Here is a 57,671-nt window from a genome sequence, read left to right as displayed (position 1 = left end):
TCATAGATTTTAACTTAGCCGGCCACCGGTAGCGTGGTAAGCAAGAACATTTGGTTTTCAATAAACTAAAGTAAAGGTCTCCGGGGGAATAATTTCATACTTTTTCAGCATTAGTTGATAGTTTTTTATCGTTGGGCAGTTTAACTTATTAAATTATATATCTTGTGAATTGAAACCTGCTAACCAATGAAACTTAAGATTTTTTCCCTGCTTGTCTTATCATTTTTTTCCCTCCATTCTGCTTCAGCAATTAGCCTGAACAAGGGTACAGATACTCTTTATGCGCCGGCGCTTAAACCTTTTGGCAGAACGATCATCAATGCAGCGAAAAAACTGGAACTAATTAGCTCTGCAGCACATTTTGGTTTTAAGTTTAGCGGAGATAGCTGTGTGATTTTTGCAGATGTGCCGGATACCCGGGCGCATAACTATTTGCAATATGAAATGGATGGCGTTTACCAAAATCGGATTAGGATAGAGGGAAAGAAACCAGACCCGATAACCATTAAAGCAACAGGAAAGGGTGAACATACCATTTGGATTTACAAAGCAACGGAAGCCCATACAGGGGCTATTTTAATTGGTAATATTGTAGCGAAAAAAGTTAGGGCAATTACTGTAGCAAAAGCGCCATTAATCGAATTTATTGGCAACAGCATTACTTGCGGTGCTGCTGCTGATGATAGCGAATATCCATGCGGAACGGGCGATTACCATGATCAGCACAACGCTTACCTGGCGTATGGACCAAGGGTAGCAAGGAAACTAGGAGCGAACTATTTAATGAGCAGCGTAAGCGGTATCGGGATTTACAGAGTCTGGAATGCAGATGGCCCCGCAATGCCTGATGTGTATGAAAACCTTGATTTTCATCTTGGGAGCAAGCAAAAGTGGGATTTTAAAACGTATAGTCCAAAGATTGTAAGCATTGCTTTAGGTACCAATGATTTTAGTAATGGTGATGGTAAATCGGTTAGGAAACCTTTCGATAACGAGTTATTTGTAAAGCGTTATGTAGACTTTATCAAACTGATTAAATCTAAATATCCAAAGGCTCAGATTGCCCTGTTAAGTAGCCCGATGGTAAAAGGAGCGCAACGCGATGTGTTTGAGAAATTACTGACCGACATTAAAAACCAGGTTGACTCGCGGTATCCGAAAGACAAGGAAGTAAAAACATTTTTCTTTCAGCCGATGGACCCACATGGATGTTCCAGCCATCCGAGCGTGGCCGATCATCAGATCCTGGCGGATGAGCTTTATCCTTTTTATCAGGCCATGTTGAGATAACCAATAAGCCAATTAAATCCTTCTCGATTGGTCGTGCTTGCGAAGCCCATTCCATATTGGCTGAAGCAATCTTTCTGGCTGGGTTTGCAAGGTGTTAATCGGAGCATCCTCAAGTCGAGCTAATGTTAGAAAAAGAAAGCAATGCTTACCTTCGTTAAAATAATCAGTGATTCATGTACGAAATTTTACGCAAACACATAGAAAAACAAATCGCCTTAACAGATGAGGAATTTGATTTTGTGCAGCGCCATTTCGAAATTAAACGATATAAAAAACATCAGTTCATTATTCAGGAAGGGGAAATGGTCAGGTATTCTTACTTTTTAATTTCAGGGTTAACTAAGCTGGTGCATCATGATGAAAGTGGTAAAGGGCATATTGTTTCTTTTGCCATGGAAGACTGGTGGGAAAGTGATTTCCATGCTTACCTCACTCAAACGCCGGCAACCCTATCGCTGGAGTGTATTGAAGATACGGTGGTGCTGTGCATTTTACTGGCAGATTATAGAAAACTGTGCGCCGGACTTCAAAAAGTAGAATCATTTTTTCTGGAGAAGGCCCATTTTGGCAACATCGCCGCACAAAGGCGAATCTTATCATTGCTCACCGCTAATGCAAAAGAGCGTTATGGGCAATTGCTCAAACAGTACCCGTCTTTATTTCAGCGCGTTCCGAAATCATTGCTGGCTGCCTATCTTGGTGTATCCAGAGAAACGCTGAGCAGATTGGCCGGTTAGTGTGATAAACCTCACTTAAAAATGGTGAGGTACCGCAACTGATTTTATCGCCCATTCCCTCAATTTTGTGGTATAGCAACATTGCTATAAGTAAACAATTTGAAATGGAAACACGAGCAATAAACCCATGGAAGTGGCAGGATCAAAGAAATTATGTACAGGCGGTAGAAGTGAAGGCTGTAAACGGCACGCTATACTGTTCAGGGCAAACCGCTATTGATGCGGATGGAAAATCGAGTGATGCTGATATGGCCACGCAGCTTACCCAGGCCATTGCAAACCTGGAACATTTAATTACTGAGGCAGATTATGATTGCAAAAACATTGTACGTTTAAATGTATACCATACCGATATCAATGCATTTTTTGATGGTTTTCATATTCTGCAAGATTGGGTGGTTAAACATGGGATCAGGCAGGCGACAACAGTAATCGAAGTAAAAAGCCTTTTTGAAACCCTGAAAGTAGAGTTGGAAGCTACTGTGGTTAAGTAGCAGGTTTGATAAATGCCTAAACGGCGAGATTATAAATACAAGGCTTGCTAGTTGGCAAACCTTGTATTATAGCTAAATTCTATTTTTATTTTTTTTCCCTGATGTAAATGTTACCGTGATTAGATTTGAGAATGAGATCGATGCCTCCGCCATTTATTTTTCCATTAAGTGATTCTGCATTAATTCCAACGTCATCGCCAAATGACGAAGTATTTCCATCTTCATTTTCACCAGTGGTTTCCGTCTTTTTGATAGTTAAAGATTGAACTCTTTTTACTACAACCACTTTGTTTATGTTTAACCCTGTTATGTTTGTTTTTTGTTCAGCAACCGGGTTTATTGCAATTTTTAAATCATCAGCCGCATAGATTTTGCCATAATTACTTATTGCTTCAACACTTGCTTTTGCTGAAACAGGAAGGGCAACATCAACATGCCCATGCACAGAAATAATAGAGATGGGGCCTGTTAGGTTGGTGGGAAAGGAAGCATCAACCGAGCCGTGTAAGGTTTTGATATTCATCGGGCCCACATTATTAATGAGTACAATATCATTACCGGTTACGGATACATCTATCTCCGTTTTTAGATTTTTCAGGATTACGGTATCCTGGTAAATATTGCTGTTATTGCTAAAGGAAACGCGGATATTTCGAGGTAATTTGATGATCAGTTTTGGTTGGTTAACTAAGCTAACCGGATTTACATTAATATCGTCTCCCTTCACCGTAACATCAAAGCCAAGGCCGCTATTGTCTTTAAACCCCGAACTGTTAAATGCTTTCAAACCTTTAGCACGCTCATCAACCTCATCCTCCTGATTTTCAGGAAGAGAAAATATGATTTCGTTTCCATCGTAACCCTCTACCGTTGCGCCGCTAATGTTGAGGTTCAATTTGCCGCTGCTTTTAGCGAGTTTATATTCTTTCTGTGCCGATGCAGATAAGGTGATGGCGAATAACGCAAATAATAAGGCTAGTTGTGGTTTCATATTTAATTTTTTTTCGGTGATTAAAATTTATTTTCCTTAAGTAGAATCTGATAAGCCTCATCTTTTACGGCTTCCATTGTTGATGGATCGTTCACTAAGGCATAAAGTTGTTCATCAATTTTAATGTGTTGCATTCTGCCCAAAAGGTTAACCAGCGATAGCTGTACCATTGGATCATCCTGATGATTAAGCGCCTTTACCAACAGGTTGGAAACATGTGCATCTTGCTGATATTTTTCCAAAATACTGAGTGCCGCCAAACGGACATTACTATTTCGATCATTTTGAATTGTATTGGCCAGCCGGTCAAGAAGATCATAACTGATGAAGCCGCTCTTTTTGATGGCTAAAACAGCAGCTAACCGGGTGCTTGATGAAGTACTGTCGTTCAATTGTTTATTGAATATTGGATCGAGTTGCGCTATGGGCGGAAGCTGGTTTTTAAGGCTATACTTTTTTACCCGGGGAACTGCTTTTTGTGTAGCAAACTGAACCTGTTTTTTCTCATTGGTAATTACCTTTACTAATGGCTTCGCATCTGTTTTTTTTGCGTTTTTGCCTTTGTTTATTGCCAGATGCTGCTCAGGCTTTTTCGCCCCTTCTGTTCTGTTGAAGAACCAAAATCCTGAAGCAATTACCAGTAAAACAGCAGCGGCTGCTACCCAACGTGCGGGTTTTATACTTAAAACCCGGGTCTTTTCAGGCGTGGGATTTTGAGCCAGTTTAGCCTTTAATCCGGCAAGGTCAAACAGTGGTGCCTCCAGATGATCAAAATCTTCCCGGTGCTGGTCCACAAAATCTTTTATCGGATCATTCATAATAAGCTTTATCCTTTAGTGATACTAATATTTTCTTTTTTGCCCTGTGGTATTGTGTTCTCACTGTTGCTGGTGCAATCTCCAGTAGCACTGCAATTTCTTCCTGAGTCATTTTTTCGAAGAGATACAGGTTTATTATTGTTTTGTAACCATCCGAAAGTTCATTAATACAACGGCGTACATCTTCTACTCTGTTTTCAAAAATCTCGTCAGCCCTGAGGTCGTAATCTGCTTCCGCCCTAAGCTCCTGCTCGCCCAGGTCTGAAAAAAGCAGCTTTCTCCGCCGCAAATGAGAGATAGATTTGTTAATCGCCATTCTTCTTACCCATGCTTCAAAACTATTAATGTTGGTCAATCGCTTCGGGTCACTAAAAGCCGTAAAAAAAGTTTCCTGCAAAATATCTTCGGCTTCAGCGCTATGCGAAATCAGCCGGCTAATCGAGTTGAAAATTCCTTTAGCATAGCGGTTGTACAATCCGGTATAGCCAGAATCTTTACCTTCCAGGCACATTGAAATGAATTCCGTATCAGATATGTAGTCTTTTTGAAGCAAGTAGCGTTTAGTTATCGTCGTTCTAATGTTTTCTATCTTGTAGTCGCAAGATGGTTAATAATGTTGCATCAGGAAACCGGTTTTTTTTGAAATAATTACTAAGCAGCGGACAATCTGCTTAAAGATTGTTAAAAAAATTGATTTTAAATTGATAAATATCTCATGATCAGTTGGATGAGAAGCATGGCGTTTAATTGAGGAAAGCATTTTCTACATTGCTTTTGTACATTAATTTGGCAATTGTAATGGATAATTCCAGTTTTAAAGGACTTAAAGTTTTAGAAAAACAGAAATATTTTCAGGTCGATACAATAATGATCGAAAATTGCCGTCTTTATATGGAGAGCGTTAATTTAGATTAAACGGGAGTCGTCCATAAGGATGATTCCCGTTTTCCTTTTTTAGTCCAATTTAATAGCTGCAAGTTGATACCCTCTATCAGAGACTGCTTCAAAAATTCTAAATCTTTTTATTAGTGATCAATTGCTTTCGCAACCGCCACGGGATCAGTCTTAAATAAGCCGGAGAGAAATATTTTAAAAATATTTTCAGGTCGATACAATAATGATTGAAAATTGCCGTCTTTATATGGAGAGCGTTAATTTAGATTAAACGGGAGTCGTCCATAAGGATGATTCCCGTTTTCCTTTTTAGTCCAATTTAATCTCTGCAAGCGATACCCTCTTTCAGGGGCTGCTTCAAAAATTCTAAATCTTTTTATTTATGGTCAAATTGCTTTCGCAACCGCCGCGAGAGCAACTTAAATCAGCCTGAGGGAAATATTTTAAAAATATTTTCAGGTTGATACAATAATGATTGAAAATTGCCGTCTTTATATGGAGAGCGTTAATTTAGATTAAACGGGAGTCGTCCATAAGGATGATTCCCGTTTTCCTTTTTAGTCCAATTTAATAGCTGCAAGCCGATACCCTCTTTCAGGGGCTGCTTCAAAAATTCTAAATCTTTTTATTCATGGTTAAATTGTCTTGGCAACCGCCACGAGATCAGTCTTAAATAAGCCTGAGAGAAATATATTAGAAATATTTTCAGGTTGATACAATAAAGCGGTTAAATTCTCGTCTTTATATGGAGAGCGTTAATTTAGATTAAACGGGAGTCGTCCATAGGATGATTCCCGTTTTCTTTTATTCTGTTTTTTTGCGGGATTAATCTCGACGGAAATTAAACATGCAGTTTTGGTTTCGGCTTACGCCAATCCCAGGGCGCAATTGGGTTTGCATCACGCCATAGACCTGCTTTGTTTTTCCTTGCAGTAATTTCAAGCTGTGCATAACCAGCATCAGTAGAATATTTTTTGTAATGCCATGCCATTCCCTGCCTGATCATTTCCTGATTAAGGATTTGTTTTTTTTGATTTTTGACCACCGCAATTAACCGCCTATACCGGTCGTATTTCTGCCTATATATGATTACATATTGCCCGAAGCATAAATCGGATAATGCTTGCTTTGCGTTGTTGCCAAAAGGCTGAGACCGGCGTTTCTCCGGACAATCAATATGTGCCAAACGTATTTTGATTGGTGTTTTCTGGTATAAAACTTCCATGGTGTCACCATCCATAATGCGGACTACTTTAGCGCTGAAAGTTTGATTTTTAAGGTTTAGCTCCTGCAATTCTGTCTTTTGTAAAAAAGGCTGAATCAACAGAAGTAAAAAAAGTGTCGTTATTTTTCCCATTTGCATAAGGTCTTGCCTTGTTTTTTTGCTTCTTCTAAAGTAACTGATATCAGCTGGTAATGGCAATTGCTCAAGCCACGACAATCGGTGCGAAGGTGATATTTTTTGCCGCCATCGCTGTTGCAAAGGTAAACTGTTGTGGTTTCTTTGCAAGTGGCCATTGCCAGAAAGAACAGAGATAAGAAAATAGTTTTCATGGGATGTTAGAAAATTTTTTACAAAAATTTAAAATGTGAGGTTGCCGGCTTTTTCAAACCTCAAGGCAACCCCTACATTTTCCGAGCGCTAATTGTTAATGGGATATATTTTTGGGTGATTTTTCTTGCCTCAAAATTAATGATGAGCGAATGGGTTTTTATACGGGAAACCGTAAAACGATAATTATTTGAAAAAAGATAGAAGATCATCAATAGGGGCTGCTAGGCGGAAAGAGACTGTTTTTTCGCTGCGCTGGCTTTTCTCGGCTAGCCGCCGAAGGGCTCGTTCTTTATTCTTGATAATAAAGAACCAAACAATTACCAGTATTTCGACAAGCTCAACATGACAAATTTTGATATCACTAATAATGATGATGCAGGCTCGTTTCAGTACACGGAAATTTTTGCGGTTAAACGATCTGAAATATTTGAACCCCTGCAAGTGGTTTAGATAATCCCAAAATCTTTGCAGTAAGCTACCAATTGCTCATTTTTAGAAAATTCCAAAACTTCTTTCATCATATTTAACCTTTTCTCTACACTACTCAGTCCAGATGGTTTAATGTCGTTTTCCTGCAAGTAAGATGGAATGTTTTTTTGAAGTGTACCTTGAGAGAGCAAGGAGATAATGGTGATGTCGTAACTGGTAAATTCAAAAGTGTTTTTTTGCTTTACACTCTGTTTTAGATCTGGTGAGAGATAAGTTCTGCCTTTCGCTAAGGCATCAATTGCCAGCTTCAGGTCTTTAGCATCATGACGTGCTTTACGTACGAAACCATTGATGCCATGCTTTTTAAAAAGGTCGTCAATAAGCGCAGGTTTGTTTTCAGCGGAGAATACGAGCACTTTAATATTGGGGGCTATTTTCCTCACGGCATCAATAAGTTCTACGCCTCCGGCAATTTCTTGTTTTCGGTGGTCTTCCTCGAAAGAAAGATCGGTGATTAATAAATCAAACGGAGCTTCGCCTTGTAGGTTTTTTCTAATATGCATTAATGCATCGTCGCAATAATAGGTGTATTCGGCTCTTGTAATATTCAGGTCTTCTAAAGTTTTACGCACAGAAATGCTGGTCATTTCTTGGTCTTCTGCAATTAATACGCTTTTAAACATCATCATTAATATTTAGGAAATAGGAAATAAGATCTGGATTTTAAGTCCTTTCTCCACTTCGGTATCAAAGATAATTGCTCCGTTAATTTCTTCTATACGGTTTCCCGTATTCCGCAAGCCGTTATTAAATTGTTTGCCTTTCGGCATTCCTACACCGTTATCGGTATAATAAATTTTGATCTGTTCACCATTATTTTCAAACCTCATGGCAACATTGCTGGCCTGGCTATGTTTTTTCATATTCACCATTAGCTCCTGAATAATGTGCTCGATTTCGTATTTAGTTTGCTCACTTACTTTCAGCCATAATTCGGCATCATTCCCGGCAATCAATACTTTTCTGGTTTCTGTGGCAAATGAAGTGAGCAATTCAGAAAGCCTTTCGTGAAAAGGCTTATTCACTTCCATTGGTTTTTCATAAGAGATATCCCGCGATTTCTCATAAAGATCCTCAATCTTATCCAGTACATGATTTCGATCCAGATCGTGCTGATTTTCAATCTCTGTCATTACCCGGTATAACCCGTTGGCTACCACATCATGAACTTTTTTTGAAGTCTTTAATTTACTTTCAGTAATGGCTTTTTGGCTCTGTGTTTCAATATCCCGTTTACGTTTCCGATACCAGAAAATGCCACTTACTAAGATGAATAATGCTACTGAAGAGATGATAATGATTTGGTATTTCTTATCACCGTTCTCTTTTTGTAGGGTTATGTTATCTGCCTTCTGTTTTTCCGTTTGGTAACGAATTACTGCAAATTGGTTTTTAGCGGCTACACGTACTGTCCTTATGCTATCATCAAGAGCTTGATAGGTTTGAAAATAGTGCTTTGTTTCTTCAGGAGGACTCAGTTTGATAAGTTTTTGTAAAGCTTCTAAACGGTCATCAACACTGTTTATTACTTTAGAATTTTGATACCTCATGATAGCATAAAATAAAGCAGAATCAGGCATCTTTATCGTATAATAATCAGCAAGATGTGCATAGCTAGCATTTAGACCTAATAAATCATTATCTTCTTTGCGCATCTCTAGTGCCTTTAATAATTGCGGTGCAGCTTGATAATTCGAGTTTTGTAGCCACTTCGTTAAAGCAAGATTTGATAATATCTTTGCAGATATATTTTTGTTAGTTTGTTGCTTTAGAAGATTTTGATAAATCTCTATTGCTTTTTGATAGGCTCCTCTTTTCCTATAAACATTTGCAATGTTATTTTTAAGAATGGTCTCTGGAATTTTACCAGAAATATAATCTAAAGCTTCAGTATAAAATACAATAGCTTGACTGTAGTCTTTTAAATTTTCTGTGGCAAAGCCAAGATTATTTAGGTTTGATTTATTATATATGTCATGCTCTTTTATTTTTTTGTCAAAATATGAAGATGCGTTAAGAGATATTTCTTGACCGCCGAAAAAATCTCCGTTATTAGTTGATATAATTGCCATATTTAAAAGGCATTTTCCAACACCTAAACTATCTCTCTGCAGTAGAAAAAGATCTTTTGCTTTATCAAATTGGGAAAAAGCTTCTTTACTTTTATCCTTTTTTAAATATTCAAATGCTCTGTCGTAAAAAGGGTTTGTTTGTTCTTTTTGAGTTTTAACTTTATGGTTCCTATCCAGACATGAGAATAAGAATATAATAGACGATAGTATTATGATAGGGCGTTTCACTTTTCTAGATTTTATTCTAAATTAAGAATTTAAACTAATCAGTGCTAGATAAAATATATGTTTCCGTTTACTAATCTAAGCCTAACCTAAATACATCATGTGTAAATTGAAATAAAAACAAAAAAGGTGGCTATAAGCCACCTTTTAATATTACTGTCTTTTAGGAGGTGGAATTTGCCCTCCCTCCCCACCAGTATCGTCACCTGGAGGCTGATCGCCCGGATCTCCTTCTTCACTGTTAGTTGTATTTACAGTAGTAGTGGTGCCGCCAGCACATGGCGTAGTTGAAGGATTTACAAATCCTAAGAAAAGAGCAATAATATAAGGTAAAAACATGATTCAAAAATTTTAGAAATGAAATACTGTGTAGTTCCCCCCGCACCATGCGAGGGGGTTGCTACGGTTGTAAATCAGAAGGCCTTCTGAAAATTTTTGGGAAGTAGGAGACTCAAATGCGGAAGCTTATAACTGCTTCCCAAACCGGCTATTTACTTCCGCATCTTTGTCTTTATTTAGAAATCTGCACGGCGTTGTTTTTCTTTTTGCACAACACTTGCGCTGATTGTCTGGAACAAATGTAGGGTGGTTTAAAGGGCAGATATGCAGGCGATTCCGGTAATTCTGATCATTCCGATTGAATTCCGGTATTCCGTTTTGCAATTCCGGAAATTCCGATTACTTTGTGCTAATTATCGTCTCTAGCATGTTTGAACACTATCAGAATCAGGTATTATTAGCTTATAAATACAAACTTGCTAATAACCAATTACCACACTTAAATGCCATTAGTCCGGCATTATTAAGGCAGGAGTGCATAAATACTTTTAAAGTGCGGTATAATCCTGAAAAAGATGACGTAGCATTAAGGACATTTTTTGGCCCGGATGAAAGAAACAGGGGATACCTGAGAGTAATTGATGAACATCCGAGAAATAAATTTAGAGCCTTGTCTATTTTTTTTCAAGGTGGTATTACTAAACCAGATCAAAAAAATTTAGAACTTTTAGCTTGGTTAATTGATTTTGAAGGTCGCCCCTATCAACGAAGAGATGCTTATGATATATCAACACCAATAGACAAAACAGATGTAGAAGGTAATCCACTAACTACGGCGGAACTTTCACCAGCTGAGGTCAAAATTGGTTCGAATGAAGATGCAGCGCAAGGAACTGAAGACCCCGCGAAAGAAGAAGATCTTGAGCCTGAAATAAACCCCACCGCAGCACGTACTATAGCCACATTAATTACAAAAACAAAAACAGCTGCCAGTACAGGATGGTGGCATATCCCTAAAAAGTTTAATAGAACTATCTATGCTTTTACTGCTGCGGCCATTGTGCTGGCCTCAGCATATATCTTTTTTAAACGGAATAAACAATGTATGTACTGGGATGGTAATCAATATGAAGCAGTTGCCTGTAATGAAAACCCTGGCAATTTTTCAGTTATTGCTCTGGATGAGGCTAAGGAAGAAAAATTAAAAAGAATACTTAGACCAGATACCCTTACCATAAATTCGGTAAGAAAGGTTTGGTACAATAAAGTGTGGGCGGATAGTTTAGATTTTTATACAGATTCTGGGAGTGTTCCAACAGATACCAGAAAAAGATTAATGCCAATGACAGAATATATTTTGAATAAATATGTGATTCAGAAAAAGATAGCTAAAAAGCCATAAAGTACAAATCCCGATCTTAGTTTACTAACTTAATTATAGGTTTAGTCGATCCTGGTATATTAATGACATCGATATTTGGAATTGGCATTTTAATCAGGTTTGCGGTTAAAGAAGAAGTATCGTGCCTTTTAATTAATGCTGCAATATCATTTACGGTGGAGGACAGAATTCTTAGTGTCAGTAAATACCATTTATCCAGGTTTCTGATATTTTGAACTTTGCTTTCTCCATTTGTATAAACCAGGTTAATTTTTTGATTATAATCGAACTGAACCTGATCCAGAAATGTTAGTTTCTCTGTGATTAGGATTAAGGCATCATCTGGAAGATTTAATCCTTTGATTGCCAATACACGGTTATTTTGAATTAAATAATCAAGCCCATCAAAAGTTATGAGGGTTAGTTTATTTCTATTGAAGATATGTTGAGGTACGGGAAGGTCTGACAATGAAACCGGTTTTGAACCGTGTTTCTTGTTAAATTCATGCTTCGCTGAAATCATTTTTTTAATCAGCTTATTACCGTCGATGCTTTCATATACTTCGGATAGGGAAGATGCTGTATAATTTGGTTCATTTTGTTGTGCGAAAGCATTGGAAGTTAAGATAGCGGCGAAGATAGAGAGGCGGAAAAGTCGTTTCATGTTTATTATTTCACGCAAAAATATATAAACCATTCAGGAAAATATGTTTATTGTAGGTGTAGTATTACATATTTATGGCCTTTTATTAAAATATGTTTTGATAAAAGTCAATTTTTATTAGTTTTTTTCTCACCATATCCAGCCAGAGTAGTGGTTTTTTCTTGACATTATTCGTTTGATAATGAGGTATTTATTATTGTGTTTGTTTGATAGCTATATAGAATAAGAATGTAAATATCTATAGATGGATAGGTGAATTCGAAGAAAGTGGCATCTTTAAGGCCATATTAATGTTTTCAGACCGGAATAATCCAGATTTTCGGGGTATAAATAACTATGAAAGTCAGGATTATCCCAATGAATGTTTTTTATAAAGAAACACCTGAAGATTTTGATGGGCAAATGACGTATAAATAAGTGGTTATGGATATATTTACGCTACAAAACAAAGGCATTTGTGCCGGATAGGATTTAACTGTTATTTTTATGAGTGACGATTTTTTGGGTTATCTGTTCGAAAAACGAGATAGAACCAGCCAAATGCCATCGAACGAAGTGATCGCACACTGGGCAGCTAAAATCGTCGATCTGTTATATCCTGAACATAGCGTTACGCAGTTCGAAAATAAAGAAGACTTAATTTCTTATACCGCTCGCTTAAAAACGGAACTCCTGATGATTGCATCAGCAAGCGGAGACGGAAAGGCAAAAGATTATCAGGAATTGACTCATCATTTTTTTGAACAGTTGCCATCCCTTTATGAAATTCTGACCACTGATATTTCTGCTATTTACAAAGGTGATCCGGCAGCGGTGAGCGAGTTTGAGGTCATCCGAACTTATCCGGGTTTCTACGCCATTTGTTTTTACCGAATTGCACATGCTTTAAATAGGCTTGGACTTCGGCTGATCCCTCGCATTCTTACGGAACACGCCCACTCGAGAACAGGAATAGATATCCATCCGGCAGCAGAAATTGGAAAATACTTCTATATAGATCACGGCACTGGCATTGTTATTGGCGAAACGTCTGTTATTGGGGAGCATGTAAAGTTATATCAGGGGGTAACTTTAGGGGCTATGAGTGTAAAAAAAGAATTAGCGGGTAGCAGAAGACATCCAACAGTAGAAGATCGCGTGGTCATCTATTCTGGCGCAACCATTTTAGGTGGCGATACAACCATTGGCCATGATAGTGTGATAGGTGGCAATGTTTGGCTAACCGAAAGTGTAGATCCATATTCGTTGGTTTACCACTCACCAACCATTACCATTAGAAATATAAAAGAGAAAAATTAAGCTTATGGCGGGAATTGTAGATTTAATTGGAAATACGCCGATGGTGCAGCTAGGTAAACTTAGTCCGAATCCAAACGTAAAAATTTTTGCCAAACTAGAAGGAAATAATCCCGGTGGCAGTGTAAAAGACAGGGCTTCTTTGAATATGATTCGCAGTGCGATTGAACGTGGCGAAATTAAAAAAGGAACACGATTGGTGGAAGCAACCAGCGGAAATACCGGAATTGCACTGGCCATGATTGCCAAGCTTTATGATTTGGATATCGAATTGGTGATGCCGGAAAATTCTACCCGCGAGCGTAAAGTGACGATGGAAGCGTTTGGCGCTAAGGTAACCCTGCTCGAAAGCATTGAAGCTTGTAGAGATTATGCGGAAGAGAAAGGTGTTTCTGATGGTTATTTTCTCCTCAATCAATTTGCAAACCCAGATAATTACCTGGCACATTACAAAACTACTGCGCCAGAAATGTGGAGAGATACGAACGGAAAGATTACCCATTTTATAAGTTCGATGGGCACAACCGGTACAATAATGGGCTCTTCTAGATATCTTAAAGAACAAAACCCGGCTATTCAAATTGTAGGTTGTCAACCTACAGAAGGCTCTTCAATCCCCGGAATTCGCCGTTGGCCAAAAGAATATTTGCCAAAGATTTTCGAACCGGAAAGGGTAGACAGGGTAATGGATATCAGCCAGGAAGAAGCCGTGGAAATGTCTAGAAGATTGGCCAAAGAAGAAGGGATTTTTGCAGGAATGAGTTCCGGAGGTGCCTGTGCTGCTGCTATTCGCCTGGCGAAAGAACTGGATTCTGGCTTATTGGTTTTCATCACCTGCGATCGTGGCGACCGTTACCTGAGCAGCGATTTGTTTGGCTAATTGAGCAATTGCCCGGTTTAACTCACCTTGAGATCCTATCTTTCCATTCTTTTTCTGCTTAAATATTTCCTTACCGGGATATCGTAGAAGATCATTGTGAGATAAGCCAATAACACCAGTAAAACCATTCCGGCAATGATGATTGCGGCCAATTCACCGCCCTGTGGCTGATGCGTATTATAATAATTGCTGAACATCCAAATTGCAGCATAATGCGTCATGTACAAAGGGTAGGAAAGGTTTCCAAGAAACACACAGGGCTTTCTGAAGCTTTCGCTGATATTTGTGCCAGCACCCAAAGCGATTAATAACGGGAAATAAAGTAACACCACCAGGAATTCTGCCAGCCAGTTATATTTAAAAAACGGCATCAGGAATGTTAGACTCAGTAACACTGAAAGACCGATAAATCCTAAGTTGTTTTTGATTATAAGTTTGTAACGAAAGATTAAGAGGCCGGCTAAAAAGGAGTAAAAAATTCTTGCGCCCCCATCCCAAAAGTTAGCGCCTGCCCAGCCACCCATAAGCGATCCGCTGTTATAGGCTACCATTGGCAGGATAAAACCAGCCACTACAGCCAGCACAATCAGGTACTTCTTGCCTAATCTGAAAAGTATAAAAGCGTAAAATATATTGGCCACATATTCCCAGAATAACGACCAGGATGGTGCATTTAGTCCAAATAAATTAAAGGCCCGCTCTTCAATAATTGGGAAAGGAATCAAAAAAGCTGAACTGAGAAAGAGTAAAATTATTTTACCTAAGCTGAAAATAGCCGGATGTCCGCCAAAGGGATCAAATAAAAAGGCAAGCAGGCCGAGTATCGATCCGAGCAATACCAGGGGATGAAGCCTGATTATTCTTGATTTGAAAAATTCGATGGTGCCCATTTTTTTCATCCGGTCATCGTAAGCATATCCAATAACAAACCCCGAAAGACAGAAAAAGAAATCGACAGCCAGAAAACCATGGCCAATAATGTTTTTGGTAAAATCGGTATGCACCATTTCCATGAAATGATAGGTAACCACGCCTAATGCGGCTATTCCCCTCAAACCATCCAGAACAGTAAAATGTTGTTTTGTTTTAAGAATTTCCTGGTTTACGGTGTTCATGATTCGTTCTACAGCTAACTAATTTTATCGACTCCCCTAACAAGAATAACGATTTAGCAAGGGTTTTCAAACTGAAACTAAAATGGCATAAACAAAAATAAGGCTTCGATATTATACTAAAGCCTTATTTTATGGATTGACGAAAACCTACTTAATGGTGATTACGCTGATCTTCATATCTAAATATCTTCAACCAGAAGGGTTTAGATGAGGTTTTCTAATTTCACTTAAATGGAAACAGCACCTATTTGTTGCAACACACTAAGTGAATCTTCCAGCGACCAATGGCCGGTAATTTTTTCGTTGCTAAATTTTAAGATGTATACCAGGTCATATTTAACCTTTATCCCGGTGGCTGGCACATTCATAAAAACGTCTTTGTGCGTACCTTCTAAAGTAAAATGGCAAGTAACTTTATCGCCATCGCCTATAATATTGTTAAAGCTGATTTTCAAATCTGGGAAAGCAAGGTTATAAATCTGACTGATGTCCCGATATCCGTCAGCACCTGATCTTTGCCCTGGAAATGGATTCTGAATGGTTACACTGCTGTCGACAAATTTGTCAATTGCATCGATGTTTTTTTGATTAAACAATTCATCAAAAAACACTTTGCATATGGCTTTATTTTTTTCTACCTGGTTATCCATATTATTTTTTTTTGTTAAAACTTTGATCATACAACAGGATAGATTTAATCTTGTTTACAGAAATGCTAATTCGTTTTTTAAAACGTTTTGCAGTTTATCACATTACGCTTGTCTAAATGCTTCGATTATGTTTTCAAAGTCCTTCGACAGGCTCAGGATGACATCATTTTTTGATTCGTTTTTTAAAACGTTTTGCAGTTTATCACATTACGCTTGTCTAAATGCTTCGATTATGTTTTTAAAGTCCTTCGACAGGCTCAGGATGACATCATTTTTTGATTTGTTTGAAATCAATTTTCATATTATCACATTACGCTTGTCGAAATGCTTCGATTATGGTTTGAAAGTTCCTCAACAGGCTCAGGATGACTGCTTTTTTGTGGGCGACAGTTTTTACAATAAAATTAAAAGCATTCCACTTCCCAGAAACGTTCCCAGTTTTTGCCAGCTGATAAGGTAATAATACCTTCTTTATGTGCGAGTTCCTGATTATGGTCTACATCATCAGCTACGCCACACCAGGGTTCAAGGCAAACAAACGGGGCATCAGTGGCTGCCCAGATTCCAAAAAACGGGAAATCATCAAAATGAAAATGTAAACCATAATCATTTTTTGTGTTCAATAAGCTGATACAATTGCTTTGCATGGTTTTGAAAACCAGGGCATCATTGTAAAACAAATCATGTTTCAGGTTTAGCTTATGTCCGTTAAGTTTTATGTTTCCGGTATCTTTTGCAATCAAACCATTCTCCAGTTTCCAATACGTTAATTCATCATCGGCATTAAATGCCAGGTAATAATCGGTATAATCTGTTTTGGGTGTATTTGGAACAGCAAATGCAGGATGTGCGCCAAGCGAAAACAGTAATTCCTCTTCACCGGTATTGATAACTTCATACGTGAGAATTAACTTCCTGTCTTTAAGCTGATATTTCAATTTAAGCTCAAAATGAAAGGGATAAACTTTCAGGCTTTCTTCCGTCTCCTTTAACGTAAAAACGGCTTCGGTATCACTTATTTTTTCGGATTTGAAAACCTGATCCCGTGCAAAACCATGGCGTGGTAAGTGATAAGTCTCCTCTTTATGCGTAAAGCTATCGTTTTTTAAAGCGCCTACAACCGGAAATAAAACCGGACTGTGCTTTCCCCAATACTGATCATCTCCATTCCAGAGGTATTCCAGTTTGGTTTCTTTACTGAATAAACGCTGGAGTTCTGCCCCCTTAGCGGCTAAGCTAACTGCTATATAATCGTTTTGAAGAGTTATCATGATGTGCTAAAAGTAATAAATATGATGCTTTAAAAAATATCTTTTTTACTAAATTTGAATGCCCAGTTAACAGAATTAATAACACAGTGCTGTTCGATTTATAATGTTAACATTTAAGCTTATATCAAAATACACATTGTTAAGGAGTCTGAAGGCAACCCCGCACATCAAACCACTTACATTATGGCTGTAGACTTATCAAAATTATCAAATGCTAAAGTGAAAGCAGCAATTACAGCTTTACAAAACGGCGATTTAAAAAGTTGGTTTCCATTGTTTAGCGATAGCGTTGCCTTTTCTGAAGATGGCAATCAAATGCAATTTGCCAACTTTTTTAAAAAAGCTTTTGGCCATGAACGTTTCATCAGTATTGATAAAGTAGAAGATAACGGCCTTTCTGTATATGGCGATTTTCATTCCGATCAATGGGGCGATTTTAAAACAGCGTTTAAATTTCAAATGGATAAAAGCGGGAAAATTAACCGACTGGATATTGGACAGACTTATTAGATGGGAGTCTTTAGTCTGGAGTCCAAAGTCCTGAGTCTGGAGTCCAAAGTCATTAGTCTGAACTTAGGACTCCAGACTAATGACTTACGACTATGGACTAAGAATTATGATCTTTCTTCCCAGATACAGGCAATATTAATAATGGTTTGTACGGCCTTTTCCATATCCTGCACACTTACCCATTCCTGCTTGCTGTGGAAGGCATGTTCGCCGGCAAAAATATTCGGACAAGGCAGGCCCATAAAAGATAATCTCGAACCATCGGTTCCCCCGCGAATGCTTTGCGGTTTAGCTACAATGCCGGCCCTTTCAATGGCTTCAATTCCATACTGAACAATTTGAGGATGCTGATCCAAAATTTGCTTCATATTTCTGTACTGTGCCTTAATTTTTAGATCGAAAGTGGCGTTCGGATATGGAGCCATCACCTGTGTTACCGTTTTCTCCAGGAACTGTCCGTGTTCTGCCAGCTTTTCATCTGTAAAATCTCTGATGATAAAATGTGCTTCTGCTTGTTCTACCTGACCAGAAAAACTCACCGGATGGATAAACCCTTCTTTCTGATGTGTAGCCTCTGGTGTTAAAGTGTCTTTAGGCAAGGCGGCAATCACATCTGCAAGAATTTTTATAGCACTTTCCATTTTGCCTTTAGCAAAACCTGGATGTGTACTTACGCCATGAATGGTTAAAACTGCACCGTCTGCAGAAAAGGTTTCATCCTCGATAGATCCTAATGTTTCTCCATCTATGGTATAACCAAAGTCTGCACCCAGCTTTTTCAGGTCTACCTGATCAACCCCGCGACCAATTTCCTCATCAGGTGTAAAGAGGATTTTAATTGTTCCGTGTTTAACATCAGGGTTTTTTATGAGGAAGTTCGCTGCCTCCATAATTTCTGCAAGGCCTGCTTTATTGTCTGCTCCTAATAAAGTAGTGCCGCTCGCGGTAATAATATCATTGCCAATTTGCTGTTTAAGATCTTTATGTTCAGATAATTTAAGCACAATACTATTGTCATCCGGAAGGATGATATCTTCTCCTTGATAATTGTCATGTATAATCGGTTTTACGCCTGCGCCACTGCAATCTGGCGAAGTATCCATATGAGAGCAGAAGAAAATTACAGGTAATTTTTTTTCGGTGTTTGATGGAATCGTGCCATAAACATAGCCATTATCATCCATTTCTGCGTCAGAAATACCCATTTCCAGCAACTCCTTTAATAATAATGAACCTAAATCTTTTTGTTTAGCGGTAGAAGGACAGGTAGGAGAATTTGGATCTGATTGCGTATCTATTTTCGCATACCTGATAAATCTTTGCGATAAGGACTGGTGTGAATTGATGTACTTGCTCATAAATCAAAGGTAAAAGTTATAAATATTCAATAAACATATTATTTTTGTAAAAAACCCCACTGATGCCTAAACTCCTGAAGTCTACACCACTGACTATTGTATTTGCTACGCTTGTACATTTCAGTTTTGCGCAATCTAATTATTTTAAATGGTCTTGTGGATTAGGTGGTGGACCAAATTATTCTAAAACAGATGTAGTGAAAGGGAGCTGGGGCTACACGGCTTATGGTGAGCTAAATTATCATTTTACGCCTTTTGTTACTGCTGGTGTTGAAGCACAGTACGGAATGGTGCAAGGTGGAGATGTGCGCAACGATCCCAATAACAGGCAATTTGTAAATAAATATTCAAGCGTTACTGCAAACTTAAAATTCATGCTTGGCGAGGCCGTCAATTTTGAAAGAAGCACGTTTCTGGATAATGTTAAAGGAATTTATGCTGGAATAGGTGTAGGCCTAATTAATAATAGCATGACAGATATTGTGCGTTTTAAGCCATCTTGGGCAGCATACGAGCCGGGCTTTGGCCCTTTTCCCGGAAAGGATAAATCCTTAGATCTTTTGGTTCCAATTAATTTGGGGTTTAATTATTACTTATATGATGGTTATGGTTATGTACGTTACGTAATTAATCTCAATGCCCAAAGTAATTTTACCTTTGGCGAGGGTTTGGATGGATATGATGATTCTTCAAGGAATTTCAAGAATTATGATCCCGATACTTTCAACACTTACAGCATCGGAGTTAAATACTTCTTTGGATATATTAAGGCTTACCGTAAAACTTTGTAAATTCGTTCCATAATTGTCTGCTATGAGAAACGTTTTGTTGTTTTGCCTGATGTTTTTCCCATATGCTGGTTTTTCTCAAAAAACGCCTTACGAGCAGCGTAATAAAACAGAAACGGCTACCTATACTGAAGCCATTACTTATTATAAGAGTCTGGTAAAAAAATATCCGCAGGCAAAACTTCTTACTTACGGCAATACAGATTTTGGTCAACCGCTACACTTATTGGTTTTATCAAAAGATCAGGTTTTCGATCCTGCAGAAGTGCTAAGAAAAAAGAAAACGGTTCTGCTCATTAACAACGGCATTCATCCGGGAGAGCCGGAAGGAATAGATGCTTCGATGATGTTAGCGAGAGACTTGTTGGCGGGCAATAAATTACCTGAGGATGTAATCATCTGTGTAATTCCGATTTATAACATTGACGGAAGTTTCAACAGGTCTTCAACTTCCAGGGCAAACCAGAACGGGCCATTGGCTTATGGTTTTCGCGGCAATGGAAAAAACCTGGATTTAAACCGTGATTTTATTAAAACCGATTCTAAAAACTCAGCCGCCTTGCAGCTCATTATCAACACCTGGCAACCACAGATTTTTGTTGATACGCATACCAGTAACGGAGCCGATTACCAGTACGTAATGACGCTGATTCCGACCCAAAAAGATAAATTAAACGCCACCTTATCAGGGTACCTGACCAATACCTTAGTGCCGGATCTGTATAGCAAAATGGAGAAGCAGGGATACCCGATGATTCCTTATGTAAACTCCATTGGCGAAACGCCTGAAAGCGGAATTACCGGATTTATCGAATCGCCACGCTATTCAACAGGATATGCTGCCTTGCATAATATTATTGGATTTATGCCGGAAACGCACATGTTAAAATCTTTCGATTTGCGGGTAGATGCCACCTATAAGTTGCTGCAAAGTTATGTTGATGTTGTTCAGCGTGATGCAAAGCTTATTTTTGATAATAAACAGAAGGCCGATGCTTTTGTGGCTAAACAGGATGAATTTCCACTAACCTGGCAGCTGAATAAAAATGAGGTGAATGAAATTTCTTTTAAGGGTTTTGAAGCAGGGAAAAAAACCAGTGGGGTAAGTGGCTTCGATCGTTTGTTTTATGATCGCAGTAAACCCTACACAAAAACCATTCAGGAATGGAATAAGTATGAGCCCGGAATTTCTGTTCATAAACCAATAGCCTACATCATTCCTAAGGCCTGGGATAAAGTAATAACACTTTTGAAACTCAATCATGTAAAAATGCAGGAGCTGAAAAGCGATACTAAAATTGAAGTGGAAAGTTATTATATCGAAGATTTTAAAACTGGGGCAAAACCCTATGAAGGCCACTATCTACATTCGGCCGTGAAGGTTAATTCCGTTAAGCAAAGTCTTCAATACTATACCGGAGATTTTATCGTCTTTGTAAATCAGCCTGATAACCGATATGTGGTAGAAACATTGGAGCCCCAAGCCACAGATTCGTTCTTCAACTGGAACTTTTTCGATTCTATTCTGGATATGAAAGAACACTATTCAGCTTATATTTTTGAAGATACGGCGAATGAGTTGTTAAAAAATAATCCCGGTCTGAGGTCAAAACTGGAAGCCAAAAAGTCATCAGATGTTGATTTTGCTAAAAATGGAGCCGCTCAGCTTGACTTTGTCTACAAAAATTCTGATTATTACGAGAAAACACACAATCGATATCCAGTTGCCAGATTAATGGTTTCTGCAAAACTTGATTTAAAATAACCCAAATGGAATACTTAAACATGGCTCCCGTAGCCTCCATAATCTTTGTCTTTACGCTGGTTACCAGTCTGTACGCTTTTTATGATCAAAGCCTGTATGGCAAATTTATGTTACATCCATACAGTGTTTCTAAGGGAAATAAGGTGTTTACGCTAATTACCAGCGGATTAATTCACGCCGATTGGATGCACCTGTTTTTTAATATGTTTACCTTTTATGCTTTTGCTTTTACACTGGAGCAAATGATGGGTAGCTGGCAGTTTGGGTTGATGTATTTCCTGGCCCTGATTTTAAGTGATTTACCAACTGTATTTAAGCATAAAGATGATTTTCATTACAATAGCCTGGGTGCGTCAGGAGCCATAAGTGCCGTGCTTTTTAGCTACATTTTGTACAATCCGCTTTCTAAAATCTACATCATGTTTATCCCGATTGGGATTCCGGCAGTAGTATTTGGTGGCTTATACCTGATCTATTGTGTATATGCCTCAAAAAACTCCAGAGATAATATTAACCACGATGCCCACTTTTTTGGTGCATTAACAGGCTTAATCTTTACCATTATTTTTGTGCCTGGTATTCTTCAGCATTTTATTGCTGCATTAACCGGCGGTGGGTAAACATGGGTTTTCAAAGAAGCTCATCGGGTTATTCGGGTCTTTAATAATCTCGAACTTCACATAACCCCAGGGTTTCCAGAAATTTTCTAATACCTGCGCATAAACCTTATGTTGCCAAACATCAAACAACGGTTTACTCATGTTTCCCCGGAGCGGCATGGCTTCTATATAAGTGGTGCCTTCTACAGGCATGAATGTATATTCGGGCAAGCGGTTAAAAAGGTAAGCTGAGTAATAGAAACGGGCAGTTAGTTCTTCAAATTGTTCGGCAGTTAGTGCTTTGTCTTTAACTTCATTGATAATGTCCTGATGAAAACGTTTATTGGTGCCATTATCTTGCAGGCAGGCAACAATACCGAAATCTTTCAGTTTTAAAGAAAAAGTAAGGGTATTGATTTCATCGCGGAAGCTAAATGGTGTTTCCTCATTTTCAAGTTTCACAATAGTGATAGACCATGGTGAAAATTCTTCAAATTCGATGCTGGTATATAAATTCTGCAACATGAAATTCAGGTTGGCAAACTTCATCATTAGCGATTGAGACATGTTTAAGCCATCGGCAGTCATTTCTTTTCTCAAAGCTGAATGCATTTCGATGTATACAAAACCATATAGAAATTTACCAATCCAGTTAAAAATCTCCAACTCCGTTAGCGTAGAAATACCAGCATATCCAGCTCCAAAAGCGCTTTCTATTTTGTTTTCAAGCGGATTTAGAAACTGCTCATTCACCTCGCTGTTTACCGGAATAACCAGCGTATTATAAGAACGGATACTTTCATCTAGAAACTGAATCTGTTCTTCGCCGGTTAAGGCAGCCTGCTTCAATAACCATTTTGGTATCAGCGGCACCTGAATAACCGGCGAGTTAAAAGTGTTGCCACTTAAAAAGCATTTTTTATATAGAAAATCGAAATTTTGGAAGGGATTGTATAAGCCAGTATTCATCGCTGCAATATTAGCCATTATATTTTTACGGCCTGTTAACGATGATTTATTTTAACGTTGTAATTACGAAATTGATAATTTACCACACATGAACATAGCTAAACGCAGATCAATAAGCTCAGACATCTTTGTTCACCTTTTTTATCTGCATTAGTACTCACGATTCCAACTCCCCTCCTTTTTTTAGGCGGGGTGCCCGAAGGGCGGGGTGGTTACATCCGGATTATCTGTGTTCATCCTGTTTATCTGTGGTTAAATTAACTTTCACGCTGCAATAATCTTACTTATCAGGAGGGTAAACACCTTAGTAACTATTATAAAAAGAACTAATGTGATCAACCAACTGGCTATAAATGGGTTTAGTAAACTCCAGGAATAAAGCATCTGGCGGCGGTGGCATGATTTCTTTTCTCCTCGTCATGGCCAGTTGGTTTTTATTTAATGCCCGATCGTCTCCCTGGTAACTGGCCCAGCTATCTCTCCAAACGTAGGTGCCTGGAAATTTCTGCTGATTGATTATCTTCCGGCTCTGCCAATCGGTAATCGTCATATCCAATAATCCGGAAGACGAAATATTTTTTTCAAAAATGCTTAAGGTAGCTTTTACTGTACCATATACAGCTTTCTTATCCCGGGTTTCGCCTATTATGATGCTATCGCGCTTAAGTTTTTCTACCCGCTCTTTCACATACGTCTGGCCAACCACAAAATCATCAAAGTTTAAGCTTAATACCTGATCAGGAATAATTTTTTCATTCGTAGCCTGATCTTCAGGATAAAAAATAACAAACTTGTTTCTCGAATAATTGCTGATAAACTCATCAATTTGTTGCTGGAAATAGTCGCCACTTAATTTATATGGTCCTCTGTTAAGCACAATTGGTTGAACCACCACACGGGTAACGGCAGCCCAAAAGGCATCATCCATTTTCGTTTTTACATCTTTATAATTGGGTTGCAAATTCTGTACCTTCTCAAATTCATAGTAGGCTTTTTTAGCAGACTGGCGGTTTCGCTCACCAAGGTAGGCAATGCCGGAGTTGTACCTCGCTACTGCTGCATTGTATCGGCTATCAGCTAATTCTTTAATATATTTTACCGGCGAAGGAACAACAACCAGGCAAGCAGGGCAGGTATTAATATCATCAGCCAATTGATTTATTTTTTGATAATCATACATAACCGATTCCCATCTAAATAAATCATTGGATAATTTCGCTTCATCAATTTTCCGCAAATGATCTTGCAAGGCGAGTTGGTAAGCCGTATTTAGCACTTGCCTGGCTTCGCTGTTTTTCGGTGAATTTTGCAATCTGCCAACCGCTTTGGCAACTGAAGTATCATAATCACCTTTCTGCAAGGCATTCTTTCCAGTGGTACATCCTCCTAAAATTATTAAGGATAAATAAATAAAATACCGTAATCTTGAAATGTTTTTCATAACCAGCGCATTTAGTAGTAATCGGATCAATATAGCCAAATGTTTTTATTCATCCGGCAACGAGATTTGTAAGGTAATAATCCCGGATTTAAATAAATAGACGATCGATAATGAAGATTAGTTGCAAGCCTTTCGAATTAGATTTGAAACACCCTTTCTCCATCTCAAAATTTACCCGTACAAGCACTCCATTAATGCTGCTTGAAATCCGGTATGAAGATATTCTGGGATATGGAGAGGCTTCAATGGTGCCTTATATGGGCGAAAGTTATGAAACCGCTCAGGCATTTCTGAAACACGTAGACTTAAGTCAGTTCAGTCATCCCTTCAATTTCGAAGAAATTATTGACTATCTGGATGCTGTTGCACCTGGTCAGCCAGCGATTAAAGCAGCCATTGATATTGCGCTGAACGATATCAACGGGAAAATTTTAAATAAGCCTTGTTATCAAATTTATGGGGCTGACCTTGCTGAAATGCCTGTAACATCTTATACCATTGGCATTGATACGCCGGAAGTGATTCGAGAGAAACTGAAAGATGCAGAGCAGTTTAAGGTAATTAAGGTAAAGCTGGGGCGGGAGAATGATCAGGAAATTATCGAAACCATTCGCAGCATGACCAACGTTCCGCTGTATGTAGATGCTAACCAGGGTTGGACAGACCGGATTAAAGCCATCGACTTAATTTATTGGCTGCATCAGCAGGGGGTGGTTTTAATTGAACAGCCCATGGATAAAAATGATCCGGATGGGAATGCCTGGTTAACAGAAAGAAGCCCGATTCCATTACTGGCAGATGAGGCGGTGCAACGTTTATCGGATATGGACCGTTTAAAAGGTGCCTATCACGGTATTAATGTAAAACTGATGAAAAGCTGCGGCATGTATGAAGGCCATCAAATGATTTTGAAAGCCCGTTCTTTCGGAATGAAAGTATTGATTGGCTGCATGAGCGAAACAAGCTGCGCAACCCTCGCTGCCGCTGCCCTTGCACCGTTGTGTAATTGGGCAGATTTAGATGGCCCATGGCTAACACTGAATAATCCATTTACCAATCCCCCATTCGAAAACGGAAAGTATATGCTTAAGGATTTACCTGGCTTAGGCCTGGAAGGCGTTACTTCGGGTCTTTTTCTTTAAAAGATTTTCTAAGATCTTTCGATAATTGGTACTTGAAATAAAACAAGCAGCAAATTACACCAACCAGAAAACCAGCAGGAAGGTATTTGGCATTATTATAACACCAAACCAATCCAAAAATAGAAAGAATGATGGCCAGGTTATAAAAGATATTTAAAGCGAATTTTTTACCCACAATTTAATGATTGAGTTTTTAATGAGAGAAGGAAAGAATGAATGGTAAAATGAGAGAATAATAGAATGATTAAAAGGAGCAGGAAAGAAGAAAGATGAATGAATTTTGAATAAGTTCCATGCTAATCACATTCACTCACTCAAAATTCACTCATTTTTCTATTAATAAGCCTCATGCTAACATTTGCCCATTCAAAACTCACTCCTTCTATCATTAATATACTGGCATACCTGGATCAAAAGCTTCTTGCCAGGCTAAAATTCCACCTTTTAAGTTATATAAATTTTCATAACCGTATTGAGCTTCAAGTTGCATTACTGCAGCTGCGCTTCTTTTTCCACTACGGCACTGAATAATCACTGGTTTATCTTTCGAAACCTTATCAGCCTCAATTAAAATCCCTCCCAACGGAATATTTTCGCCATCAAGGTTGGAAACTTCATATTCGAATGTCTCACGAACATCGATTAATTGAAAATCTTCTTTATTGTCGATTTTCGCTTTTAGTTCTTGTACCGATATTTCTTTCATTTTGATTTTTGTGTTTATGCAAATATAGGGAATTCAATTTTACGGTTAACATCAAAAAAATGCCATATAATCTTGCTTTCAACTGTAACAACTTAAACCCTTAGGCGTTTAACTATAAATTGTTACAATGGACAAGTTGAACCGTTTCTTCTGGTTTTGTTCTGGTGCACACATCCCAACACTGGAAAAGTATCCAACAGAGCAAAACAAATATACAGGCATTGGTGCCACCATCTTTTTTACCGGGTTATTTGCAGCACTTTCTGGTGGGTATGCCATGTATTTCGTTTTTAAGGGTGATGATTTCGCGGTAATCTTTGCACTTATTTTTGGCTTTCTGTGGGGAGCTGCCATCTTTAATATGGACCGGTACATTGTGTCCAGCATCAACAAAAGTGCGAGTACTAATAAGCAGCTATTACAGGCTACGCCACGTATTTTGCTGGCGATTATGATTGGAATGGTGATTTCCCGGCCAATTGAACTAAAAATCTTCGATAAAGAAATTAAGGAGCGTTTAAAGGTGAGCTACCTGAACGGACAGCGATCTAAAATCGACACCTTAAACAAAGCTTTCGAAAATAAATACCAGGTAGAATTTGGCAGGTTGAACGGGGAGAAAGCCACCAGAGATTCGCTGGAGAAAGGCATTAAAGCAGACCGGCAAAAGCTTAACTTCGAAATTTTCGGAAATAAAACTACAGAAACATCAGGGGTGATGGGTTATGGGCCGTATGCGAAACGTAAAGAAGCCGAAATCAAACAGCGGGAAGTGGAATTGGATTCGCTTAAAGCAAACATTAACAGATCAGAATCATTTGTAGATAAACGAAAACAGTTTGACGGATTATTTACCGAAAAGCTTTATACCAAAAAGCAACTCGATAGTTTAGCAGATTTGGCTGGCTTTGCCGACCGAAACTGGGCCTTAGGTCAGCTAAAGTTTAATGTAGATGGAACCAGCGACAGTAACACTGCAACAGCCGTAACTTTTATAGGTTTACTTTTCGTCTTTTTTGAATGTTTGCCGGTATTTGTGAAGCTGATGAGTGCCCGCGGTCCTTACGATTATGCTACCTCCGATGGCGATGAAGTCTCCATTTATCAATCTAAAAAAGATAAAGATTTCCATTTTGAGGTTGCGGATAATATCCATGAAACCCGCGTTGATTCAGAATCATCCAAACGGAAAGAAATAATTAAAGGAAAAGCCAATCGTGATTTAGAAAAATATGATTGGGACGGGGAGTAATTTGGAGTGATTAGTCTGATGGTAAATAAGGATTCAATTTACGTATTATGATTATAAACCCTGGAAATTTAACCTGGGATCAGTATGATCAGGATACGACGGTTTTTCGATAATGTAGAGAGATTAACCTTATTTTTTGATTTTTAAAGAAATGGTGAATAACAAGCGCATCAATTCTTATTTGCGATTCGTAACAATTAATTCAAGTATAGGTCTAATTACGCGCTGGACAGATATTTAACATAAGTAGCTGATATATTTTAAGTGTATTAAGACCACCGTTTTATACGTCAACACCCTAACATTTACCCCCCCTTCAAAAGTATGAATCAGGAATTAGTAAAGATGCAAAAGGATTTACGAATATTAAAATGGTACGCAGCGACTGTGACAACGATTTTTGTAATTGCTGGTTTGTATGCTTTTAACAGTTCAAGTATTCCGCATTTTCAAGAAATTTCAGCTGAACGAATTAATATCGTTGAAAAAGATGGCAAATTGCGAATGGTAATTTCAAATAAAAGTCGTTCTCCAGAGGTACTCGCTTATGGAAAAGGATTTACTCCGCCAATTCCTGGAGGTGAAAGACCAGGAATGATTTTCTATAATGATGAAGGAACAGAAAATGGAGGGCTTGTATTTAGGGGCGGGAAAGACAGTACTGGAGCATATACTGCCACCGGACACTTTTCATTTGATCAGTATAATCAGAATCAGGTTCTTTATCTGAAATATACTGACGAAAATGGATCTCAAAATACAGGTCTGCATATCGATGATTGGCAAACATCACCTGATTTTAGAGATTGGCGGTCTAAGTACAAAAAAGCTCAACTCCTTCCTGAAGGTAAAGAAAAAGATGCATTACTGAAGAGGCTAATGCAGCCTAAAGATGGCCAGATTGCTTATGCCCAACGAGTCTTTGTAGGTAAAGACAATGATAAAACAGCTATGGTAACTCTTGCTGACCGCTTGGGTAAGCCACGCTTACAGCTAAAGGTTGATTCTAATGGTATAGCAAAACTAGTATTCTTAGATCAGCAAGGCAATATCACCTATAGTTTACCCAAATAACATATTCAACATCCGGAATATATAATGTGCTATTAACATCGCTTGACCTTTCTTCTTAAAGGTTGCAATAAAGAAGATAACAAGCTTGGGTTTTAATGATCTTCGAATTTTTGTAATTTAAGCCCACCAAATCCATTTTTATGAAGAAAATTTTCGGCACTACTTTATTTAGTATGCTTTCGCTTTGCGTTTTTGCCCAGAATGAGATCAGTTACAGGGTATCGTTCCCTAATGTGATCCATCATGAAGCTGAAATTGCCATGGAAATTCCAAATGTTCCATCAGGTATTTTGAAAGTGAGGATGAGCCGCTCATCTCCCGGGCGATATGCGACACATGAGTTTGGCAAAAATGTTTATCACCTCAAAGTTTTTGACGAGAATGGAAAATCTTTAACTGTTAATCAACCTGCCGGTGATGAATATGAAATTCCGGGCCACGGCAAAAGCGTAAAAGTAACCTATACGGTATTTGGAAACTGGATAGATGGTACTTATGCAGGCTTCGATGAAACCCATGCGCACATGAATATTCCGTCCACTTTTGCTTTCCCGGTGGGGATGGATGCCCGTGCGCGTTTGGTTGAATTTAAATATGCTGATAAACAAAACTGGAAAGTAGCCACCCAATTAAAGCCTATGGGTAAAAATAGTTTTTATGCGGCTAATCTTCAATATTTTATGGATAGTCCGGTAGAAATTGCAGATTATAAAACGGCCAAATGGGAAGTGAAAAACAAAGATGGAAAGGCACAAACCATTCACCTGATTACACATTCAAACGATACGCAAGCCACTATTGATAATTATGCTGAAATGCTTAAGAAAATGGTGGATGAGCATTTTGCCGTTTGGGGAGAATTTCCTACCTATGATTATGGAAATTATTACTTTCTGGATGATGTATACCCGGACAATGCCGGTGACGGAATGGAACATAGAAACGCTACCTCAATTGTGCAGCGTACACCTAAAATTGAAGGTTATGAATCTAACTTATTGGGAACTTTTTCTCATGAATATTTCCATAGCTGGAACGTAGAACGTCTTCGCCCTAAAACATTAGAGCCTTTTAACTTTGAGCATTCCAATGTGAGTGATGAGCTTTGGCTGGCAGAAGGATTTACACAATATTATGGCGGTTTATTACTGACCAGATCCGGATTAAAAACGGTAGATAATTCCATTCAGGCTTTCACCGGAATGGTGAATTCAGTTTTGAATACACCGGGAGCGAAGGATTTTTCGCCCATCCAGGCAAGTCGTTATGCGGTATTTGCCGATGCCGGCGTAGCGATTGATCAAACAAATAAAGCGAATATTTTCCTTTCTTATTATACTTATGGCGCAGCAACAGCTTTGGCTTTAGATCTCCGTTTACGCTCAGAATTTAAACTTACGCTAGACGATTATATGCGGGCACTTTGGAAGGCTTATGGTAAGCCAGAGATTGCCTACACTGTTCCGGATTTAGAAAAAACATTAGCAGAACTAACCAGGAACCCAGCTTTTGCGAAAGATTTCTTCAAAAGATACATTTACGGAACAGAGAAAAACGATTATGCAAAGTTGCTGTTAAATGCAGGTTTTGTACTTCAAAAAGCAAACCGGGGGAAGGCATATACTGGCTTCGGCCGGCTAAATGTAGTGAATGGAAAAGTAATTCTGCCACAAACGCTGATTGGATCACCAGCTTACGCTGCGGGTTTAGATATTGATAATGTACTTTTAACCGTAGATGGAAAACAGATTAATACCGTTGCAGATATTGATGCTGTTACTGAAGCGCATAAACCCGGCGATGCCATTTCCATTACTTATCTTTATCGCGGCGAACAAAAAACAACAACATTAACGCTTGCAGAAAACCCGGCTTTGGAAATTGTAGCAATAGAAAAAACTGGTGGAACATTAACGCCAGCCATGCAAACTTTCAGAGATAATTGGCTAAACTCGCAGGTGAAATCTAAATAAGTACAAAAAACAAGAATCCATGAAGAAAATCTTCCTTTTAACCCTGGCCGGAATGGCAAGCTTGCAGCTGAGTGCGCAAAATATCGACAAGATCATTACCCGGGAATATACCGATCTTCTTATCAAAACCTTAAGCAGTGATGAAATGCAAGGTCGTGCAACTTTCACACCTGGCATAGATAAAGCTGCGACTTTTATTGAATCAGAATTTAAAAAGATTGGCTTGCAGCCATTAGCAGGAGAGAAAGGCTTCCGTCAGGCCTTTTACAAATATCAGGTTGCCAGCGAAAGTAAATCCATTAAGATTGATGGGAAAGAGATTGCCGCAGAAAATGTAATTATCTCTGGAATAAATGCCGAGAATATTACTTTAGATAAATCGAACACTGCTGTTGTAAAGTTAGATCCTGAAAAACCCTTTGTGAACCAGTTCCGGGCAATGATGTCTGCAGGGAAAAATCAGGTGGTTTTGGTTGATGCTAAGTTTGCAGAGAATTTTAAACGTTACAAAAGCTATTTTGATAAGCCGGTAACGATCGATGAGAAAGATATGAGCACACCTAATGTGCAGGTTTTCGTATTGGGGACTAATGACGCTGCAGATTTTAATGTAGCCTTGAAAAGCAAAGTTTCGAAAATGCCTTTGTTTAACGTAGCAGGAATGATTCCCGGAAAATCAAAGGCTAAAGAACTGGTGGTTTTTTCTGGTCATTACGATCATTTGGGTGCCCTTAAAACGGTAGATGGAGATAGCATTGCCAATGGAGCAGATGATGATGCCTCTGGAACAACCGCGATGATTGCTTTAGCTAAGTATTATAAAGCAAAGAAAAATAACGAACGTACCTTAATCTTTGTCGCTTTTACGGCTGAAGAAATTGGCGGATTTGGTGCAAAGTATTTTTCGAGCAAACTGAATCCTGATGAAGTAGTAGCTATGTTTAATATCGAGATGATTGGTAAAGATTCTAAGTTCGGTAAAAACACAGCGTTCATTACGGGTTACGATAAATCAGATTTCGGGAAAATCTTACAGAAGAATCTTGCAGGCACAGCGTTTACTTTCCACCCGGATCCATATACCGAGCAGAATTTGTTTTATAGAAGTGATAATGCAACTTTAGCTGCATTAGGCGTTCCGGCGCATACCATTAGTACCGATCAGATTGATGTAGATAAATTTTACCATACTGTAAAAGATGAATACAGTACATTGGATGTGGAAAATATCTTATCAACCGTTAAGGCGATTGCAAAGAGCGCAACTTCCATTATAGACGGAACAGATACACCAACCAGAATTCCTAAATTAAAATAATCTGTTTATCTGTTAATTTCAATATCAAGAGCATAAAAAAGCCGCAAATGCGCAGTGTTAAACTGACGATTTGCGGCTTTTCTATTTAAAGAAAGATTAAAACCGGTATTCCATTACATAATCATCCATGAAGTATCCTTCGCCGATGTCGATTTTTACCCCTTCCTTAATCTTGAAGCCTCCTTTCAGGTAAAAATCTTTAGCTTTATTGTGCTTGTTTACATTCAGTTGTAAAGCAGATGCGCCAGCTTCTTTCACCTGATTAAAAACTTCATTTATGAGAATTTTACCTACGCCTTTACCATGTGCAGATGGCATTACATAAAGCTTGTGGAGTTTGTAAATTTTAGCTTCCAGATCTATAATAGAATATCCGGCAAAGCCGTATTGGTTTTCATTATCTTCTGCAATTATAAAAAGGTGTCCGCTCAAAAACTGATTTAACAATTCGCCTTTATTATACATTTTTTCCAGCATGTAGTCAATTTGTTCCTGACCAATGAGTTCTAAATAGGTTGACGGCCAGGTTGCAGCAGCAATATCCCGAATTATTTCTATATCCTGTTCTTTGGCTTTTCGAAGGGTAATCATAACGGTTCGCTGATGTAAATTGGTTGACCTGAAAATGTAAATTCAACAAAACCATCATTCACCACTACAAAAATCTCTTCTTCCGTTTGCGTTAAATTCGTTACTTCGAGGTATCGGTTTCCGTGAATCAAAAACTGGCTTCCTGCCGGTTTCCAAACGGAAAAACCAGTCTTTATAGGATAATGCTTTGCTTTTTCGGTAAATACAACAAGGTTGATCTGGTCTTCGAAACCGGCAAATTTTTCTAAATCAAACTTCCGTGTAATCACATTTACCGCCGGATATTTCTCTTCGTATAAATAGTTAATGGCTACCATTAATGCATCAACCGGACCTTGAATAATCTTTGTATCTTCCTGAACATCTTCCGTACTTCCATTAACCAAAACATCAACTTTTAAGCCTAAGGAAAAGATTTTATCGTAATTTTCCCCATTCACTAAAAGCGTTGGGCTCCACTCCAAAAGCTGCCCCAAAAGTTCTTCATTAAAATTCCCAAGCTCATCAATATATAAAGCAGGTTCTTGTTTTTCTTTTACAATGTGGTGTGATGACATAATGCGAAGATAAAAAATAGTATCAAGAAGTGAGTATCAAGACAAGAACGTTTTCTATCCTTTTACTGCCTCATAAAAATCCTGATAAGCCTGAATGAAATCATCTGCAAAATTTATTGCACCAGAAACGGCTATTCCATAAACTCCGGTTTGCATAAGCGCTTCTATATCGTAAATTTTTATACCACCCACAGCCAGTACCGGCATTTTTAAATCACTTAGATTTCTTATTGCACTTGAATACCCATCTATTCCTAAAAGCGAAAAATTGTTAGGTTTAGTTTTCGTATCGGCAAAAGGACCAAAGCCTGCATAATCAGCGCCTTCGTTTGCCAGCCTGATTAAGTTCTCTATTGTATTGGCCGAGCCTCCTAAAGTAATATCATCGCCAACTAATTTACGCAAAGCGATAAAATCTGCATTCATATCTTCTATGTGAAAACCTTGTATATCGGCTTTGCCGTTTAAATGAATGTGGTTTGTAACGATTAGGGTTGTGCCCCAATCATCGCAAATTTCGGCAATGGCGTGAATATCGGTCAAAAGCTCCTCGTCTGTTTTACTTAAGCAGCGATATTGAATCCACTTCGCGCCAGCTTCGCAGGCCAGCTGCACTTGATCAATGTGCGTTAAGTGTGGAATGTCGTGCGTAATATAATGGAGTTTCTCTATGTATTTCATCGCTATAAAAATAGTCATTTCGCTTTAGTCTTTAAGCTCTTAACTTTTGTCTCATCTAAAACTTCACATTTAAATTAAGCAAAAAGTTGGTGCCTGCCTGTGGATAATAAAAGTTTTCAGTAATTCTGCTTCCCCCAGACAGATAGCCATAAGTGTAGCCATTACTTTCGTATTTCTTATTAAGCAGGTTATTGACCAATAAGCCCAGGTTAATGTTCTTTACGCCTGCAAATTTAAAGTTATAGCCTAAACGGGCATTGTTGACCCAATATCCGTTTAAGGTTCTCTCGTTATTCTGGGTGTTATCTAAATATTGTTTACTTACATATTTACTTTGCAAAGCAATAGCGAAGCCTGCTACTGGTTTGTAAACAAATTCGCCAAACAATACAGCCGCGGGCGAGAAAGAAATATCTGTTAATGAATAATTATTAACTACTTGTCCGCCGTTATCGTAGTCATCATAATATTCTGTAAAATTTTTGATCTTGTTCCTGCTAAAAGCTGCATTTGCATTCAGTGCAAAAGATTTATTGATGGTATACGAACCATCCAGCTCTATACCTAAACGATAGCTATCATCTACATTCTGACGGAAATTTCCACCCACATCATTAATTTTTCCGGTAACTACCAATTGGTTTTTATAGAACATTCCGTAAGCATTGGCCCCAAAATTAACGCGATTATTTTTGAAACGATAACCCAGTTCAACATCATTTAAGCGTTCTGATTTTGGGAAAACACCAGCAGCAGCATCAACATAATCATCGCGGTTTGGCTCTTTATTGGCCACACTAAATGAAGCATATAAATTGCTTTCTGTGTTGAGGAAATAAGTGGCACCTAACTTTGGATTGAAAAAATTTAACCGATCATTGATGGCGAGGGTATTTAATTTATTCTCTGTTCCGGCGATGTCATAATAAACCCTTCGGTATTGTAAATCGGCAAATAAGCTTAATGCTTCAATAGGACTGTAATTTACCTTGCCATAAATATTAAAATCAGTTTTGAAACCTTCATTATCATAATAGTGGCGGTCTATATTTCCGTTCGATGCGTATTGTGCCCAGGTAATTTGTCCGAAATGTGCTCCCTTATATTCATTGTATGCGCCACCAAGGGTAAAGTTTAAGTTTTTTTCTGGTACGTAATTAAACGCATAAGTAACGCCGTAAAAATCATTATCCAACCAGCGTCTGCGGATCAGATCTGTATTGGTGATGGTTGTTCCGCCAATGGTAACCGGACTCAAACCATAATCGCTAAGTTTATTGTCAACCCTGAATTCTTCGTAATAGCCTTCGCCTTTGGTATAATGCAAAGCCCCGTTAAAGGAGAACTTATCAGAAAATTGCCTTGCGTAAAGCATCTGATAATGATTTTGCCAATAATTATCAGTTTGATTATTATAAGTGAAACTATTATACCTGCGACCGGAATTGAGCAAGTTCGCCGCATCTTCAGTGCCCAAACCATTTCTATCAATGTAGGCCTGCATGCCGGCAATATCATTATTTAAACGGGATTCGGGAATGCCATTCCACGATTGGTAAGTCTTTTCGGTTCCTGCGAAAACATTAAACCGCAGCAAATCATTATTCCCATGATATGCACCCGAAAGGAAATAAGATTTCAATAAAGAAGCGCCTCTATCTACATAGCCATCAGAACTAATTCTGGAAAGACGGCCATCAAAACTAAAGCGATTATTAATTAAGCCCGTACCTACTTTTACGGTGTTTTTCCAGGTATCGAAACTTCCGTAAGTGTTGTTTACCTCTGCATAGGGTTCTGTTTCGCTCGCCGTAGTCTGAATATTTAAACTGGCACCAAAAGCACCTGCACCGTTGGTAGAGGTACCTACGCCGCGTTGAATCTGAATATTATCCACAGATGAAGCAAAATCTGGCATGTTTACGTAAAAAGTCCCCTGACTTTCACTGTCATTAATAGGAATCCCGTTTACTGTTACATTAATTCGGCTGTTATCGCTTCCGCGGATGCGAATTCCGGTGTAACCTACCCCTGCACCTGCATCAGAATTAACCACCACCCCGGGTGTGTTTTGAAGAATGAAAGGTAAATCCTGCCCAAAGTTATTTTCTTCGATCTCTGCTTTGGTTACGTTTTTATAAGTGGTAGCTGATTTTTCATTTGCCCTTGTTGCGCGAACGATCACCTCATCTGCCAGGAAATTCTGTTGAACCAAAGTGAAATTTAATACCGTGTTTCCAGCAAGCGTAACAGACTTTTCCTGTGTTTTATAACCAACGTAACTGACCAGAATGGTATAATTTCCGTTTGATAAATTGCTTAATGTGTAATTGCCACTCCCATCACTCAGTACCGCCGTTCGCTGGTTTTTAATTTTGATGGTTGCCCCCGGTAAGGCGTTTTGATTATTGTCCGTCACTTGCCCGGTAACAGAGTTTTGTGCCAATGCAAAGAAAGGCAGGAAAGCAACAAGCGCTGCAAAAAGTAAAGTCTTCAATATTTTTGTTTTTAGTTAAACCTATCGGAAATAGGGGTTCTCCCGATTTAAGTTAAACTTCCATAACTCCAATCCCTACGCCGGCATTACCCGGATCAGGTGCATTTAAAGCTTAAGGCTTAAAGATAAAAGGTGAAAGCCTGGCGATTTACCAAAGCTTTTAGCTTTATTCTTTTCTCTTTTTGCTTCAAAATGGGTATGATCTCAGCCTGTTTTTGTGTTTATATAAACAAGGCACCCCCAATGATGGAGCAAATGTAGAAAAATAACTGCGTTATTGATCGAAATATGTTATAATATTAAGTTTGAATCTGAATAATCGATTTTGTAATAACGTTCAATCTTATGGATTTGGCTATCTGTACTAAAAAGAGATGTTACCCGCGCATTTAAAGCTAACATTTTAGTTGTGTAATTAAAATTAATCATAGCAGTCGATTTCTGTCACGCGAGTTTAAAACCACTTTCCATTTAGAAAATCTAACATTTTTATGGCAGTTGATTTTTGATCCCATATTAATTTTGCATGAAAATCATCTGGTTAACGCAGGGATCATTAACTGTTTTCTGCGTTATAAATGATGCTCATTAAATAATCCGTAGAAATTCGAAAGCTAAATTTTTTAGATTTTTCTGGTGGTCTATTTTTTTTTCAAAATAAATTAATCTGATATGATTAAAAAGAGCAGTTCCCATTTGGGAAAATTTCTTTTAGGCGGATTGTCTTTATTGCCACTACCTATCTTATACTTGCTGGCTGATGTTACTCACGTTTTACTTTACCATGTGTTTGGTTACCGTAAGAAAGTTGTTCGCGAAAATCTTTTAAGTGCTTTACCAGAAAAATCATTGCCAGAGATTGTTCAAATCGAAAAGAAATTTTTCAGGTACCTGGCTTCACTTATGTTTGAAATTTTGAAAATGAACAGCCTTTCAGCCGAACAAATAAAGAAGCGTTTCATCTTTCATAATAAGGGCCAGCTGCAGGAATATTTAGATCGCGGTGAAAGTGTGTTGGTTTGTTCTGCACATTACGGAAATTGGGAATGGGGTACAGTTGGCATTGGTCTGAATTTTCAAGCCGATCATTATCCAATATACAAGCCATTAAGCAATCCGGTTTTCGACAACTGGTTTAAAAAAATCCGGAGCCGGTTTGGGAACAGATTAGTAGCCATGCGCCAAACCATGCGGGCTTTAGCTGCCAGCAAGGGTAAGCCAAGCATTTTTAGTTTTGGAAACGATCAGGCACCGGCGAAAGATGAATCTCACTACTGGACCAGTTTTTTACATCAACAGGCATCCATTCAGCTTGGCATAGAAAAGATTGCCAGAAAATCCAATCGGCCCATTTTTTACTTCAAAGTGAATGTAATAAAGAGGGGTTATTACGAAGTAGATTGTATTCCGCTATGTTTAAAACCAGCAGAAACTGAAGAATTTGAAATTACAGAAATGCACACCCGTTTGCTGGAAGAAATTATTAGAGAAAAACCTGAATATTGGTTATGGAGCCACAGGCGATGGAAGTATAAGCCAAGTGCGAAGTCGGCAACTTTATCTAACTTCGAATATCGCCAGCAAGCCTAATCTTTTATCTTTGTTCAGATAAATGAGACCAATGAAAATCGCTAAAAGAGCAGCTACTTACTTTTTTCTTTTACTTATTTTATTTTTTGCCTGCCTGTTTATTTGGCAGCCATACTTAATCCGCGTACTTTGGTACCGTACGCCAGATGCCAAAACTTATCAGGCTTTTCCTCAGGATACTGTTCATAAAAGTGATGTTGCTTTTCATTTTATCCGACCAAAAGAGAAGCGAAATGATCTGGATAGCTTTCCTGTTCTCGATGGCAATCGTCAATCTATTCCCTTTCAGGATTACTTTAAACAGGGCAGGCTCAATGCTTTTCTGGTGATAAGAAATGATAGCATTATCTACGAAAAATACAGTGATGGGTATACAGATACTACTTTAACCACGGTGTTTTCGGGCGCTAAAAGTATGGTGTCTATTCTTTTAGGTCAGGCGCTGGAAGATGGCACGATCAAGAGTTTAAGTCAAAATGTAACGGATTATATCCCCGAATTGAAAGCTAATCCTGCTTTTAAACACATTGCTTTGAAACATCTCTTAGAGATGAAATCTGGTTTGGAATTTCATGACGCATTGGGTGGAATGGTTAAGGCATTTTTATCTGATGAGGCCAGGTACTACTACACCCACGATATGCGGGCCGAACTTTTAAAGGTGAAACTGGCAAATACACCCGGCACCGTTTGGAAGTATAAAAGTATCGATCCAATTTTACTGGGTTGGGTAATAGAACGGGCGACTGGAAAAAGCTTGTCGAACTATTTTGAGGAAAAAATTTGGAAAAAAATAGGAACTGAACACTTCGCTACCTGGGGTTTGGATCAGAAAGGTGGTTTAGCCAATACCGCTAGCCGGTTTCAGGTAACCGCAATAGATTGGGCTAAAGTAGGGCGTTTGTACCTTAATGGTGGAAGATTCGATGATGACCAGGTGGTGCCTGAAGACTGGGTAAAACAATCTGTGAGTATAGGAAGTGAAGTACCTGCATCTGCAAAAGGCTGGCAGAAATCTGCACATCATTATCTGTGGTGGATTCCACAAGCGGGTGAAAAAGGTGATTTTGCGGCTGAGGGCATGCGTGGACAAAGACTATATGCAGACCCAAAAACAAATACTATTATCGTTCAGTTCTCCGAACATGGCGCTGGCGATTACCCTTATCGAAAAATCAGCAGATATTTGGCGGGCTTGCCATTTAGCGATCTTGACTGGTGATTTAACAGCAGATAACACCAAGTTTTCGCGAAACGAGTTAAGTTCTGATAACTGGCTTTGTGTCCTTTGCGTTTGCCTTAAATTCTTTGCGGTTAAAAATTTAAAATGCTACATTGCTTCTGAATGGAAAACGAAGACGTAAAAATCCTTAAAAAGAAACCAATTTTTCCGGTTACGCCAGCATTACAAAAATATTTGCGCAAGTACCAGCGTGAAGCAAAATTGCCAATCGGTTATAATGATTTGATGCAGTTTAACGAAGCTTTCCCGTTAATGGATAAATTTGGTAAAGATTCACTTTGGGAGGGACCCATTTATGCGCAGGATTTGATTGAAACCTTACATAATGGTTTGAAAGAGATTTACGCTAACCTGAAGGCTTCCGGAAATCTTCGTATTGTAGAACATAAATATATCGATAAAATAGAATACTGCACTTTTGGGAATACACATCCGTTTAGAATCAGAATTGTAAACCGGCTTAATGATGTTTACGATTATTTCTACATCAAAAAAGCTGATGCATCGCGTATTTATGGTTTAGAAATGGAAGAAATTCTATCGCCAAATCAGGTTAATTACCTGGTTGATGGTGAAACATTAGTAGAAGAACATGTTGCCGGTATTCCGGGTGATGTATTTACGAAAGGCCAGTTATATACGCCGGAATTTAACCCGACGAGAATTGCAAAGGAATTTGTAAAGTTTAATGAACGTTGTTTAATTATGTTATTAGGCGATATGAGGGCATATAATTTCGTAGTGCAGATTACCCCGGATTTTGATGATATCCAATTTAGGATTCGCGCGATAGATTTTGATCAGCAGTTTTATGAGGGAAATTTGAAAGTCTATTTACCTCAGTTTTTTAAGAGAATCTGCCTTATGTAAAGATGAGCATGGAGCAGCTTACAGAAAAAACAGTATTGCAGTATCAGCAGGAAGAGCGTTCTTCAATTGTACATCGGGTAAGGAGTGAGCGCCATCGCTTAACAGATCTTCGGGATGTATCCAATAAAGAAGAATTAACCACACCAGAAAATATAGCCATTTTGAAACAGGGCATGAGCGATTATTTTAAAGAAACCAATTATTTGAAATGTAAAAACATGACAGATATTATTGAATTAAATATCAAAAACATCATCAGGCAAGTGAAGCTATAAAACTAAAAACGGCTGGTAAAATTACCAACCGCTTTTTGAGTGAATCTAGAAAGAGCGTCTAAAAACGTTTAGGCATGCTGCCCATCATGTACGCCTTCGGCAAATTCCTCTACAATTTTATCATTAAAAGCAGGTAAATCTTCTGGTGTTCTGCTGGTTACCAAACCCTGATCTACTACTACTTCTTCATCACTCCATAAGGCACCCGCATTAATTAAATCTTTCGAAATGTTTTTTACAGAGGTTAATTTTCTGCCCTCTACCACATCTGCATTAATTAAAGTCTGCGGACCATGGCAAATGGCTGCAACAGGTTTTCCATCTGCAAAGAAAGATTTTACAAAGGCAATTGCATCTTCATTTACACGCAATTGATCTGGATTAATTACCCCACCCGGTAAAAGTAAGCCATCATAATCTTCAGCGTTCGCCTCTGAAATAGTTTTATCTACATCAACTTCAATCGACCAATGATCCTGATCCCAGGCTTTGATTTTTCCACTTTTTGAGGAGATGATGTGAACGGTTGCGCCCTCTTCTTTTAACCTTTTTACTGGTTCGGTTAATTCAACTTCTTCAAACCCGCTTTCTGAAAGTACAGCAATAGTGCGGTTACTTAATTGTCCCATAATCTTTTCTGTTTTAAATAAGTGATGTATTTAAGACAACTATGAGGGAAATTTAGTTTTTAAAAATTGAGATTAAGGTAATATTTCAAGAATAGTTGGGTTATCAAAAGTTTGAAATTGGAAAGCATCATAAATCACTCTGCTCACAATAGTTTTGATAAAAATGGAATCTTTGAAATCACTTAAATCGTAATGATAAATTAAAGAATTAAGCTCTTTTACTTTTTTAAAGCCAATGGCTTTAAGTGCTGTTCTGGCACTTTTTTCTAAAATATATTTCTTTTTTAGTTTTTTAACTTTCTTAATTGAAATGCATAATTCCTCATTGTTTTTGCTAAAGATAAGCGCAATATCATCAGATTTTTTTAGATGAAAAATGAAACCTTGAATTTTACTTTCAACCAGATCAAATATTGCATCATCGAATTCCTGGCCATCATTAAAATATGCAGGTTTATAGCTGTTTAAAATATCAAGTTTTTGATCAATTTGACTTGAAATATAGTCTTTATGGCTATCCAGGTGGGTTGAATTGATCATTTTCAAAGCTGAATCAATGGCCCGTTTTTGATCTTCTATCTCTGCAGTTTTCGGATTGATCAGTTTTTCCAATAAGCTGATTTTACGTTTAATCTTGTTTAATGTGATTGAATTTAGATGTACTGACTGGTAATCAAAATCGATCAGATCTTCCACAATAATCGAATCAATCAAATCCCTTTCTTGTTTATAATAAAAAAGTAATTCTTTAATTTCTTCGTTCATCACCTAATCATTCGTTCTCCTGTGCTTTACAAAATAGAAAGCCAGGTTGCCGGCAATCACAACATGGTTGAGAATATTAGGAATTAATCCGTAGTACTTGGTGAAAATATCAAAACGTTCTTTCAGGCTTTCCCGGTGTTTCTTCTTGCTCATGCCACCCACTAAATATTTAGCAACGTAGCGGTGAACGTTAACAATATTAGAAGATTTTTTAGCGGCTTTAATAATCCAGTCGATATCAGAACTGTATTTATATTTTAGGTTGTAAGGCTCAACAATACTTCGTTTAATGTAAATGGCCTGGTGACTGATATTCATACCATATTGAAAGCTTTTCCAATTGAAAACTTCCGGAGCTTCATGACGCCTGCGGCCTAAACTTTCCCAGTTGTCGTTATACATTTCTGTTTCACCATAGTAAATATCTGCACCCGCAGCCGATTCAAAAACATCTTCTACAGTTTGTTCATCATAAAGTTCATCGCCAGAATTCATAAACAAAACATAATCGCCTGTTGCTAATGCCAGGCCCTTATTCATGGCATCATAAATGCCCTTGTCCCGCGCGGAAACAATTTTTGAAATCTGGTGCTGATAGCGTTGTACAATTTCCAGTGTGCCATCAGTAGATTTACCATCAATTACAATATATTCGATGTTTTTATGGGTTTGATTTAAAACAGAATTGATTGTTCGTTCAATATCCCGAACGTTATTATACACAATGGTAATGATGGTTAATTTAGGCATACTAATCCATTAGTTTTTTTAAGGTTTCTACATCAGGTAAAACACCTTTGTATGCGGCTGGCAAAACGGTGCTTGTTTTGTAGGTTGAAACACCCATTGCCTTGTTAAAATCTCTGAAAGAAAATTCTACTACTTTGTTTTTCTTTTCCTTGCAAAGAATGATCCCAATTGAAGGCTGTTCATGGGGTTGTTTAACGTACTCATCCAGAGCTGATAAATAAAAGTTCATTTTACCCATATATTCAGGCTTAAATTTACCGGTTTTTAATTCGAAAACAACGAGACATTGTAAACGGCGATTAAAAAATAAGAGGTCTAAAAAGTACTCTTCATCTTCAACAATTAAGCGATATTGATTTCCAATAAAAGCAAAATCTGATCCTAAAGACATTAAGAATTTTTTGATATTTTGAACGATTTCGCTCTCTAATACGCTTTCGTCTTTTTCATCATTATCTTCAATATTAATGAAATCCAGTAAATACTCATCCTTAAATGATTGTAATGCTTTTTGTCTTATTTCGTCGTTTGTTATCGTTTTTGAAAAGTTATTTGGCAAACTGCCTGTTTTTTGAAAAGTCTGGTTGTTAAGGTGGTTCTTTAATGTACTTAAACTCCAAAATTCTGATGCTGTTTTCTGGATGTAAAATATTCTTTCTTCTAATGATTTTGTACTTTGTAAAACCTCAATATGATGGGTGAAACTTACATTTAAAAAACTATTTTCTAATTTGGCCGTCACTGACGGTCTAAATGTAATCTCTTGTAAATCAATTACTTCTAATTTGGCCGTCACTAACGGACTAATTAGGAACTGATCTTCCCACGACTCAAAAAACAGCCTCATGCGTTTCATGTTTGTAGCTGAAAACCCTCTTAACCCCGGGAGCTCAAGCTGCAAATCGAATGAAAGATTTTCGATAACTTTTGCTCCCCATTTCTCTTCCTCAATTTTACGTGAAATGAATTTTCCAACGGCGAAGTAAAGCGTTAAAAGTTCTTTATTAACCAATGCGGCAGCTCGGTAGCGACTTTGAAGAATCGCCGATTTCAAAGCTTTTATATTGTCCAGATGGTTATTAGATAGTTCCATAGCTTATGATTACTTTGGCTGTAAATCAATTAATGTTTCGTATAAATGAATGTGCTCTGCCGCAATCACCTCTTCCGAAAAATGAGTTAAAATACTTAACCGTGCTGCTTTTTGGAGTTCTTCTTTATTCGGGCGATGATACAACCATTCAATGCCGTTGGCCAAATCTTCTGCATTTTCATAGGCCGCCAGGTAACCGTTTTGCATGTGCTTTACCATATCCGGGATTCCACCGGTTGTAAAAGCGATTACCGGTGTGGCACAGGCCAAACTTTCCATTACCGTATTGGGTAAATTATCTTCTAATGATGGGGTGATGAAAGCATCAGCGGCAGAATAACATTTCGCTAAATGTTCATCATTACTAATGGTGCCTAAAAAGGTGGTTTTAAAAGGAAATTCTGGCATTTCTGCATTATCCTTGTTGCCAAATATAACCAGTTCTATGTTTTCTTTTTTAATTCCGGAGCGGCGGGATAAAATTTCTAAAGCTTCAATTAAATAAGGCGTGCCCTTGTGTTTATCATTTTTAGATGGCATGAAACCGCTCATCAATACAAATTTTTCCGGATCGATTTTTAGAATCTTCTTTGCTTCTGATTTAACATAAGGTTTAAATATTTTTGTTTCGATCGTATTGGGAATCACCGATGCTTTTCTGGTGCCGAGTAAACTGCTAAACTTCACCGATTTGGCCATCCAGTTACTCGGGGCTATAATATGAAAGTTAAGCTTAGTATAGGCCTTTTGTTTACGCAACCAGGTTTTATGAGAAAAATCATCATTATTGCTAATTTTTAATATCGGGCAGTTACCGCATTGCTGATGGAAGTTTTCACATCCGTAACGAACATGACATCCTCCGGTAAAGGCATTGCTATCATGAAAGGTCCAAACGATGGGTTTTTCCAATTCATCCAGCTCTGCTAAAAATTTAGGAGTTAAAAAACCATGGTTAATCCAGTGTAAATGTATAATATCTGCGTTTTTAACTGCCGGATGATTTTTGATCGAGCGGCCAAACCACTGCAAGCTAAAGGGTGTTTTTACTGATTTGCTTAACCATTTTGCATAATATCTTTCTGATAAAATATTATAAACTGCTTTTGCTTTTTGAATAGGGGATTTTGAGAAAGTATCTATTTTTGGATTTTGCCCAAATTTATAATATACTAAAACCTTTGAGTCAATCCCATTTGCCGTTAAGGCATCGCTTAAGCGTAAACAGGCTCTTCCTGCTCCGCCATTCCCATCGTAGGTATTTAGGTGTATTACTTTCAAATCAATCAAAAATACATTTTATTGTTTACGAATATTAAATCTGTTGTGTAATTTCACCCTTATATTTTTACTGCCATTTAATTGCAGGATGAAGCTTTTGACAATCGAAATAATCATTTAAAATTTTAATCAGTTCTAGTTGCGCTTTCTAAAACCAACAAATAAAAACCATGATTAAAAACTTATTGAAATTACTCGCAGCAATCTCTTTTTTGTTGCCTAGGCAATCATTTGCGCAAAACCAAACTTACTTTGCTTCTTACCCTGCTTTAACGCCCGATGCGCAAACAATAGTATTTAGTTATGATGGTGATATCTGGAAAGTTCCGGTAAAGGGCGGTGTAGCAGCCCGGATTACAGGAATGCAGGGAGAAGAAATTAACCCGAAAATTTCGCCAGATGGCAAATGGTTAGCTTTTTCGTCTAATCAGTTTGGGAATAATGATGTTTACGTAATGCCATTGGCCGGTGGAGACATAAAGCAATTAACCTTTAATGATGCTGCTGATGAGGTAGATAACTGGAGTTGGGATTCAAAAACAATATATTTTACCTCTGGAAGATATAATTCTTTTTCAAGTTATCAGGTAAGTGTTACGGGTGGTACCCCAACACGCTTATTTAATAACTACTTTAATACCACCCATCATATCGCCGAATCGCCAGATGGTGCTTTATATTTTAATGATACCTGGGAAAGTTATCGCTTTCCAAACAGAAAGCATTACAAAGGTGCCTATAACCCTGATATTCAATCTTACAACCCAAAAACGAAAGCTTACAAACGTTATACCGACTATATCGGGAAAGATTTCTGGACCACCATCGATCAGAAAGGAAATGTATTTTTCGTATCGGATGAAGGCAATGAGGAATACAATTTATACACCTTTATTAATGAAAAGAAAACAGGCCTTACTCAGTTTGATACTTCTATTAAGCGGCCATTTGTATCAGCCAATGGAACTACGGTAGTTTTTGAGAAAGATTACCAGTTATATACCTATGATGTGGCTTCGAAAAAAACTGAAAAAGTAGCCATCAGCACATCAAGAAATCAGGTGCTGAGCAAAGAACAGGAGTATGATGTTAAGGGAAATATTTCTGCATTTGATGCCTCAACAGATGGGAGAAAGATTGCTTTTGTATCCAGAGGCGAGGTTTTTGTAAGTGATGCTGATGGGAAATTTATCCGCAAAATAACCAATAGTGGAGAACGGGCAATGGAGTGTAAATGGCTTGCTGATAATAAAACGATTTTATTCAGTCAAACCGCAAACGGTTATCAAAACTGGTTTACGATTACCGGAGATGGCAAAGGAATAGTTAAACAGCTTACAAAAGATAAGGCAAACAATCGGGATATTGCTTTGAATAAGGCGAAAACGCTGGCAGTTTACTTAAGTGGCCGAAATGAGCTGAAGATTTTAGATTTGAAATCTTTTGAAAGCAAAACACTGGTAACAGATGAGTTTTGGGCTATACAAAATTCTTCTCCCAGTTTTTCACCAAATGATGAATATGTACTGTTTACCGTCTATAAAAACTTTGAGCAGGATCTTGTAGTTCATAATATTAAAGGAAATAAAACCATTAACCTAACCAATACTGGTGTTAGCGAAACCAATCCTACCTGGTCTCCGGATGGGAAATATATTTTCTTCACCAGTGCCCGAACTCAGCCATCCTATCCTGTAGGAGCGGCAAATGCACACCTTTATCGCATGGCCCTGAATAATTACGATGAGCCATTCCGTTCTGATAAATTTGATGATCTGTTTAAAGAAACGAAACCATCAGAAGTTAAACCAGAAGTTGTTAACGATAAAGCTAAAAAGGCTAAAGCAGATACTTCCAGGAAGCTGGCAGCTAAGCCAACGCCTAAACCAGCAAGCGTAATTACCATTAATACACAAAATATTTTAGATAGAATTGAACTGGTTGGGCCAAATTTCGGTGGTCAGTTTGGCGTTGATGTTTTTGCAAAAGGAGATAAAACCTATATCTTTTTCGCTTCGAACCATGAAGGTGGTGCACCAGGGCTTTACCGGACAACCATTGAACCATTTGAGGCAAAAAAAACAGAGAAAGTTGCCGATGGCGGCGATTATTCTATTGTTCAGGCTGGCGATAAATTCTTTGTGCTATCGCGCGGGGTGATTAATAAATACAGTCTGGAATCTAATAAGCTTGATAAAATTGATCAGGGATATAAATTCACCAGGAATTTAAATGCAGAGTTTAACCAAATGTTTTATGAAACCTGGGTAGGCTTAGATGAAAATTTTTATGATGAGAAATTTCATGGGGTAGATTGGGGTAAAATGAGAACCCGTTATGCTGCATACTTGCCTTATGTAAACAACCGAAGCGATTTACGGATTTTACTTAATGATATGCTGGGAGAGCTAAATTCATCGCATATGGGCTTTAATAGTGCTGGTGCAGAAGAACGTAAAAACCTAAATTATACCACGAATGAAACAGGCATTATTTTCGACAAGGAAAACCCGTTAAAAGTAGAACGGATTGCTGCCAAAAGTAATGCAGCACATGCCGGCACGAATATTTTGCCTGGCGATATTTTAACAGAAGTAAATGGTGTAAAAGTAGAGGAGAAGATCGACCGCGATTACTATTTCAGCAAACCCTCATTAGACCAGGAAATGACCTTAACTTTTGACAGAAAAGGCAAGCAGGTTTTCGTAAACCTACATCCAGAGGGTGCTGGTACTTTGAGGGGGAACCTATACGATGAGTGGATTAGCAATAACAGGAAAAATGTTGATAAATGGGGAAACAATAGGATTGCCTATTCGTACATGAAAAATATGACAGGTGGTGAACTGGAAACTTTCTTGCTCGATATGGTTGAACAGGAGGAAAATAAAGAAGCTATTATTTTAGATCTTCGGTACAATACCGGTGGAAATGTACATGATGAGGTGTTAAAGTTCTTATCCCAACGCCCCTATTTACAGTGGAAATACCGTGGCGGAAAGCTAGCTCCTCAAAGTAATTTCGGTCCGGCAGTAAAACCGATTGTGCTTTTAGTGAATGAGCAATCTTTAAGCGATGCTGAGATGACGGCAGCTGGCTTTAAGCAATTAAAGCTTGGGAAAATCATTGGAACGGAAACTTACCGCTGGATTATTTTTACCTCTGCAAAAGGTTTGGTTGATGGTTCCTCGTACCGTTTACCATCTTGGGGTTGCTATACAATGGACGGTAAGAACCTGGAAAGCGAAGGCGTTAAGCCTGATATTTTTGTAAAAAATACCTTTGAAGATCGGCTGGCTGATCAAGATCCACAGCTGGAAAGAGCAGTCGCCGAAATTTTAAAGGATTTGAAATAAGCGGGATATTAGTCAGCACTTGTCAAGCAGTTTTCTGGTGTTTCGACAAGCGCAACGTGACAAATTTTATAATTATCTCTCGAATTTCCGTTTCTTTGGAGTTGGAATTATTTAAAACATGGCAAATTTATTAACCGACAGGGCTTTTTGGGTAAATTATTGGGAACGTAAAAAAGGGCTCGCGGTTCAACTTCCGGAGAATTATTTATTTCATCATCAACTGGCTGAAATTGTTGAGCAGGGCAAGGTTAAAACAGCCATAGAATTAGGGGGGTTTCCCGGATACTATGCCGTGTTTTTAAAGAAATTTCTAAACCTGGAAGTGACTTTGCTTGATTACTTCGTACACCCCCCTGTAGTGAATGAGCTGCTGAAAAAAAATGGATTAAACGAGCAAGACATTCACATCATTGAAACAGATTTGTTTAGCTATCAGCCAGAAAAACAGTATGATTTAGTGCTTAGCTGCGGCTTAATTGAGCATTTTAACGATACGGCTGATATTATTAACCGTCACATTTCCTTTGTAAAACCTGGTGGTACTTTATTTATTACGCTGCCAAATTTTAAAGCGGTTAATGGTTGGTTTCAGAAAAACTTCGATAAGGAAAACTATGATAAACACAATATTAATAGTATGGATCCTGCATTGCTAAAATCAATTTGCGAAAAAGCGGGATTAAAAAATGTTGAGTCTGGTTACTTCGGGCGTTTTAGTGTTTGGCTGGAAGATGAAAGCAAGAAACCAGTAGCCGTTCGGTTATTCAAAAAAGCAGTTTGGTTAACCGGTAAAATATTTACCAAGATTATTCCTTTCGAGAGCAAAAATCTATCCCCATATATTATCTTAGTAGCGAAAAAATAATTTCGCTCTATTTATGTCAATTAGTTGGGGTTACTCACCAAAAGTTGAAAAGTTTATTCCGCTGGCAGACTTTCCTGCAGATAAATACTTAATCATTGCACAGCAAGCGATTGAAAACCTCGGCTGGAAGCTTAGCCATCTTTCCGAAAGCGGATTAATAGCCTATACTCCAATTTCCTTTCAATCTTACAGTGAAGAAATTTCAATAAGAATTCATGGGAAATTCGCTGTTGTTAAAAGTGAATGTGTTGGCATTCAAATGTTATTTAATGATTATGGAAAAAATGAGTTGAACTTTGATAAGTTTTTTCATGAGTTTGAATATGTAGAGTTTCACCTGAAAGGTGTTTGGGAAGATAGGCTAACAAAATTTCACGCTATCTTAGCAGAACAAGATGATTCTTATTTCGACAAAGCGCCTTTAGCCACTAAAAACAAGATCAAAAATGTGCTGTATCTGTTTTTACCGCAAAAGGGTTACACCGTTACACCAGTTCTGGTGATTGTAAATATTCTTTATTTTATTGCCATACTCTTAATTTCAGTTGTTTATTTCAGGTATCTACTCATTACTCAACATGGCAATTTAGACAGCGCTGCTTTGGCAGATCGCGCAAAAAATTTCACCTTAAACCTCGGAGTTAATCATAGAAACACTGTTTTGAACGGCCAATACTGGCGATTAATCACTTACCAGTTTATACATGGTTCTGTATCGCATATCTTGTTCAATATGTATGCCTTCATCTATTTGGGCCTGATGATCGAAAATAAACTCGGCTGGAAAAAATTCCTTTTTATTTATTTACTAAGCGGAATTTGCGGAGGTTTAGTGAGTTTAACTTTTCATCAAGAAGCAGTAATGATGGGCGCATCGGGTGCAATTATGGGCTTGTATGGCGCTTTCATCGCCTTGCTAATCAATAAAACATTCGAACGCAAAGCTACGCAGGCGCTCCTCATTAGTACGTTAATTGTTTCTGCTTTAGTACTAATAAACGGTTCTTTTGGAAAACGGGTAGATAATGCTGCACACATTGGCGGCTTTATTTCGGGATTTCTGATCACTTACCTGCTTACCTTTAAATTAAACGCGGCGTCTTTCTTTAATAGCCGGGTACGATACGGGGCAGCATCGCTATTGGTATTGCTATTCTCTGCGGGAATCATTTTTTTTAGTCCGAAATACCAAACTGAAGAGTTTAAAAAGTTATGCTTAAAGTTTAACAGTAACCTGGGATATTTAAATGCAATTACCACTTTAAAAATTGACTTACCAAAAGATGCTAAGCTAAAATCTATTCAGGAAGATGGGATTACGCCTATGAAAAATAACTTAGAAATCATTAAGGAAATGAACACCTTAGTGCTTAAAAAGGAAGATGTTAAAGAACGTGCTAGAAAACAAAAGCTCAGCCAAGTTTCTTTACGTGCTGTAATGCTGATGTACAGAGATATAAAAGGCGATAGTACTTATAAATACAGTAAACAAACTTCCAATGCATTAGGAGAAATGTTTACCATTCTCTACGAATAATCTATTCTACTTTTTTATATAGCCCAATTTCGCTTAGTGTAATACAAACCGGCGACTTTGTAATGTTGATTCTAACTTTTTTTGTGGTTACTGGTTCATCAAGTTTGATTAATCGCTTTGCGCCAATGCTGGTTCCATCAAAGATTTTCTTCCATTGATTATTCTTAAGAACTTCTATGGTGTAAGCTTCTATTCTTTGGCCCAACGGGATAAATTCCTGAAGACTAATGATGTCGAATGTTTGGACTGCTTTCAAATCCAGTTCCAGGCTGGCCTGATGCACATTATCGCTTGTTGCCCAATAACTTTGTTTATTTCCATCTAAAAGGAAAGCGGTATTAAACTTTTGTCCGCGTACATTGCTTGCTTTGACCAAGGCGTTTTTCGCCAGGTTTTTCGCAAAAGTATTTCGTACCATATCACCAAAACCTTTCAAAGCCGCCACATCATCAGCATGTAACTGGCCTCTGGTATCGGGTGCTAAACCCAAATCCAATCCTGCGCCACGGCCAACGCTTTTTAGGTATAAATCAAATAACTGCTCTGGTGTTTTTGGCTTTTCTGAAGGGTGATAAAACCAGCCTTTTCTTAGAGGCACATCGCATTCGGCAGGCATCCAGAACTTGCCATCTCTTATCCCGCCAGGGCTTTGTGGATAATTTGCCTGTCCGGGAACAGCCTCATTTTTTCCATCGGGAGCCATTGGAGTAAAAGTTGCCCAACTGGTTTCAGCGGCATGGCCATCTTCATTTCCAACCCAACGAATATCTAAGCCAATATCGCTAAAAATGTTTGCCATAGGCTGCATTTTACGGGTGATTGCCCAGGTATTTTTCCAATCATAATAGGTGGTATTATCGATTGATCTTTTCTCTCTTGCTCCGCCATAATAACCATCGCCGCCATTTGCACCGTCATGCCAGCTCATAAAAAGCGAACCATAGTTGCTGTATAATTCCTTAAGTTGGGCCTGGTAAATGGCTAAATATTTATCGGTTCCATAAAGCGAATTGTTTCTGTCCCATGGGGAACAATAAACGCCAAATTTTAATCCGTTTTTACGAACAGCCTGTTCTACCTCCCGTACTAAATCTGCCTTCCCATTCTTGTAAGGGCTCTTTGTGATGTTATATTCAGTCGTCTTCGCAGGCCAAAGCGCAAAACCATCATGGTGTTTTGCTACCAGGATAATTCCTTTTAAACCTCCGGCTTTTGCTGCTGCTATGATTTGTCCGGCATTAAAGTCGCTCGGATTAAACGTTTTCGGATCAGCATCGCCGAAGCCCCATTCTTTATTTTCAAAGGTGGTGGGTGTAAAATGAATCAATCCATAAACTTCAATGTCGTGCCAGGCCAATTGTCTTTCAGACGGTAGGGCTCCGTAAGGTTTTGGCGGATGCTGGGCATAAACAGTTGCAGAAATAAGGGCTAGAAACAGGAATACAGACTTCATCATCAGACTAAAATACGAATAATAACTATTTGTGATTACTTTGAAAAATATTGATTGAGTTTTTCATTAATAAATCGCTTAATTCTTTTTGCGATACTACCTTTTCTGTTTGCCAGGAAAGCTTTTATAACTTCGTAAGCGGTTTTATCTTCTTCAATTACATCTGGAAATTGCGTAATTGGCTTTGGGTTAATGGCTACATTGTAGATGTCGTTTATGCCTGAATGTACCCCTGTGCCATCATGGCCAATGTTGTTGACCAATGATTGCGAAGGATTGAGCGTTAACCCGCCTTTTAAAAAAATTGATGCATACCACCTAATGGCCCAGCTGTTGTTTTTGCCTTTTTTAAACTCTTGCATTTGCTTCCAAAAGTTCATTGTCTTATCAATGGAGAAAGCCATCTTTTTCTTGTGATCAAATTGGCTGATCAAGGTGTCTATATCGGGTTCAAAGTAATCCCAGGCACGTTCCCATGTTGCCCATCCCCAACTGGTTGCTGCCCTGAAAAAAAATGATTGAGGAAGGTTTTTTGTTTTTAAAGGATACATGTAGGCGCCAATGTGCATTACTTTTTCTTCATTGCGGTATCGTTTTAAAGCCTCGTTGAAATAAGTAAGGGTATGCGGAGAACTGACTAAATCATCTTCGAAAACAATGACTTGCCCGTATTCTTTAATTAGTTTGGTTACGCCAGCAATCACAGCATTGGCTAAGCCCGAATTTTCTTTTTTTTCAAAAATTTTAACAGACTTAAAACCATCAATTTTTTTAATAATTGATCTTACCTCGGCTACTTTTTCCTCATCGTGAGAACTTTTCGCACCATCAGAAAAAATGAATAATCTGCTTTCTTCAGCAAGTTCATTCTGTTGCAAAAACTTCAATGTTCGTTCGGTATGCTGCGGACGGTTATAAACAAAAAGGGCGATTGGGGCAAGATTTTGCATGCTTCGATTTTCTACCTATCACTTTTAATGTAAATAATCAGATTGATTTCTGAGTTGTATAGGCTGAATACAAAAATATATTAATAAATTGATTCATATGTTTCGTTTACATATGTTTTTTGTCCTTCGGTGAAGATATGTGTACAATTGAAATTTATCATCAATCCTAACGGCGAAGATAATAACTTCATATAGGTTAATAATTGAGCTACGTGAATTGGAGCAATATGATCTACGGACTTTAATTCAACGACTAAACAATCTTCAATCAATAAATCGCATCTGAGTGCCGCATCAATTTCCAGTCCTTTATAGTTAACTGGAATGACTAATTCTGATTTGAAATTTATTTTTCTGGTATTCAATTCATGAACCATGCATTGGTGATAGGTGCATTCAAGAAGTCCGGAGCCTAATGTTTTATGTACTTCAATCGCAGCTCCGTTTACTTGGTAGACTAAATTTTTTAAGTAGTTTCTGGTTAATAACATGCCTTTTTATTTATTTAAGGGATGTAGTTTACATAGAGACAATTGATTTGAATACAATGTAACAATTATTGGTTAAGATTATAATAGGTATAATATTTTTATTTAGCTTATCTATTATTTACCATATAAGGCATGTAAGATTATTGAAGCTCAATAACAACTAACGTTTTTATACGCCTGCGGCTTGTATTTTCTTTTTATGTCTCTTAGATGGTAGAAAAAAATCACTCTGATTTATGCATTAAATAAGCCTGTCAGTTTTGAGAACTAATTTTCTACAGTTTAATTATTAGAAAACTAAAATATTTGCAGGTTCTGATCTGATTTTTTGGTTAACACCGTGTAAGCGTTAGCAAATTGTTCTTTTTTCTTCAAACCAAGGAAATTTCCCATGGTTTTCTTAAGGTGATATTCGAGTTCAATCTTGAGGTTTTTAACAATGCTTTTAGGCATTTTCCTGTTTATAAACTCATTAAATTTAACTGTTTCAGGAGCGGTCATAGAAACTTTATCTTCTAAAATTTCCAATCCCTCGCTCTGGAGTAAAAAACGTAGCGATGTAGGCGTATACATATTAATGTGACCGTAATCTAAAAAGTGTTTTACTCTTTTATCTACTCCAAAGCGATAATCTTTGGGCACCTCAACCACAATATATTTCGCTACGCGTTTCAATTCCCTAATCAGGATTCGCTCATGCTCTACATGTTCCAGCACATGTGCAAGAATTATCAAATCAAAAGAATCATCCGCATATGGAATTTTATAGCCATCAAAAGTTCTGGCATCTTTAAGTTTCGATAGGTTTCTTTGTTTAATGCGATCAACGCCACTTTGCGCAATTTCTAACGCATAAAGTTCGGGCGAAAAGTTCCATTCATCTAAAAAATGAAGAATACTGCCATCGCCGGCACCAACTTCCAGCACTTTTTCTGGCTTGATGTTTTTACAAACATCTACAATATTTTTTGCTTTATATTTTGCACCTAACATTCGCCAGGCCATATCATTGTTGTTGTAAAAATTATCGTAAGCTGCTTTTAAATTTTCATCAATCATAATGTTGTGCCGGGTGTGGTTTTTAAGGTTGGATATGAGTTTAAACGTTCATTACAAACGTTTAATTGTGGATTGAGGAAAAGCAGGGTTTTCTAAATATTCAGGCAATTGTTTTCTTTGTAAAACACAGATGTAGCTTTTTCATAGAATAACCCCGGAGAAATACCACTAAAACTGATTTCTTTGAAACCATTTTCTTTCAGTAAAATTCTTGCTGGCTCATAAACTTCGCGCTCACTGTCATCCAAAACAATTACACCATTAGCAGACAAAGCAGCTAAACTATACTTACAGCAATTTACACGATCACGCCCATCAACAATGATAATGTCAAATTTATGGCCCAATAGCGTTGCTTTTCTGGCATATTCACCATCGCGATGTAACTCACAAAAAATCATTTCGGCATTTGCCAGGCTGGTACCTTTAACCTTATCAAACCAACCTTTATCGTGTTCTACGGAAGTAACTCTTCCGGCCCTTTCAGCATAGAAAATGGTCGAACTACCAGAGCCGTACTCAAAGATGTGTTGTGTTTTATTTATCCTGTTTCTAATGAAATCGATAAAGGAATACGTAACCCAGGGTAATGCTTTACCCTCGCCATCAACGGCCTGTTTCTGGTCAAAAGCGGTAAACCAGCCAATGCTGTTTAAATAACCTTTATGTCCGTATGATAATAATGCTTTCAGCCGGTTAGGCTTTGCAATTAGTGCTGCTAGTGCTTTTAAAGTGCTCAACGTTTAAGTATTTTTTGAAATGCGGTGATCAAAAATAACGATTTTAACATCATTATCCCCTGATGCCTCGTTTTTGGAATTAATAAAACATAAAAAGTAGAAATAAAACAGGCAATTAATGTTGCTATTGACGCACCAACACCTGCGTATTTTGGAATAAGCCAGAAGTTTAGCAAGATATTTGCCATCGCGCCGGCAGCAGTGCGGTAAAATGAAATTTTTGTATAACCTTCTGCAATTAAATACTGAGAGCTGGCCATCCCTAAGAAAACAAAAATACCCGACCAGATATGGATCGAAAGCATTGGTCCGGCACCATCATATTTTCCGCTATAGGCAATGTGAATAATATCTGCACCGAAAAAGCTAATAAATATGGCAATGGGAATATTAATGTAAACCAGCAAATCATATAAGTTTCCAAGGCGTTTTTCATACCTGCTTAAGTCTGTTTTTCGAGCATTTAATAACGCAGGGAAAACGGAAGTTACGATAGCGCTCGGAATAAAATACCAGGCTTCGCTCAAATTCTGTGCGCTGCTGTAGATTCCGACGGCCTTACTACCAACACTTTTTAACATTACTACATCTATTTTCATATAGATGGTAACCATTACAGCAGAAAGAATTAAGGGTGAAGATTTTATCAGTAAGAACTTTGCCCGTTCTTTGTTAAAACGCCAGTTTAATATCTTTAAACCTCGGTTTTGGTAAGCAACTATTAAGCCGGTAGCCAGAATTACTGCATCTAATATGTAGGCAAAAACGATATAGATTAACGGTAGGCTAAAGGTAATGATCAGAACTTTAAATATTGATGTAATAATAAGACTCAAATTTTGTATCTGTACAACATACTTAGATTGTACCTGTGATTGAAAAAAAGAATCAATTACGTTAAATGATTTAAAAAATGATGCAAATGCTAGTAACGCGATCAACAAGGTAAGTGAATAGCCAGGGTTTGAAGATAAACTATGACTCATGAGATAAATTCCGATTGCAATTGGAATCAGTAAACCATTTGCAACCATTCTAAGAACTATAGACGTGCCTAAAATTTCGTCTCTTTTGGAGGGTTCCTGAATAACTTCACGGATGATAAAGGTATCAAGGCCTAAACCCCCAATTGCAGCCAGAATAGCTACCAGGGATAATCCAAAACTCAGATCTCCGAATAAAATTGGCCCCAGATATCGTGTGATGGCTAGATTTACAATAAGACTAATTATCTTACCAAACATCAACCAGCCTGTATTTTTTAAATACTTGTTAAACGCTTCTTCATCAAAACCTTTTATGCCTGGTAATTTCATTAGCGCAAAGATGTAAAAAAAATGCGTTAACTAGGTGAGCGGTGCACCAACTGCAATATCACACCTGCGGTTCGGCCGGCCATGTGCCGGATTCATTCCTTTAGCAACTTTTGCTGGTGCCTGTTGAGTAATTTTAGGCTGGCTACTGGTGGTTGTGGCAGGTGCTACTGGTTTAGCATTTAATGGAGCACCAATTGCAAATGTCCTATGGTTTGAAACTCTTTTCTATTCTTTCCAATTGCTTTAAATGATGTTTGAGGTGTATTTCTATAAACCTTAACCATTGATTAGCATTTAGATAGCCTAAACGTGGGTGTTTCGTTTTCAATTGCAGGTCTGCGGTTGGGATTGTTTGATAAGAACTTTCAAGCGCAGTTTCAAATTCGATGATAAAATCTAAAGCTTCCGTTTTACTGATTTTTTTAACGCGGTCTGCCATCCTCCTGGGCACCTTGTACTTTTTTGCAGGAGGTAGCGCACCCAGTAGTAAAATCAGCCTGACTATAAAGTGAGTCGGTTTTTTTTCCCCCTTTTCGGTTGTGCTATTATTTAAGGCAATTAAAGAGAGCAGGCTGGCATCAAAAATATGAGAATAAACCTCGCTATAGCTCCAGCCACCTATTGGCGGTGTGCATTGGAAATCATGATCAGCGTAGGCAGATAATTTTGATTTATAGGAAGCTATGATTTGCTGTATAGAAACCCTGACCTTTGCTGTATTCATTTTTAAATATAAGCATCTCCGCTTAGAATAAATGCAATAGATCTTTAAGGTGTGTAATTTGGTTAGTCACGTCGGCAGGTTTCTCTTTTTTCAGCGGGTTGAAAAAGATAGCTTCCAATCCAAAGTTCAATGCTCCATAAATATCAGCCTCTAAACTATCACCTATCATAATACTTTCCTCTTTTCTTGCCTTTGCTCTTTCTAAAGCATATTCAAAAATCAATGGATTTGGTTTGTTTACACCCGCATCTTCTGAAATAATTACATTTTTAAAATAGGGATTCAGGTTCGAAAGCTTCATTTTAGTCAACGTAGTTTCTTTGAAGCCATTCGAAATAATATGGAGGGTATATCTTTCTTGC

General features: G+C 38.0%; 55 protein-coding genes and 1 pseudogene (2 of these 56 cut by a window edge). 21 read left to right on the top strand and 35 right to left on the bottom strand.

All coding sequences use genetic code 11. The features are described from left to right. Positions 1-4 carry the start of a DUF4968 domain-containing protein gene (locus GJU39_RS11880; RefSeq protein WP_154281015.1) on the bottom strand. 530 nt of this gene lie to the left of the window's left edge, so the window shows 4 of its 534 coding nt (coding positions 1-4); it begins with the start codon at positions 2-4; the stop codon falls past the left edge of the window. Positions 5-186: 182 nt separating this feature from the next. On the opposite strand from GJU39_RS11880, the gene GJU39_RS11875 reads away from it, so the two are divergent. The 3 genes from GJU39_RS11875 to GJU39_RS11865 all read left to right on the top strand — a co-directional run bounded on the left by GJU39_RS11875 (position 187) and on the right by GJU39_RS11865 (position 2,521). Next, positions 187-1,290 (top strand): SGNH/GDSL hydrolase family protein, encoded by a 1,104-nt coding sequence (locus GJU39_RS11875; protein WP_154281014.1) that lies wholly within the window; start codon positions 187-189, stop codon positions 1,288-1,290. 173 nt (positions 1,291-1,463) lie between these two features. Then, positions 1,464-2,027 carry a Crp/Fnr family transcriptional regulator gene (locus GJU39_RS11870; RefSeq protein ID WP_154281013.1) on the top strand — a complete coding sequence of 188 codons (564 nt, stop codon included), beginning with the start codon at positions 1,464-1,466 and terminating at the stop codon, positions 2,025-2,027. Between the two features lie 104 nt (positions 2,028-2,131). Further along, positions 2,132-2,521, top strand: coding sequence for a RidA family protein (locus GJU39_RS11865; RefSeq protein WP_154281012.1), 390 nt, complete (start codon positions 2,132-2,134; stop codon positions 2,519-2,521). Between the two features lie 85 nt (positions 2,522-2,606). Here the strand turns inward: GJU39_RS11865 and GJU39_RS11860 are convergent, their stop codons facing one another. From GJU39_RS11860 to GJU39_RS11825, 8 genes are all read right to left on the bottom strand, one after another. Further along, positions 2,607-3,512, bottom strand: coding sequence for a DUF4097 family beta strand repeat-containing protein (locus tag GJU39_RS11860; RefSeq protein WP_154281011.1), 906 nt, complete (start codon positions 3,510-3,512; stop codon positions 2,607-2,609). 20 nt (positions 3,513-3,532) lie between these two features. Next, a complete protein-coding gene (locus GJU39_RS11855) occupies positions 3,533-4,330 on the bottom strand; it encodes a HEAT repeat domain-containing protein (protein ID WP_154281010.1) in 798 nt (265 codons plus the stop codon). After that, positions 4,323-4,883 (bottom strand): RNA polymerase sigma factor, encoded by a 561-nt coding sequence (locus GJU39_RS11850; protein ID WP_154281009.1) that lies wholly within the window; start codon positions 4,881-4,883, stop codon positions 4,323-4,325. Before GJU39_RS11850 ends, GJU39_RS11855 begins: the two co-directional genes overlap by 8 nt. Positions 4,884-6,065: 1,182 nt before the next feature. Further along, entirely contained in the window at positions 6,066-6,581 is a 516-nt protein-coding gene (locus GJU39_RS11845) for a thermonuclease family protein (RefSeq protein ID WP_245227828.1), read from the bottom strand. Next, positions 6,569-6,778, bottom strand: coding sequence for a hypothetical protein (locus GJU39_RS11840; RefSeq protein WP_154281007.1), 210 nt, complete (start codon positions 6,776-6,778; stop codon positions 6,569-6,571). The genes GJU39_RS11845 and GJU39_RS11840 overlap by 13 nt, the downstream gene beginning before the upstream one ends. A 447-nt stretch (positions 6,779-7,225) precedes the next feature. Beyond that, a complete protein-coding gene (locus GJU39_RS11835) occupies positions 7,226-7,897 on the bottom strand; it encodes a response regulator (protein ID WP_245227827.1) in 672 nt (223 codons plus the stop codon). A 6-nt stretch (positions 7,898-7,903) separates the two neighbouring features. Next, complete coding sequence (locus GJU39_RS11830; RefSeq protein ID WP_342448205.1) at positions 7,904-9,568, bottom strand: ATP-binding protein; 1,665 nt, start codon at positions 9,566-9,568, stop codon at positions 7,904-7,906. A 150-nt stretch (positions 9,569-9,718) separates the two neighbouring features. Then, on the bottom strand, positions 9,719-9,904 hold the full coding sequence (locus GJU39_RS11825) for a hypothetical protein (protein WP_154281006.1): 186 nt from the start codon (positions 9,902-9,904) through the stop codon (positions 9,719-9,721). Positions 9,905-10,271: 367 nt separating this feature from the next. Between GJU39_RS11825 and GJU39_RS11820 the strand changes: the two genes are divergently transcribed. Further along, positions 10,272-11,246 carry a hypothetical protein gene (locus GJU39_RS11820; protein WP_154281005.1) on the top strand — a complete coding sequence of 325 codons (975 nt, stop codon included), beginning with the start codon at positions 10,272-10,274 and terminating at the stop codon, positions 11,244-11,246. A 16-nt stretch (positions 11,247-11,262) separates the two neighbouring features. Here the strand turns inward: GJU39_RS11820 and GJU39_RS11815 are convergent, their stop codons facing one another. Beyond that, entirely contained in the window at positions 11,263-11,889 is a 627-nt protein-coding gene (locus tag GJU39_RS11815; protein ID WP_154281004.1) for a hypothetical protein, read from the bottom strand. A gap of 486 nt (positions 11,890-12,375) precedes the next feature. On the opposite strand from GJU39_RS11815, the gene epsC reads away from it, so the two are divergent. Together epsC and cysM are read left to right on the top strand one after the other, a co-directional pair. Further along, positions 12,376-13,188: a serine O-acetyltransferase EpsC gene (gene epsC / locus GJU39_RS11810; RefSeq protein ID WP_154281003.1), complete on the top strand. Its 813-nt coding sequence runs from the start codon at positions 12,376-12,378 to the stop codon at positions 13,186-13,188. A gap of 4 nt (positions 13,189-13,192) precedes the next feature. Next, a complete protein-coding gene (cysM, locus tag GJU39_RS11805) occupies positions 13,193-14,065 on the top strand; it encodes a cysteine synthase CysM (RefSeq protein ID WP_154281002.1) in 873 nt (290 codons plus the stop codon). Between the two features lie 35 nt (positions 14,066-14,100). On the opposite strand, the gene GJU39_RS11800 is transcribed toward cysM, so the two are convergent. The 3 genes from GJU39_RS11800 to GJU39_RS11790 form a co-directional block, all read right to left on the bottom strand. Next, positions 14,101-15,180, bottom strand: a complete 1,080-nt coding sequence (locus tag GJU39_RS11800) for an acyltransferase family protein (protein ID WP_154281001.1) — start codon at positions 15,178-15,180, stop codon at positions 14,101-14,103. Positions 15,181-15,407: 227 nt separating this feature from the next. Then, positions 15,408-15,860: an ester cyclase gene (locus GJU39_RS11795; protein WP_154281000.1), complete on the bottom strand. Its 453-nt coding sequence runs from the start codon at positions 15,858-15,860 to the stop codon at positions 15,408-15,410. A gap of 374 nt (positions 15,861-16,234) precedes the next feature. Continuing rightward, positions 16,235-17,101 (bottom strand): aldose 1-epimerase family protein, encoded by an 867-nt coding sequence (locus GJU39_RS11790; RefSeq protein ID WP_154280999.1) that lies wholly within the window; start codon positions 17,099-17,101, stop codon positions 16,235-16,237. Between the two features lie 183 nt (positions 17,102-17,284). On the opposite strand from GJU39_RS11790, the gene GJU39_RS11785 reads away from it, so the two are divergent. Continuing rightward, on the top strand, positions 17,285-17,611 hold the full coding sequence (locus GJU39_RS11785; RefSeq protein ID WP_154280998.1) for a hypothetical protein: 327 nt from the start codon (positions 17,285-17,287) through the stop codon (positions 17,609-17,611). A gap of 104 nt (positions 17,612-17,715) precedes the next feature. On the opposite strand, the gene pepT is transcribed toward GJU39_RS11785, so the two are convergent. Next, positions 17,716-18,969, bottom strand: coding sequence for a peptidase T (pepT, locus tag GJU39_RS11780; protein WP_154280997.1), 1,254 nt, complete (start codon positions 18,967-18,969; stop codon positions 17,716-17,718). A 62-nt stretch (positions 18,970-19,031) separates the two neighbouring features. Here pepT and GJU39_RS11775 point away from each other — a divergent pair, with 62 nt between their 5' ends. Genes GJU39_RS11775 through GJU39_RS11765 form a run of 3 tightly spaced genes read left to right on the top strand, consistent with a single transcriptional unit; the run spans position 19,032 to position 22,142 of the window. After that, positions 19,032-19,760 carry a hypothetical protein gene (locus GJU39_RS11775; protein WP_154280996.1) on the top strand — a complete coding sequence of 243 codons (729 nt, stop codon included), beginning with the start codon at positions 19,032-19,034 and terminating at the stop codon, positions 19,758-19,760. Between the two features lie 22 nt (positions 19,761-19,782). Next, positions 19,783-21,522: a M14 family metallopeptidase gene (locus GJU39_RS11770; protein WP_167515679.1), complete on the top strand. Its 1,740-nt coding sequence runs from the start codon at positions 19,783-19,785 to the stop codon at positions 21,520-21,522. A gap of 5 nt (positions 21,523-21,527) precedes the next feature. Next, positions 21,528-22,142 carry a rhomboid family intramembrane serine protease gene (locus GJU39_RS11765; protein WP_154280995.1) on the top strand — a complete coding sequence of 205 codons (615 nt, stop codon included), beginning with the start codon at positions 21,528-21,530 and terminating at the stop codon, positions 22,140-22,142. Here the strand turns inward: GJU39_RS11765 and GJU39_RS11760 are convergent. Both GJU39_RS11760 and GJU39_RS11755 read right to left on the bottom strand, forming a co-directional pair. Continuing rightward, complete coding sequence (locus tag GJU39_RS11760) at positions 22,125-23,108, bottom strand: hypothetical protein (protein ID WP_154280994.1); 984 nt, start codon at positions 23,106-23,108, stop codon at positions 22,125-22,127. The genes GJU39_RS11765 and GJU39_RS11760 overlap by 18 nt on opposite strands. A gap of 286 nt (positions 23,109-23,394) precedes the next feature. After that, positions 23,395-24,531, bottom strand: coding sequence for a hypothetical protein (locus GJU39_RS11755; RefSeq protein ID WP_154280993.1), 1,137 nt, complete (start codon positions 24,529-24,531; stop codon positions 23,395-23,397). 110 nt (positions 24,532-24,641) lie between these two features. Between GJU39_RS11755 and GJU39_RS11750 the strand changes: the two genes are divergently transcribed. Then, a complete protein-coding gene (locus GJU39_RS11750; protein ID WP_154280992.1) occupies positions 24,642-25,673 on the top strand; it encodes a dipeptide epimerase in 1,032 nt (343 codons plus the stop codon). Here the strand turns inward: GJU39_RS11750 and GJU39_RS23895 are convergent. Continuing rightward, positions 25,651-25,848, bottom strand: coding sequence for a DUF6358 family protein (locus GJU39_RS23895; RefSeq protein WP_342448204.1), 198 nt, complete (start codon positions 25,846-25,848; stop codon positions 25,651-25,653). The genes GJU39_RS11750 and GJU39_RS23895 overlap by 23 nt on opposite strands. Before the next feature lie 213 nt (positions 25,849-26,061). Further along, on the bottom strand, positions 26,062-26,379 hold the full coding sequence (locus tag GJU39_RS11745; RefSeq protein ID WP_154280991.1) for a rhodanese-like domain-containing protein: 318 nt from the start codon (positions 26,377-26,379) through the stop codon (positions 26,062-26,064). A 127-nt stretch (positions 26,380-26,506) separates the two neighbouring features. Here GJU39_RS11745 and GJU39_RS11740 point away from each other — a divergent pair, with 127 nt between their 5' ends. The 4 genes from GJU39_RS11740 (at position 26,507) to GJU39_RS11725 (ending at position 31,996) form a co-directional block, all read left to right on the top strand. Further along, positions 26,507-27,631: a DUF4407 domain-containing protein gene (locus GJU39_RS11740; protein WP_154280990.1), complete on the top strand. Its 1,125-nt coding sequence runs from the start codon at positions 26,507-26,509 to the stop codon at positions 27,629-27,631. A 324-nt stretch (positions 27,632-27,955) separates the two neighbouring features. After that, complete coding sequence (locus GJU39_RS11735; RefSeq protein ID WP_154280989.1) at positions 27,956-28,705, top strand: hypothetical protein; 750 nt, start codon at positions 27,956-27,958, stop codon at positions 28,703-28,705. Between the two features lie 140 nt (positions 28,706-28,845). Further along, entirely contained in the window at positions 28,846-30,678 is a 1,833-nt protein-coding gene (locus tag GJU39_RS11730) for a M61 family metallopeptidase (protein ID WP_154280988.1), read from the top strand. A gap of 19 nt (positions 30,679-30,697) precedes the next feature. Then, a complete protein-coding gene (locus GJU39_RS11725; protein ID WP_154280987.1) occupies positions 30,698-31,996 on the top strand; it encodes a M20/M25/M40 family metallo-hydrolase in 1,299 nt (432 codons plus the stop codon). Between the two features lie 96 nt (positions 31,997-32,092). Here GJU39_RS11725 and GJU39_RS11720 read toward each other — a convergent pair whose 3' ends face one another. Genes GJU39_RS11720 through GJU39_RS11705 form a run of 4 tightly spaced genes read right to left on the bottom strand, consistent with a single transcriptional unit; the run spans position 32,093 to position 36,322 of the window. Next, on the bottom strand, positions 32,093-32,587 hold the full coding sequence (locus GJU39_RS11720) for a GNAT family N-acetyltransferase (RefSeq protein WP_154280986.1): 495 nt from the start codon (positions 32,585-32,587) through the stop codon (positions 32,093-32,095). Then, entirely contained in the window at positions 32,584-33,144 is a 561-nt protein-coding gene (locus tag GJU39_RS11715) for a thiamine pyrophosphokinase (RefSeq protein WP_154280985.1), read from the bottom strand. The genes GJU39_RS11720 and GJU39_RS11715 overlap by 4 nt, the downstream gene beginning before the upstream one ends. Before the next feature lie 54 nt (positions 33,145-33,198). Continuing rightward, positions 33,199-33,843 (bottom strand): thiamine phosphate synthase, encoded by a 645-nt coding sequence (locus GJU39_RS11710; protein ID WP_245227826.1) that lies wholly within the window; start codon positions 33,841-33,843, stop codon positions 33,199-33,201. Positions 33,844-33,880: 37 nt separating this feature from the next. Beyond that, the gene (locus tag GJU39_RS11705) at positions 33,881-36,322 is read right to left on the bottom strand and encodes a TonB-dependent receptor (protein ID WP_154280983.1); all 2,442 of its coding nucleotides are present in this window, start codon (positions 36,320-36,322) and stop codon (positions 33,881-33,883) included. A gap of 672 nt (positions 36,323-36,994) precedes the next feature. Between GJU39_RS11705 and GJU39_RS11700 the strand changes: the two genes are divergently transcribed. From GJU39_RS11700 to GJU39_RS11690, 3 genes and pseudogenes are all read left to right on the top strand, one after another. Next, positions 36,995-37,912, top strand: coding sequence for a lysophospholipid acyltransferase family protein (locus GJU39_RS11700; RefSeq protein ID WP_154280982.1), 918 nt, complete (start codon positions 36,995-36,997; stop codon positions 37,910-37,912). A gap of 31 nt (positions 37,913-37,943) precedes the next feature. Then, positions 37,944-39,134 carry a serine hydrolase domain-containing protein gene (locus tag GJU39_RS11695; RefSeq protein WP_167515678.1) on the top strand — a complete coding sequence of 397 codons (1,191 nt, stop codon included), beginning with the start codon at positions 37,944-37,946 and terminating at the stop codon, positions 39,132-39,134. Between the two features lie 123 nt (positions 39,135-39,257). Continuing rightward, positions 39,258-40,300, top strand: a pseudogene (locus GJU39_RS11690) (hypothetical protein). Between the two features lie 68 nt (positions 40,301-40,368). On the opposite strand, the gene GJU39_RS11685 reads toward GJU39_RS11690, so the two are convergent. The 5 genes from GJU39_RS11685 to GJU39_RS11665 form a co-directional block, all read right to left on the bottom strand. Beyond that, positions 40,369-40,929 (bottom strand): type 1 glutamine amidotransferase domain-containing protein, encoded by a 561-nt coding sequence (locus GJU39_RS11685; RefSeq protein WP_154280980.1) that lies wholly within the window; start codon positions 40,927-40,929, stop codon positions 40,369-40,371. A gap of 72 nt (positions 40,930-41,001) precedes the next feature. Then, on the bottom strand, positions 41,002-41,694 hold the full coding sequence (locus tag GJU39_RS11680) for a hypothetical protein (protein WP_154280979.1): 693 nt from the start codon (positions 41,692-41,694) through the stop codon (positions 41,002-41,004). A gap of 3 nt (positions 41,695-41,697) precedes the next feature. Beyond that, positions 41,698-42,444, bottom strand: a complete 747-nt coding sequence (locus tag GJU39_RS11675) for a glycosyltransferase family 2 protein (protein ID WP_154280978.1) — start codon at positions 42,442-42,444, stop codon at positions 41,698-41,700. Between the two features lies 1 nt (position 42,445). Further along, positions 42,446-43,537: a PDDEXK nuclease domain-containing protein gene (locus GJU39_RS11670; RefSeq protein WP_154280977.1), complete on the bottom strand. Its 1,092-nt coding sequence runs from the start codon at positions 43,535-43,537 to the stop codon at positions 42,446-42,448. Positions 43,538-43,546: 9 nt separating this feature from the next. Next, positions 43,547-44,818, bottom strand: coding sequence for a glycosyltransferase family 4 protein (locus GJU39_RS11665; RefSeq protein ID WP_245227825.1), 1,272 nt, complete (start codon positions 44,816-44,818; stop codon positions 43,547-43,549). A gap of 170 nt (positions 44,819-44,988) precedes the next feature. Here GJU39_RS11665 and GJU39_RS11660 point away from each other — a divergent pair, with 170 nt between their 5' ends. From GJU39_RS11660 to GJU39_RS11650, 3 genes are all read left to right on the top strand, one after another. Next, on the top strand, positions 44,989-48,174 hold the full coding sequence (locus GJU39_RS11660; RefSeq protein WP_154280975.1) for a S41 family peptidase: 3,186 nt from the start codon (positions 44,989-44,991) through the stop codon (positions 48,172-48,174). Positions 48,175-48,292: 118 nt separating this feature from the next. Beyond that, a complete protein-coding gene (locus GJU39_RS11655) occupies positions 48,293-49,039 on the top strand; it encodes a class I SAM-dependent methyltransferase (protein WP_154280974.1) in 747 nt (248 codons plus the stop codon). Positions 49,040-49,052: 13 nt separating this feature from the next. After that, on the top strand, positions 49,053-50,576 hold the full coding sequence (locus GJU39_RS11650; RefSeq protein ID WP_154280973.1) for a rhomboid family intramembrane serine protease: 1,524 nt from the start codon (positions 49,053-49,055) through the stop codon (positions 50,574-50,576). 1 nt (position 50,577) lies between these two features. On the opposite strand, the gene GJU39_RS11645 is transcribed toward GJU39_RS11650, so the two are convergent. The 8 genes from GJU39_RS11645 to GJU39_RS11610 all read right to left on the bottom strand — a co-directional run. Beyond that, on the bottom strand, positions 50,578-52,032 hold the full coding sequence (locus tag GJU39_RS11645; protein ID WP_245227824.1) for an alpha-L-fucosidase: 1,455 nt from the start codon (positions 52,030-52,032) through the stop codon (positions 50,578-50,580). Positions 52,033-52,064: 32 nt separating this feature from the next. Further along, positions 52,065-52,979, bottom strand: a complete 915-nt coding sequence (locus GJU39_RS11640) for a glycosyltransferase (protein WP_154280972.1) — start codon at positions 52,977-52,979, stop codon at positions 52,065-52,067. Between the two features lie 80 nt (positions 52,980-53,059). Then, positions 53,060-53,470: a GxxExxY protein gene (locus GJU39_RS11635; protein ID WP_154280971.1), complete on the bottom strand. Its 411-nt coding sequence runs from the start codon at positions 53,468-53,470 to the stop codon at positions 53,060-53,062. Positions 53,471-53,767: 297 nt separating this feature from the next. Beyond that, complete coding sequence (locus GJU39_RS11630; protein WP_154280970.1) at positions 53,768-54,529, bottom strand: class I SAM-dependent methyltransferase; 762 nt, start codon at positions 54,527-54,529, stop codon at positions 53,768-53,770. A 92-nt stretch (positions 54,530-54,621) separates the two neighbouring features. After that, the gene (locus GJU39_RS11625) at positions 54,622-55,269 is read right to left on the bottom strand and encodes a class I SAM-dependent methyltransferase (RefSeq protein ID WP_154280969.1); all 648 of its coding nucleotides are present in this window, start codon (positions 55,267-55,269) and stop codon (positions 54,622-54,624) included. Then, positions 55,266-56,585, bottom strand: a complete 1,320-nt coding sequence (locus GJU39_RS11620) for a flippase (protein ID WP_154280968.1) — start codon at positions 56,583-56,585, stop codon at positions 55,266-55,268. The genes GJU39_RS11625 and GJU39_RS11620 overlap by 4 nt, the downstream gene beginning before the upstream one ends. Before the next feature lie 205 nt (positions 56,586-56,790). After that, complete coding sequence (locus GJU39_RS11615) at positions 56,791-57,309, bottom strand: DinB family protein (RefSeq protein ID WP_154280967.1); 519 nt, start codon at positions 57,307-57,309, stop codon at positions 56,791-56,793. A 22-nt stretch (positions 57,310-57,331) separates the two neighbouring features. Then, on the bottom strand, positions 57,332-57,671 hold the end of the coding sequence (locus GJU39_RS11610) for a YjjG family noncanonical pyrimidine nucleotidase (RefSeq protein WP_154280966.1). The gene runs 359 nt beyond the window's last position; only the last 340 of its 699 coding nucleotides appear in the window; its start codon lies beyond the right edge, outside the window; its stop codon occupies positions 57,332-57,334.

Origin of the sequence: Pedobacter petrophilus (assembly GCF_009674725.1) — a bacterium.
GTDB lineage: Bacteria > Bacteroidota > Bacteroidia > Sphingobacteriales > Sphingobacteriaceae > Pedobacter > Pedobacter petrophilus.
This window is presented reverse-complemented; position numbering and strand designations above follow the sequence as displayed.

Bases quoted from the DNA above. Each gene is read 5' to 3' on its own strand.
- GJU39_RS11875 (WP_154281014.1), top strand. From the start codon at position 187: ATGAAACTTAAGATTTTTTCCCTGCTTGTCTTATCATTTTTTTCCCTC.
- GJU39_RS11870 (WP_154281013.1), top strand. From the start codon at position 1,464: ATGTACGAAATTTTACGCAAACACATAGAAAAACAAATCGCCTTAACA.
- GJU39_RS11865 (WP_154281012.1), top strand. From the start codon at position 2,132: ATGGAAACACGAGCAATAAACCCATGGAAGTGGCAGGATCAAAGAAAT.
- GJU39_RS11860 (WP_154281011.1), bottom strand. From the start codon at position 3,512: ATGAAACCACAACTAGCCTTATTATTTGCGTTATTCGCCATCACCTTA.
- GJU39_RS11855 (WP_154281010.1), bottom strand. From the start codon at position 4,330: ATGAATGATCCGATAAAAGATTTTGTGGACCAGCACCGGGAAGATTTT.
- GJU39_RS11845 (WP_245227828.1), bottom strand. From the start codon at position 6,581: ATGGGAAAAATAACGACACTTTTTTTACTTCTGTTGATTCAGCCTTTT.
- GJU39_RS11840 (WP_154281007.1), bottom strand. From the start codon at position 6,778: ATGAAAACTATTTTCTTATCTCTGTTCTTTCTGGCAATGGCCACTTGC.
- GJU39_RS11835 (WP_245227827.1), bottom strand. From the start codon at position 7,897: ATGATGATGTTTAAAAGCGTATTAATTGCAGAAGACCAAGAAATGACC.
- GJU39_RS11825 (WP_154281006.1), bottom strand. From the start codon at position 9,904: ATGTTTTTACCTTATATTATTGCTCTTTTCTTAGGATTTGTAAATCCT.
- GJU39_RS11820 (WP_154281005.1), top strand. From the start codon at position 10,272: ATGTTTGAACACTATCAGAATCAGGTATTATTAGCTTATAAATACAAA.
- GJU39_RS11815 (WP_154281004.1), bottom strand. From the start codon at position 11,889: ATGAAACGACTTTTCCGCCTCTCTATCTTCGCCGCTATCTTAACTTCC.
- epsC (WP_154281003.1), top strand. From the start codon at position 12,376: ATGAGTGACGATTTTTTGGGTTATCTGTTCGAAAAACGAGATAGAACC.
- cysM (WP_154281002.1), top strand. From the start codon at position 13,193: ATGGCGGGAATTGTAGATTTAATTGGAAATACGCCGATGGTGCAGCTA.
- GJU39_RS11800 (WP_154281001.1), bottom strand. From the start codon at position 15,180: ATGAACACCGTAAACCAGGAAATTCTTAAAACAAAACAACATTTTACT.
- GJU39_RS11795 (WP_154281000.1), bottom strand. From the start codon at position 15,860: ATGATCAAAGTTTTAACAAAAAAAAATAATATGGATAACCAGGTAGAA.
- GJU39_RS11790 (WP_154280999.1), bottom strand. From the start codon at position 17,101: ATGATAACTCTTCAAAACGATTATATAGCAGTTAGCTTAGCCGCTAAG.
- GJU39_RS11785 (WP_154280998.1), top strand. From the start codon at position 17,285: ATGGCTGTAGACTTATCAAAATTATCAAATGCTAAAGTGAAAGCAGCA.
- pepT (WP_154280997.1), bottom strand. From the start codon at position 18,969: ATGAGCAAGTACATCAATTCACACCAGTCCTTATCGCAAAGATTTATC.
- GJU39_RS11775 (WP_154280996.1), top strand. From the start codon at position 19,032: ATGCCTAAACTCCTGAAGTCTACACCACTGACTATTGTATTTGCTACG.
- GJU39_RS11770 (WP_167515679.1), top strand. From the start codon at position 19,783: ATGAGAAACGTTTTGTTGTTTTGCCTGATGTTTTTCCCATATGCTGGT.
- GJU39_RS11765 (WP_154280995.1), top strand. From the start codon at position 21,528: ATGGAATACTTAAACATGGCTCCCGTAGCCTCCATAATCTTTGTCTTT.
- GJU39_RS11760 (WP_154280994.1), bottom strand. From the start codon at position 23,108: ATGGCTAATATTGCAGCGATGAATACTGGCTTATACAATCCCTTCCAA.
- GJU39_RS11755 (WP_154280993.1), bottom strand. From the start codon at position 24,531: ATGAAAAACATTTCAAGATTACGGTATTTTATTTATTTATCCTTAATA.
- GJU39_RS11750 (WP_154280992.1), top strand. From the start codon at position 24,642: ATGAAGATTAGTTGCAAGCCTTTCGAATTAGATTTGAAACACCCTTTC.
- GJU39_RS11745 (WP_154280991.1), bottom strand. From the start codon at position 26,379: ATGAAAGAAATATCGGTACAAGAACTAAAAGCGAAAATCGACAATAAA.
- GJU39_RS11740 (WP_154280990.1), top strand. From the start codon at position 26,507: ATGGACAAGTTGAACCGTTTCTTCTGGTTTTGTTCTGGTGCACACATC.
- GJU39_RS11735 (WP_154280989.1), top strand. From the start codon at position 27,956: ATGAATCAGGAATTAGTAAAGATGCAAAAGGATTTACGAATATTAAAA.
- GJU39_RS11730 (WP_154280988.1), top strand. From the start codon at position 28,846: ATGAAGAAAATTTTCGGCACTACTTTATTTAGTATGCTTTCGCTTTGC.
- GJU39_RS11725 (WP_154280987.1), top strand. From the start codon at position 30,698: ATGAAGAAAATCTTCCTTTTAACCCTGGCCGGAATGGCAAGCTTGCAG.
- GJU39_RS11720 (WP_154280986.1), bottom strand. From the start codon at position 32,587: ATGATTACCCTTCGAAAAGCCAAAGAACAGGATATAGAAATAATTCGG.
- GJU39_RS11715 (WP_154280985.1), bottom strand. From the start codon at position 33,144: ATGTCATCACACCACATTGTAAAAGAAAAACAAGAACCTGCTTTATAT.
- GJU39_RS11710 (WP_245227826.1), bottom strand. From the start codon at position 33,843: ATGACTATTTTTATAGCGATGAAATACATAGAGAAACTCCATTATATT.
- GJU39_RS11700 (WP_154280982.1), top strand. From the start codon at position 36,995: ATGATTAAAAAGAGCAGTTCCCATTTGGGAAAATTTCTTTTAGGCGGA.
- GJU39_RS11695 (WP_167515678.1), top strand. From the start codon at position 37,944: ATGAAAATCGCTAAAAGAGCAGCTACTTACTTTTTTCTTTTACTTATT.
- GJU39_RS11685 (WP_154280980.1), bottom strand. From the start codon at position 40,929: ATGGGACAATTAAGTAACCGCACTATTGCTGTACTTTCAGAAAGCGGG.
- GJU39_RS11680 (WP_154280979.1), bottom strand. From the start codon at position 41,694: ATGAACGAAGAAATTAAAGAATTACTTTTTTATTATAAACAAGAAAGG.
- GJU39_RS11675 (WP_154280978.1), bottom strand. From the start codon at position 42,444: ATGCCTAAATTAACCATCATTACCATTGTGTATAATAACGTTCGGGAT.
- GJU39_RS11670 (WP_154280977.1), bottom strand. From the start codon at position 43,537: ATGGAACTATCTAATAACCATCTGGACAATATAAAAGCTTTGAAATCG.
- GJU39_RS11660 (WP_154280975.1), top strand. From the start codon at position 44,989: ATGATTAAAAACTTATTGAAATTACTCGCAGCAATCTCTTTTTTGTTG.
- GJU39_RS11655 (WP_154280974.1), top strand. From the start codon at position 48,293: ATGGCAAATTTATTAACCGACAGGGCTTTTTGGGTAAATTATTGGGAA.
- GJU39_RS11650 (WP_154280973.1), top strand. From the start codon at position 49,053: ATGTCAATTAGTTGGGGTTACTCACCAAAAGTTGAAAAGTTTATTCCG.
- GJU39_RS11645 (WP_245227824.1), bottom strand. From the start codon at position 52,032: ATGATGAAGTCTGTATTCCTGTTTCTAGCCCTTATTTCTGCAACTGTT.
- GJU39_RS11640 (WP_154280972.1), bottom strand. From the start codon at position 52,979: ATGCAAAATCTTGCCCCAATCGCCCTTTTTGTTTATAACCGTCCGCAG.
- GJU39_RS11635 (WP_154280971.1), bottom strand. From the start codon at position 53,470: ATGTTATTAACCAGAAACTACTTAAAAAATTTAGTCTACCAAGTAAAC.
- GJU39_RS11630 (WP_154280970.1), bottom strand. From the start codon at position 54,529: ATGATTGATGAAAATTTAAAAGCAGCTTACGATAATTTTTACAACAAC.
- GJU39_RS11620 (WP_154280968.1), bottom strand. From the start codon at position 56,585: ATGAAATTACCAGGCATAAAAGGTTTTGATGAAGAAGCGTTTAACAAG.
- GJU39_RS11615 (WP_154280967.1), bottom strand. From the start codon at position 57,309: ATGAATACAGCAAAGGTCAGGGTTTCTATACAGCAAATCATAGCTTCC.